The sequence below is a fragment of the Oharaeibacter diazotrophicus genome, assembly GCF_004362745.1.
GTDB classification, from domain to species: Bacteria; Pseudomonadota; Alphaproteobacteria; order Rhizobiales; family Pleomorphomonadaceae; genus Oharaeibacter; species Oharaeibacter diazotrophicus.
The window spans coordinates 1-54,530 of record NZ_SNXY01000014.1 but is presented as its reverse complement, the minus strand read 5'-3'; the positions used below and the strand labels follow the sequence as shown (position 1 = coordinate 54,530).

Here is a 54,530-nt window from a genome sequence, read left to right as displayed (position 1 = left end):
ATCCCGAAAACCAGGCCCGCGGACACTCCGCCGACCACGTTTCTCCTTCTTCTCTCATCCAACTTGTCAAAGAACGGAAGGCCGAGGCCTTCGAAATCGCGCCGCCGGGGCTTGCCCGTCGGCGAGGCGCTCACCTAATCTCGTCACGTCGCCGTGTCAAGACCGCAGTGAACCGCCGGGTGTCCAGCCCCGAACAGAGGAGGCCACCCGACGAAAAAACGCTCCAGACTGTCAGGTCCAGAACCGCCGGCTCCGACGACCGCCAGGGCCGTCCCGCCGACACCGCCGCGCCCCACCCGGTCGAACCGTCCAGAGGCGCCGCTTCCCGCCGGCACCGCGTCACCGCAGCGCCGCCGTCGATGGAGGGGCTTATACGGCCCCCTTACCCCCCTGTCAACAAGCCTTTTCAAAAATCCTTCACATGCCCCGCGGATCGGTTCTGTCGGCTACCGGGAACCGCGGATTTCCGCCGTTCGACACCATAGCCGGCTCGTCATCGCCGCGACACGGGACCGTGTTCCTTCGCCCCGCGGGCGCTCGACGCGATTCCGATCGCCGCTCCCGCCGCGGCACGACCTCCCCCGCCCCGCCGACGCGCGCTCGTGCGCGACCCTCTGCAGTCGCCGGAAACGCGCGGCCACACGGACGCCCCATTTCGGCCGTGGATAGGAGTCTTGGCGCCGTCGTCCCCGTCGAATCGACGGACGACGGCCCTCGGGACGGTTCCGCGCGTTGACAGGCCGGTCCGGCCGGCGCCAAGGTGCCGGCGCATCGCGACGAGGCCGGGGCCCGGCGGGCCCTCCGGCGACACGAACACCCGACGGCACCGTCCGTCGCCTTCCGCGGACGGACGGATTTCGGAGAGACGGCTTCGGATGAATGCGGCCTGGAACGACCACGGGACGACGGCCGTCGACATCGGCGACGATCCCCCGCTCGTCACCGCCGACAACCGCCGCGGCCCGCCGGATCGTCGCCGCGTCTCGATCCGCTGGCTGGCCGGCACGGTGATGGCGAGCCTCGCCTCGACCGCGCTGATGGGGGGCGCGCTCTGGGTCGCGATGGACGGCCGACCGTCGATCGCCCGGCCGATCGAGGAGCTCTCAGGCGTCGTCTCCGCCGCTCCCGAGCTCGAGGAGGCCCCCGCGGACCTCGTCGCCAAGGGCGACCTGCCGGCCGCCGACGTGAACGCTCAGCCCGCGCGCCAGATCCTGCGCGTCTCCACCATCACCCGCGACGGCGAGCGCGACCTGATCCGCCTGAAGCCGTTCGCGCGCGTCTCGACGCCGCTGGTCGCGGCCTCGGTGGACATCTCCGACACCATCCCGTCCTACGACCCGCTGCGCATCTTCGCCGACGCCAACCCGGACGCCTCCGGCCCCGAGGACACGCTCTACGGCGCCGACGTCGACGGCGCGATGGCGGTCAAGGTGCGCGACTTCCCGATGGACGGCGCGGCGCTGGCGGCGGAGTCCCCGCTCGACGTGCCGCAGACCGAGCGGCTCGTGCGCGAGGCGGCGCAATTCCTCGGCGGCACGGCGGTCCAGGTGGCCTCGCTGCCGTCGATCGACCAGGCCCGCTTCGACTTCGGCTTCGCCGAGCGCTCCTCCTTCGACCGCTACGGCGTCCGCGTCATCCCCGAGAACGTCTCCTTCGTGGCTCCCACCGACACCGCCGACGGCGGGCTCGGCCAGCCCTATACGGAAGAAAAGGTGCTGACCGTCGGCAAGGGCGACCGGCTCGAGGATCTCCTGATCGCCAACGAGGCGACCGACGACGAGGCCGGGGCGATCGCGCTCCGGTTCCGCCGTGCCTTCTCGGTGCGCGAGGTCCAGCCCGGCGACAAGTTGCGCATCGCGCTCGCCCCCGACGACAGCCTCGAGGACACCCAGCGCTACCGCCCGGTTCGCGTCTCGCTCTATCGCGACGGCGGCCACGTCGGCACGCTGGCGCTGAACGACAAGGGCGACTACGTCGTCGCCGAGGAGACCCGTCCGGCCGACGGCGACCTGTTCGAGCAGGCCGAGCAGCAGGACGACGACCAGCCGCGGCCGCGGCTCTACGAGAGCCTCTACCAGACCGCGCTCTCCAACGGGATGTCGCCGGAGCTGATCGACGAACTCGTCCGGGTGTTCTCCTTCGACCTCGACTTCAACACCCGCGTCCAGCCGGGCGACCGGCTCGAGGTGGTCTACAGCCTCGACGAGGACGAATCCGAGAGCGCCGAGGCGTCGGAGATCGTCTATACGGCGATCGTGGTCGGCGGCAAGGAACGCCGCTTCTACCGCTTCAAGGCGCCGGACGACGGCTCGGTCGACTATTACGACCCCGAAGGCCGCAGCGCGAAGAAGTTCCTGCTGCGCAAGCCGATGTCCGGCGGCACCTTCCGGTCCGGCTTCGGCGCCCGCAAGCATCCGCTGCTCGGCTACGTCCGCGGCCACACCGGCGTCGACTGGGCGGCCCCGCGCGGCACGCCGATCATGGCCGCCGGCGACGGCGTCGTGACCTACGCCGACTGGAAGTCCGGCTACGGCAACTACATCGAGATCCGCCACAACAACGGCTACGCCACCGCCTACGCGCACCAGACCGGCTTCGCCAAGGGCATCCGCGTCGGCACCGCCGTGCGCCAGGGCCAGATCATCGGTTACGTCGGCTCGACCGGCCTGTCGACCGGTCCGCACCTGCACTACGAGGTGCACGTCAACGACAGCCCGGTCGACCCGATGCGCATCAAGCTGCCGCGCGGCCGCACCCTCGACGGCGACGTGCTCGCCGCCTACCAGGGCGAACGCGAGCGGATCGACACCCTGCTCGGCGGCCAGCCGGCCAAGCTGGCGGCGGCGACGGAGACCGGCGGGGGCTGAGGAAGCGCCCCCGCGCTGCCGCCTCGTGTGTCGGGTCGAATCCGCGAAAGGGGAAAGGTGGTCCGCGCCTGCGGCGCTCCGCCGGTTCTGCGCTCAGAAGCCGGCGTAGCGTCCGGGCTTGTGGTAGAGCGCCAGCATCAGGTTGAGCGCGACGACGCCGCCGACCGAGGCGATCACCTGCACCGGCGGCAACAGCGCGAAGGCGGCGGCGACCACCAGCGCGTCGGCGGCCATCTGGACCTTGCCGGCCCGCCAGCCGAAGCGCTCCTGCATCCACACCGCCATGACGCCGAAGCCGCCGAGCCCGGTGCGGTGGCGGATCAGCGCCAGCAGACCCATGCCGACCAGGAGGCCGCCGAGCAGCGCGGCGAGCCAGAGGTCGGGCGCGCCGAGCGGCAGGAAGCGCGGCAGCAGCGTGGTCTCGACCGCGAGCAGGCCGGTGGCGAGCACCGACTTCACCAGATAGGCCCGCCCGAAGGCGAGATAGGCGAACACGAAGAAGGGCAGGTTGATCGCGAAGAACACCGCCCCGAACGGCAGGCCGGTGGCGTGGCCGACCAGGAAGCCGAGGCCGGCCGTGCCGCCGGTGCCGAGGCCCGCGGCCTTCAGGATGACGACGCCGAGCGCCACGAACAGCGTGCCCGACAGGATGGCGAAGGCGTCCTCGAAGCGGGAATGGGCCAGCGACGGCGCTTGTACCGCGGACATGGCGAGCTCTCGGCGACAATGGGGATCGAATGAAGGTCAGTATCGCTGACCTTTATCGTCGGCGCAAGATCCCCGGTTGCGCGAAGAATGGGCAGTCCCGTCGCCGCGCATCCGGGCCACGGAACGAGTAACGCGAAAAGGCCCTCCCGAGGCTTCTCGGGAGGGCCGTGACGTCAGGTAGGCGTGAACGACGGATCGAAGCGTCGCGAGTCAGGCCGCGCGCGCCTCCGCATTGCCGACGCCGGTGAAGAGCAGCCGATCGGTGCCGGCAGTGATCTCAACCGTCTCGCCGTCCCGGACCGCGCCCGAGAGGATCTTCTCGGCCAGCGGATCCTGGACGTAGCGCTGGATCACGCGCTTCAGCGGGCGGGCGCCGTAGACCGGATCGTAGCCCTTGTCGGCGATCCAGTTGCGGGCGCCGTCGTCGAGCTTCAGCACGATCTTGCGGTCCTCGAGCAGCTTCTCGAGCCGCTTCAGCTGGATGGCGACGATCGTGCCCATCTCGGTCCGCTTCAGGCGGTGGAACAGCACGACCTCGTCGAGCCGGTTCAGGAACTCCGGCCGGAAGTGTGCACGGACCACCTGCATCACCGGCTCGCGCACGGCGTCGACGTCCTCGCCGTCCGGCTGGTTGGCGAGATACTCCGACCCGAGGTTCGAGGTCATGATGATCAGCGTGTTCTTGAAGTCCACCGTGCGGCCCTGGCCGTCGGTCAGGCGACCGTCGTCCAGCACCTGCAGCAGGACGTTGAAGACATCCGGGTGGGCCTTCTCGATCTCGTCGAACAGCACGACCTGATAGGGCCGGCGCCGCACGGCTTCCGTGAGCGCGCCGCCCTCCTCGTAGCCGACGTAGCCCGGGGGGGCACCGATCAGGCGGCTGACGGCGTGCTTCTCCATGTACTCGGACATGTCGATGCGCACCATCGCCTGGTCGTCGTCGAACAGGTAGCTGGCGAGCGCCTTGGTCAGCTCGGTCTTGCCGACGCCGGTCGGCCCCAGGAACATGAACGAGCCGATCGGCCGGTTCGGATCCTGCAGGCCGGCACGGGCGCGACGGACCGCGGTCGAGACGGCGTGCACCGCCTCGGCCTGACCGACGACGCGGCGGGCGAGTTCGTCCTCCATGCGCAGGAGCTTCTCGCGCTCGCCTTCCAGCATCTTGTCGACCGGCACGCCGGTCCAGCGCGACACGACCTGCGCCACGTGGTCGGGCGTCACCGCCTCCTCGACCATGCCGCCGGCCGCACCGGCCGCCTCGACCTCCTTCAGCTCGCGCTCGAGGTTCGGGATCATGCCGTAGGCGAGCTCGCCGGCACGCTGGAACTCGCCCTTGCGCTGGGCGATGGCGAGGTCGTTGCGCGCCTCGTCGAGCCGGACCTTGAGGGCGGCGGCACGGCCGAGCTTGTCCTTCTCCGCCTTCCAGCGGGTGGTGATCTCGGCGGAGCGCTGCTCGAGGTCGGCGAGTTCGCGGTCGAGGCGGACGAGCCGGTCCTGCGAAGCGGCGTCGGTCTCCTTCTTCAGGGCCTCCTGCTCGATCTTGAGCTGGATCACCCGGCGGTCGATCTCGTCGAGCTCCTCGGGCTTGGTGTCGACCTGCATGCGCAGGCGCGAGGCGGCCTCGTCGACGAGGTCGATCGCCTTGTCCGGCAGGAAGCGGTCGGTGATGTAGCGGTTGGACAGCGTCGCCGCGGCCACCAGCGCCGAATCGGTGACCCGGACCTTGTGGTGCTGCTCGTATTTCTCCTTGATGCCGCGCAGGATCGAGATGGTGTCCTCGACCGTCGGCTCGGAGACGAACACCGGCTGGAACCGCCGCGCCAGCGCCGCGTCCTTCTCGACGTACTTGCGGTACTCGTCGAGCGTGGTGGCGCCGATGCAGTGCAGTTCGCCGCGGGCGAGCGCCGGCTTCAGAAGGTTCGAGGCGTCCATGGCACCGTCGGACTTGCCGGCGCCGACCAGGGTGTGCATCTCGTCGATGAACAGGATCACGCCGCCCTCGGCGGCCTGGACCTCCTGGAGCACCGCCTTCAGCCGCTCCTCGAACTCGCCGCGGTATTTCGCGCCGGCGATCAGCGCGCCCATGTCGAGGGCGAGCAGGTCCTTGTCCTTCAGCGATTCCGGCACGTCGCCGTTGACGATGCGCAGGGCGAGGCCCTCGGCGATGGCGGTCTTGCCGACGCCGGGCTCGCCGATCAGGACGGGATTGTTCTTGGTGCGCCGCGACAGCACCTGGATGGTGCGGCGGATCTCCTCGTCGCGACCGATCACCGGGTCGAGCTTGCCCTCGCGGGCGGCGCGGGTGAGGTCGCGGGCGTATTTCTTCAGCGCGTCGTAGGCGCTCTCGGCCGAGGCGCTGTCGGCGGTGCGGCCCTTGCGCAGCTCGTTGACGGCGGCGTTGAGGCCGTTCGGCGTCGCGCCGGCGTCCTTGAGGATCTTGGCGGTGGCCGCGTCGGGCTCCATGGCGAGTGCGATCAGGAGCCGCTCGACCGTGACGAAGCTGTCGCCGGCCTTCTCGGCGATCTTCTCGGCGGTGGCGAACACCTTGGCGAGCGGGCCGGAGAGATAGAGCTGGCCGGCGCCGCCGCCGCCCACCTTCGGCATCGCCGAAAGCGCCCGGTCGACCGCCGCGAGCGCATCCTTGGGCCGGCCGCCGGCGGCCTGGATCAGGCCGGACGCCATGCCCTCGGGATCGTCGAGCAGGACCTTGAGGACGTGCTCGGGCGCGAACTGCTGGTGCCCCTGCCCCAGCGCATAGGTCTGCGCCGACTGCAGGAACCCGCGGGCCCGCTCGGTGTATTTCTCGATGTTCATGAAGCCATCCCTCCTTCGGCGCACCGACCCCGCCCGGAGCACGGAGGCGGCGACTTGACCGCGAGCGCTCCCATCCGGAGCCGCTCGGATCCGAATATGGGGATCGCCGCCGACGGCGGAAGAGGGATCCGGAACCATCCGGAACAAAAGGTGAGCAGGGGAAGATGCGGCCGCGATGCCGACAGGCCGCCGCGATCGGGCCGCGCGGGCCGGATCGCCGCGGCGGCGCGGCCACCCGGACCGAGACACCGCGGCGGTGCCGTTACTTCACCCGCGTCCAGGTCTGCGACTTGCAGAAGATCTTGAGCGCGCAGCCCTTGAGTTTCAGCGCGTTGCCGGAGACGCTGGCGTAGCCGGAATAGGTCTTGCCGCTCTCCGGGTCGGTCAGGGAGCCCGAATAGCTGCCCGAGCCGTCGTCGACGAGGTCGTCGGCGATGATCTTGCCCTTGTAGGGGCCGTCGATCAGCTTGATGCAGGTCGCCTTGCCGCAGCCGTAGATCTCGGCGTTGGAGCCGCGCTCGGTCTTCCAGACGCCCTCGACGCCGCCGGCGGCGAGCGCCGGACCGGCGAGCAGCACGGCCGCCACGGCCGTCGTCACGAACATCCTCATCGCTTCCCTCCTTCGCCGACGCGGGCCCGCGGGGTCTTCCGCCCCGCCGACCGGCGCCGCATCTCCCGCAACCCGGATCATTTTCGTCCCGCCGCGGCCGACCGGTCGTCCGCGGTGAGGTTTCGGCCTTCCGGCCGGCGCCGCTCGGGCGCTCCGCATCCGCGGGGACCGGCCTCGAGGCGGCCCGCCGCCGATGCGGGATCAGACCACCTGCGCGAGGCGCATCGCCACGCTCATGTCGCCCTCGACCTGCAACTTGCCCATCATGAAGGCGCCGGTGGGGTCGAGCGTGCCGGCGAGCAGGCCGTCGAGGTCCTCGAGCGACAGCGCGATGGTGCACTCGGCGGCGCGGTCGACGTTGTCGACGGCGTTGGGCACCCCGGAGGCGTCGACGTAGACGATGCCGTCGGCGCCGCAGTCGAACTTCAGCGTCGCGCCGAGGCCGCTGTTCTCCCCGATCTTGGCACGGACGGCTTCGGTGGTCTCGGCAATGCTCATGGCGGTGTCCTCGGATCTGACCAGTGGCCCGGGAGGGTGCCGCCACTTTACGTAAACGTCAAGACCGTGGCATGAAAAAGCCCCGCCCGCGGTTTGCGCGGACGGGGCCGGTGCGTTCAGAGGCCTCCGACCGGTGCGGGCGCGACACCCGCACGGGCACAGGGATCATTCGCCGGCGGCGGGCTCCGGCGTCTCGGCGGCGTCGGCCGCCTCGGCGGTACGGCGGGTGCGCGGGCGCGCCGGGGCGCGGCGGCGGGTCGGGCGCTTCTCGCCGTCCTCGCCGACCGGCTCGGCCGCGGCCGCGGCCTCGACGACCGGCTCGGCGACGGGCGCCGGAGCGGGCGCCGGGGCGCGGGTCCGCGCGGGGGCCGGCGCGGGCTCGGCCGCCACGGGCGCCGGTGCCGGCGCGACGGCGGCCGGCGGGATCGCCGGCTTGGTGATGAAGTCGGGGAAGTTCACGTCCGGCTGCGGCGCGTCGAGCGGCATCGGATGGCCGCCGGCGGCGACGGGCGCCTCGGCGCGCGGTTCGCCCTGCTGCGCCGGGCGGTCGCCGCGGCGGTCGAAGCGCTCGAAGCGTTCGCGGCGGTTGCGACGACCCTCGCGCTCGGGACGGGCCTCGCCCTCGGCGCGCTGCTCGCCGGCCGGGGCCGGTGCGCCCTCGCCGCGCGGCTGGAAGCCCTCGCGCTCCGGGCGGTCGCCGCCGCGGTCGTTGCGGTCGTTGCGGCTCTGGAAGTCGCGGTCGCGGTTGCGGCCCTGGAAGCCCTCGCGGTCGCCGCGGTCGTTGCGGTTGCCGCGCTGCTGGTAGCCGCCCTCGCGCTGTTCGCGACCCTCGCGCGGCTGGTAGCCCTCGCCCTCGCCGCGCTGCTGGTAGCCGCCGTCGCGACCCTCGCGCGGCTGCTGGCCCTCGCGCTGCTGGTAGCCGCCCTCGCGGGGCTGCTGGTAATCGCCGTTGCCGCGGCCTTCCTGCGGATTGCGGAACTCGATCTGGCGCGGCTCGAACCGGTCGGAGCCGGGCACCTCGACGTCGTCGTCGTCGCCGTCCATGACGTCGTCGCGGCCGTATTGCGGCTGCAGCGCCGCCTGGGCGGCCGCGATGATGCGGTAGTAGTGCTCGGCGTGCTGGAGATAGTTCTCCGCCATCACGCGGTCGCCGGAGGACGAGGCGTCGCGGGCGAGCTGGGTGTACTTCTCGGCCACGTGGAGGGCGGTACCACGGATCTTGACGTCCGGACCGTTGGATTCGTAGGAGCGGGTCAGAGGATTGGGGCCCTTGCGATTGCGGCCGCGCATCCGCTGCTTGTTCTGCTGGTTCTGCCTCATCAGTCCGCTGTCTCTTGCTCGGCGGTCAATTGGTTACCGGCTGTCGCCGCCACGACGGGCGCCGGTTCGCGGGCGTCTGCGGGGCACCTGGTGCCCGGCCGCGCCCTCCGGAAGCTGTTCGACACGAGATTCCGACTGCGAGCCGCCTCGTGGGGGCCGTCGGGTGTTCGCTCGCGCCATCCTCCAAGACGATGATCAAGTCGGAAACGGGTGCCGAAGAGACTCGGAAATCGGCGTGGCGACCCTTTGCCCCGGTCGCCTCTGCACGAAATCGGACGATGATCAGCCGGAAATGACCGATCCACCCCCCGGTGGATATCTTCGCATCGCGCGGTCACGCCCCGCCCGATACCCGTCACGGCCCTTGGAACCTAGCGATTCCGCGGCTGATTTCCAAGCCCTTTTTCGTCGTGGCCGAGCTGGATCGCGAAAATGTCAGGCCTTGGTGCCAACCACCACCCGCGGACGGCCGGCGAGATCCTCGACGACCGCGACGTCCCGGAAGCCGGCGTCGATGAAGAGCGCCGACACCGCCGTGCCTTGGGTCCAACCGATCTCGACCGCGAGGGTTCCCCCGCCGACCAGCCGGGCCGCGGCGGCGGGGACGAGGGCGCGGTAGGCGTCGAGGCCGTCGGGCCCGCCGTCGAGGGCGAGAAGGGGGTCGTGGTCGCGCACCTCGCGGTCGAGACCGGCGATCGCGGCGCTCTCGATGTAGGGCGGATTGGAGAGGACGAGGCCGAGCGTCTCCGGCACCGGATCGAACCAGGAGCCGACGCGGACGTCGAGGCGATCGGCGACGCCCGCCCGTTCCGCGTTGCCGCGCGCCACCGCGGCGGCGCCGGCCGCAAGATCGACGGCGACGCCGCGCGCGCCCGGCAGCGCCGCGGCGAGCGCGACCGCGATCGCCCCGGTGCCGGTGCCGAGATCGGCGAAGAGGAGGCCGGTGCCATCAGGTGCCGCGCCGGGAACGGCGCCACGCCGGACGCGGGAAATCGCGACGTCGACCAGGGTCTCCGTATCCGGCCGCGGCTCCAGGGTGTCGGGACCGAGGCGGAAATCGAGGCCGTGGAACTCGCGGCGGCCGAGGATGCGGCCGACCGGCTCGCCGGCGGCGCGCCGGGCAACCGCCGCGGCGAGGCGTTCGGCATGCTCGGGCGCCACCGGCTCGCCCGCGGCGGCGATCAGGCCGGCGGCGTCGAGGCCGAGGATGCCGCGGGCGAGCGCCCGGGCGTCGTGCGCCGCGCCCTCGACGCCGGCCGCGCGCAGCGTCCGCCGCGCGGCGGCGAGCAGGCCGTCGACGGTCGGATCGGCGCTCACGCCTCGGCCTCGGCGAGGAGCTGGGCCTGGTGCTCGGCGATCAGCGCGTCGACGATCTCGTCGAGGTCGCCCTCGAGCACCGCCGGCAGCCGGTAGAGCGTCAGGTTGATGCGGTGGTCGGTGACCCGGCCCTGGCCGAAGTTGTAGGTGCGGATCCGCTCCGAGCGGTCGCCGGAACCGACCTGGGCGCGGCGCTGGCCGGCGCGCTCGCTCTCGGCCTTCTCGCGCTCGAGCTCGTAGATGCGGGCGCGCAGCATCTTCATCGCCTTGGCGCGGTTCTTGTGCTGCGAGCGCTCGTCCTGGACCGCGACGACGACGCCGGTCGGCAGGTGGGTGATGCGGATGGCGCTGTCGGTGGTGTTGACGTGCTGGCCGCCCGAGCCGGAGGCGCGGAAGGTGTCGACCCGGAGGTCGGCCTCGTCGATGGCGACGTCGACCTCCTCGGCCTCGGGCAGCACCGCGACGGTCGCCGCCGAGGTGTGGATGCGGCCCGAGGATTCGGTCGCCGGCACCCGCTGCACCCGGTGCACGCCCGATTCGAACTTCAGGCGGGCGAACACGCCCTGCCCCGTCACCGACGCGACGATCTCCTTGTAGCCGCCGACCTCGCCCTCGGAGGTCGAGAGCACCTCGACCTTCCAGCCGCGCGCCTCGGCGTAGCGCTGGTACATCCGGAACAGGTCGCCGGCGAACAGCGCCGCCTCGTCGCCGCCGGTGCCGGCGCGGACCTCGAGGATGGCGCTCATGTCGTCGGCGCGGTCGCGCGGCAGCAGCGCGAGACGGACCTCGCGGCCGAGCCGTTCGAGGCTCGCCGCCACCTCCGGCCGCTCGGCCTCGGCGAGGGCGCGCATCTCCGGGTCGGTGTCCGGGTCCTCGAGCAGGTGGTCGACATCCGCGAGTTCGCGCTCGACCGCGCGCAGGCGGCGGATCGCCTCGACGAGCGGCTGCAGCTCGGCATAGTCGCGCGACAGCCGGACGTAGGTCTCGGCGTCGGGCTGGCCCGACATCCGCGCCTCGATGATGGCGAAGCGGTCGATCAGGCCTTCGAGCTTGGCGTCGAACGCGCTCATGGGTTCCGGCTTGGACAAGGCTCAGGTCAGCGGCACGTCGTGCTCGTGGGCGAAGCCCTCGAGCAGCCCGCGCAGCGACCGGTCCGTGGCGCGGGCGAGCGCGGGCGTCATCGCGGCCTCGAGGGCGGCCACGTCGAGCGCGCGCACCATGGCCTTGACCGGGCCGACCGAGGCGGGCGTCATCGAGATGGACCGGAAGCCGATCCCGATCAAGGCCATCGCGGCGAGCGGCCGGCCGGCGAGCTCGCCGCACAGCGTCGCCCCCTTGCCGGCGTGGCGGGCCTTCTCGGCGATCGTGCCGAGCGCACGCAGGAAGGACGGCGCCAGCGGATCGAAGCGATCGGTGATCATGGCGTTGCCGCGGTCGGCGGCAAACATGAACTGGAACAGGTCGTTGGACCCGACCGAGACGAAGTCGACCTCCTCGAGCAGCTCGTCGAGCTCGAACAGCAGCGCCGGCACCTCGATCATGGCGCCGAGCTGCAGCTTCTTCGGCGGCTCGTAGCCGTGGCCGGCGAGGAAGCGCAACTCGCGCTCGACGATCTCGCGGCCGCGGCGGAACTCGTCGACCTCGCTGACCATCGGGAACATCAGCCGGAGGTGCCGGCCGGCGGCGGCCTTGAGCAGGGCGCGGACCTGGGTGCGCAGCAGCGCCGGCCGGTCGAGGCCGAGGCGGATCGCGCGCCAGCCCATCGCCGGGTTCTCCTCGGCGACGGCACGCGTGAGATAAGGCAGCACCTTGTCGCCGCCGATGTCGAGCGAGCGGAAGGTCACCGGGCGCGCGCCGGCGCCGTCGAGCACCTTGCCGTAGAGCTGCTGCTGCTCGCTCATCCGCGGGAAGGCGGAGGCGATCATGAACTGCAGTTCGGTGCGGAACAGGCCGATGCCGTCCGCGCCGCTCTCGTCGAGGTGCGGCAGGTCGAAGACGAGGCCGGCGTTGATGTTGAGCGAGATCTCGACGCCGTCGCGGGTCACGGCCGGCTTGTTGCGCAGCCGGCGGAAGCGCTCCTGGCGGCGGGCGCGGAAGCGGACCTTGTCGGCATAGGCCGATTCGACGTCGCCGGGCGGGCGCAGGTGGACGAGGCCGGCCTCGCCGTCGACGATGATGGCGTCGCCGGGCTCGGCCAGCGACACCGCGTTCGGCACTTGGCCGACGGTGGCGATGTTGAGCGCGCGTGCGACGATGGCGACGTGGCTGGTCGGCGCGCCCTCCTCGAGGACGAGGCCGCGGATGCGGGTGCGGTCGTAGTCGAGCAGTTCGGCGGCGCCCATGTTGCGGGCGACGACGATGGCGTTGTCCGGCAGCTGGGTCTTGCGGTCGTCGCGGCCCATCAGCTCGCGCAGCAGGCGGAAGGTGAGGTCGTCGAAGTCGTGCAGCCGTTCGCGCAGGTAAGGGTCGGTCTGGCGCTGCATCCGGGCGCGGGTGTCGGACTGGACGCGCTCGACCGCGGCCTCGGCTGTGAGGCCGGAGCGCACGATCGCCTCCTCCATGCGCCGGGCCCAGCCGCGGTCGTAGGCGAACATGCGGTAGGCCTCGAGCACGTCGCGGTGCTCGCCGTGGTGGGCGACCTCGCCGCGCTCGATCATGTCGTCGACCGACAGCCGCAGCTTGGCGATCGCGGCGTCGAGACGGCGGACCTCCTTCTCGGGATCCTCGGCGATCAGGTTGGTGACGACCACGCGCGGCTCGTGCAGCACGACGTGGCCGAGGCCGACGCCGTCGGACAGCGCCACGCCCGGCAGGTGCTGCGGCCGGGCGAGGTCGAGGCCGGTCGCCGGCGTCGCCGCCAGCGTCGCGAGCTCGCCGGAGGCGATCATCTCCGCGATGATCATCGCGGTGGTCTGGAGCGCCTCCTCCTCCTCGTCGGAATAGCTCTTGCGGGCGCGGTTCTGCACCACGAGCACGCCGAGCGTGCGGCCCGCCCTGAGAATGGGCACGCCGAGGAAGGAGTGGTAGACTTCCTCGCCGGTCTCCGGCAGGTAGGCGAAGGCGGGATGGGCCTGGGCGTCCGGCAGGTTCAGGAGGGTCGCGGCGTCGGCGATGGTGCCGACGAGGCCCTCGCCGACCTTCAGCGCGGCCTTGTGGACGGCGGTGCGGTTGAGGCCCTCGGTGGCGAACAGCTCGAGCACGCCGTCTGCACGCAGGACGTAGACCGAGCACACCTCCGCGACCATGTTGGCCGCGATGGTGGCGACGATCTTGTCGAGGCGCGCCTGTGCGCTGATCGGCTCCGCCATGACCTCGCGGAGGCGACGCAGCAGCACGCGCGGTCCGAAGATTGACCCCCGCATCGTCCGCATCCCGGTAGGCGGTCGCCGCCGTCGCGACCGCGCGCGAAGGATCTCACGCGCCCGAAGTTGTCGTCACCCGGACGTCTCGCGACGCCCGGACGCATCCGTCGACCCGGCCGGGCCCCGGCCGAGGACGGCCGCACGCCGCGGCCCCGCTCGCCTCAGCCCTTGTCGAGTCCGTATACCGAGTGCAAAGTCCGGACCGCAAGCTCGGTGTAGACGTCCTCGATCAGCACCGAGATCTTGATCTCGGACGTGGTGATCGCGCGGATGTTGATGCCCTTGGCCGCCAGCGCCTTGAACGCCTGGGCGGCGACGCCGGCGTGGCTGCGCATGCCGACGCCGATCACCGACACCTTGCAGACGCCCGTCGATCCCTCGAGCAGAAGATAGCCGATCTCGGCCTTGCGGTCCTCGATCACCTTCATGGCGCGCTCGTAGTCGGCGGCCGGCACCGTGAAGGTGATGTCCGTCTCGGCACCGTTGGAGGCGACGTTCTGGACGATCATGTCCACGTTGATGTTGGCCTCGGCGAGCGGCACGAACACGGAGGCGGCGATGCCGGGCTGGTCGGCGACGCGGCGGATCGAGATCTGCGCCTCGTCCTTGGAATAGGCGATGCCGGTGACGACCTCTTGTTCCACGATCTCGTCCTCGTCGCAAATGAGCGTTCCGAACGGGTCGCCGTTCGGCTGGGTCTTCGGGTTCTCCGGATCCTCGAAGGAGGAGCGCACGAAGGTGCGCACGCCGTGCACCATCGCCAGCTCGACCGAGCGCACCTGCAGCACCTTCGAGCCGAGCGAGGCCATCTCCAGCATCTCCTCGAAGGAGACCTTGTCGAGGCGGCGCGCCTTCGGGACCATGCGGGGATCGGTGGTGTAGACGCCGTCGACGTCGGTGTAGATGTCGCAGCGGTCGGCCCTGATCGCCGCCGCCACCGCCACCGCCGAGGTGTCGGAGCCGCCGCGGCCGAGGGTCGAGATCCGCCCGTCCGGGCCGATGCCCTGGAAGCCCGCGACCACCGCGACGCGGCCGGCCTCCATCTGCTCGATCACGCGCGTGCCGTCGATGCTCTCGATGCGGGCGGCGCCGTGGGCGCCGTCGGTGCGGATCGGCAGCTGCCAGCCCTGCCAGGAGCGGGCGTCGACGCCGATCGCCTGCAGCGCGATCGCGAGCAGGCCCGAGGTGACCTGTTCGCCCGAGGCGACGACGGCGTCGTATTCGCGCGCGTCGTGCAGGATCGAGGCGCCGCGGCACAACGCGACCAGTTCGTTGGTCTTGCCCGACATCGCCGACACCACCACGGCGACCTGATGGCCGGCGTCCACCTCGCGCTTGACGTGGCGCGCCACGTTCCTGATGCGGTCGAGATCCGCGACGGACGTGCCGCCGAACTTCATCACCAGCCGGGCCATCTTCAGCGCGCTTTGCCTCGGGGGCTACCCCGTTGGAGGATCCTTGGGCCTTGCGTCGGGGCTGGGCTCGTCGGAGCCCCCCCCGGCCGCGGGCGGCCCTCCAATACAGGAAGGCCGCCGCCCCCGCAACGTCCGGGAAAGCCGGCAACTCCGGGCGGGTTCGCACCCGGCCGCGGCGCCGACGCTCGACGGCGTCGGCGCCGACGCTTGACAGCGTCGGCGGGCGGGTCGACATCACGGCGGATGCGAGAGACCCGAGGAGCCCGCGCCATGCCCGCCGCCGTCACAGTGGATCCGATCGAGGTCGAGCGCTTCTCCCGAATGGCCGCCGAGTGGTGGGACCCGAAGGGCAAGTTCAAGCCGCTGCACAAGTTCAACCCGGTCCGCCTCGCGGTGCTGAAGCGCGAGATCGCCCTGCACTTTTCGCGCGACGCCCGCGCAGCGCGCTCGCTCGACGGCCTGCGCATCCTCGACGTCGGCTGCGGCGGCGGGCTGGTCTCGGAGCCGCTGGCCCGGCTCTGCGCGACCGTGGTCGGCATCGACCCGTCCGCGACCAATGTCGAGGTGGCCCGGCTGCACGCCGTCGAGACCGGCCTTGCCGTCGACTACCGCGCCACCACGGCCGAGGCGCTCGCCGCCGCCGGCGAGCGCTTCGACGTGGTGCTGGCGCTCGAAGTGGTCGAGCACGTCGCCGACGTCCCGGCCTTCCTCGACACGGTGTCGTCGATGGCCAAGCCCGGCGGGCTCGTGGTGGTCGCCACCATCAACCGGACCCTGAAGGCGCTCGGCCTCGCCATCGTCGGCGCGGAATACGTGCTGCGCTGGCTGCCGCGCGGCACGCACTCCTACGACAAGCTGGTCCGTCCGGAGGAGGTCGAGGCGCCGCTCCAGGACGCCGGCCTCGTCCTCCTCGACCGCGTCGGCGTCGTGTTCGACCCGCTGCGCGACGTCTGGAAGGAGAGCCGCGACACCGCTGTCAACTACATGGTGATCGCCGCCCGCCCGGCCTGATCCGGGCTCAGTTCCGCTCGTCGGGCAGGATCGGGAGCGGCAGGATCGGTACGCCTTCCTCGACGAGGGCGCGGGCCTCGTCGGGCGAGGCTTGGCCGTGGACGGCGCGGGCCTCGGTTTCGCCGTAGTGGATCCGGCGCGCCTCCTCGGCGAAGCGCTCGCCGACGTTCTCCGAGCCGGCGGTGAGCTTGGCCTTGAGTTCGCGCAGGCGCGCGATCATCTCGGCGGCCTCGGGTGGTGGCAGCGCCGCGGGCACGGCCGGCACGGGCGGGGCGCCCGCGGCGACCGGAGCGGGAAGCGTCGGTGCGGACGCGCCGTCGCGGATCCGGACCGCCGGCGCCATCAGAGCCTTTTCGACCGCGGTCGAGCCGCAGACCGGGCATTCGACCAACCCCCTCGCCTTCTGCGCGTCGAAATCCTCCGACGAGCGGAACCAGCCGTCGAAGTCGTGGGCGGCGGAGCAGACGAGGGCGTAGCGGATCATCGGACCGTCCCGGGTTTCAGCCGAGCGAGCGCAGCCGCGCCCGGTCGGGCGCGACCAGCCCGAACGGGCGCTCGTTCTTCAGCGACGGGATGCGGCCGCGGGCGGCCGCGACGGCGGCGGGGTCGATCTCGGCGACGATCACGCCGGGCTCGTCGTGGTCGGCCTCGGCGATCACCACGCCCCAGGGGTCGACGATCAGCGAGTGGCCGTAGGTCTCGCGGCCGTCCTCGTGAAGGCCGCCCTGGGCAGCCGAGACGAGGAAGCAGCCGTTCTCGATCGCCCGGGCGCGCTGCAGCACGTGCCAGTGCGCGGCGCCGGTCTGGCGGGTGAAGGCGGCCGGCGCCGTCACCACGTCGACGCCGGCGTGACCGTAGGCGCGGAAGAGATGCGGAAAGCGGATGTCGTAGCAGATCGCCATGCCGACCGTGAGGCCGCCGGCGTCGACCGTGACGGCGTCGGTGCCGGGCGTGTAGGTCGCGCTCTCGCGCCAGCTCTCGCCGCCGGCGAGGTCGACGTCGAACATGTGGATCTTGTCGTAGGCGCCGAGGATGCCGCCGTCGGGGCCGATCACGAAGCCGCGGTTGGCGACCTTGCCGTCGGCCCGCTTCAGCGCGAGCGAGCCGAGGTGGAGGTGGATGCCGAGCTCGGCGGCCACGGTCCGCATCCGCGCGAGGAAGACGTCGTCGGCCTCGGTGGCGATCTTGGCGAACAGGTCCTCGCGCGAGCGCTCGAGGATGTTCGTCATCTCCGGGGTCTGGACGTAGGTCGCCCCCCGTCCCGCGGCCTCGCGGACGAGCGCCTCGGTGGCCGCGAGATTGGCGGCCGGATCGCGGCCGGAGCGGAGCTGGACGCAGGCGACGCGGACCATGGGGCGTTTCCTAGGAACGGAAGGGCGGGACGGGTCAGCCGGCGAGCAGCCGGTCGAGGCTGCCGTCGGCCTCGGCGGCGTGGAGATCGTCGCAGCCGCCGACGTGGGTCGTGCCGACGAAGACCTGCGGGAAGGTGTTGCGGCCGGAGCGAGTCATCATTTCCTGGCGCTTGTCCGCTTCGACCGAGGCGTTGAACTCGGTGTAGGCCACGCCCTTGCGGTCGAGCAGCCCCTTGGCGCGGGTGCAGTAGGGACAGCCGTCCCGGGTGTAGATCACGACGTCGGCCATGCCGGACGGTCCTCTCCTGTGCGAGCGATGACGCTGATATAGGCGCGGCTAGAGGCTCTGCACAACCCGGGCCAACGTGAGCACGTCGACGCGGGCGGCGCCGGCCCGCTTCAGCGGCCGGGCCACCGCCTCCAGCGTGGCGCCCGTGGTCATGACGTCGTCGATCACCAGGATCCGCCGCCCCGCAACCGTCGCCTTCGCCGACGGCGGCACGCGGAAGGCACCGCGCACGTTGGCCTCGCGGCCCTCGCGGCTGAGACCGACCTGGGCGGCGGTGGCGCGGGCGCGGACCACCACCTCCGGCCGGAAGGCGAGGCCGCCGCGGCGGGCGATCTCGCGGGCGAGCAGGCCGGCCTGGTTGAAGCGGCGGCGGAACAGCCGGGACCGGTGCAGCGGCACGGCGGTGACGAGGTCGGCGTCGGCGAGGAGTTCGGCGCCGGCGCGCAGCATCCAGCCGGCGAAGGTGGGCGCGAGGTCGGTGCGGTCGGCGTATTTGAAGGCCTGGACGAGGTCGGGGACCGGGCCGTCGTAGTGGACCGCCGAGCGCGCCCGATCGAAGGCCGGCGGCGTCGCCACCGCGGCGGCCGACAGGGTGCCCTCGCCGAGGTCGTAGGGAAACGGCGTGCCGAGCCGCTCGCACCACGGCCGCTTGAGGAAGCGCACCTGGTGCCAGCATTCCATGCAGAGCCCGCCGGTGCTGCCGGTCGGCACGCGGCAGACCGGGCACGATGGCGGCAGCACGAGGTCGACCAGCGCCGCCGCCCCGGCGCGCAACGCCGACGGCAGCCGCACCGCGGCATGGAGCAGCGGCGCGACCGCGACGGTCGCGGCGGAGGCCGGCACGTGGCCGGGACGCCAGTCGGAGGGGTCCGGGATCGCCATCGCCCGACGATGCACCAAACCGCGCGACCGCGAAACCGCCGCCGCGGGTTGACCCGGGCGGACCGCCTGCCCATAACCCGACCGACCCTTTCCGGGAGCCGCCACGATGATCCCCGCGCTGTTCGACCGCCGGCTGATCGCCCGTCGCCGCCGCCGCGCCGTCGCCGCGGCGGTGCCGGGCAGCGACTTCCTGGTCGAGCACGTCGCCGCCGACCTCGCCGACCGCCTCGCCGCCGTGACGCGGCGCTTCGGCACCGCCGCCGCGATCGGCGGCCCGACCGACGCGCTGGCGCGGACGGTCACCGCGAGCGGCCGGGCGGAGCGGGTGATCCGCGCCGACGTCTTCGCCGCCGGCCCGGCCGGCGACCATCCGGTCGACGTGGTGATCGACGACGAGCGCCTGCCCTTCGCCGACGGCAGCCTCGACCTCGCCGTGTCCGGCCTAGCCCTGCAATGGGTCGACGACCTGCCGGGGGCGCTGGTGCAGATCCGCCGGGCGCTCCGGCCCGACGGCCTGTTCGTCGCCACCTTCGTCGGCGGCGACAGCCTGACGGAACTGCGCGCGGCCCTGCTCGCCGCCGAGAGCGAGCGCAAGGGCGGCGCCAGCCCGCGGGTGGCGCCCTTCGTCGACGTCCGCGACCTCGGCGGCCTGATGCAGCGCGCCGGCTTCGCGCTGCCGGTCACCGACGTCGACCGGGTGACGCTGCGCTACGCCACGCCCTTCCACCTGATGCGCGACCTGCAGGCGATGGGCGCCTCGAACCCGCTGCGCGAACGGGCGCGCGGCCTGACGCCGCCGAGCCTGCTGGCGCGCGCCGCCGAGATCTACGCCGAGACCGCCGCCGACCCGGACGGCCGGGTGCGCGCGAGCCTGACGCTGGTGTCGCTGTCGGGTTGGGTGCCGCACGAGAGCCAGCAGAAGCCGCTGAAGCCGGGTAGCGCCAGGACGCGGCTCGCCGACGCCCTCGGCGCGGTCGAACACAAGGGGGAGTGACCGCCCGCGCGGTCGGGGGGGAGTGACCGCCCGCGCGGTCGGGGGCGATCGACCGCTCGCGCGGTCGGGGCGCGCGAGCGCCCCGCCGGTCAGCGCAGGGCGTCGGAAATCGTGTTGAAGGTGTCGTTTTCCTTGTCGGACACGCTCGACAGCGTCGACAGGCCGAGCAGGGCGACCACGATCATCAGCAGGAGCGCGCCGTATTCGACGGCGACGGCGCCGCGGCGGTCGCCGGCGAAGCGCCGGATCGTCCGTCGGAAAGCACCGGTGCCGGGACCCGTCGTCGTCATGCGCAATCCCCGTTCGGTCGGCCGCTCCTAGCCCAGGAGGTCGACCAGATGCGGTATCAGGGGCTCGTCCGCCGGGGGCATCGGATAGTCCCGCAGACGGTTCGGCCGCACCCAGGCGGTCGCCTGACCCTCGCGCGGCTCGACGAGGCCGTCCCACCGACGGCAGATGTAGAGTGGCATCAAAAGGTGAAACGATTCGTAAGTGTGGCTGGCGAAAGTCAGAGGTGCGAGGCAGGCCGCGCGAACGGTGATCGACAACTCCTCGGCGAGTTCGCGGATCAGCGCCTCCTCCGGCCCCTCGCCCGGCTCGAGCTTGCCGCCGGGAAATTCCCAGAGACCCGCCAGGGCCTTGCCCTCGGGGCGACGGGTCAGCAGGACGCGGCCGTCGACGTCGACGAGCGCGCAGGCGACGACGAGCAGCAGACGCTTGCCATCGGTGGTCGTGGACATCCCGCCTCCCGCGTCGGAAACGTTCGGAAAAATGGGGGCGACGGGCGGCGCCGCGAGGCGGGCCGCCCGCTTCCCTCTGGTCAGCTGCGGTAGTCGCCGTTGATGGCGACGTATTCCTTGGTGAGGTCGCAGGTCCACACCGTGGCGCGGCCCTCGCCGAGGCCGATGTCGGCGCGCACGCGGACGTCCTCGCGCTCCATCTCGGCGGACGCCGCCGCCTCGGAATAACCGGCGTCGCGCGCGCCCTCGACGGCGACGCGGACGTCGCCGAACCAGATCGACAGCCGGTCGCGGTCGGCCGGCTCGCCGGCCTTGCCGACGGCCATCACGACCCGGCCCCAGTTGGCGTCCTCGCCGGCGATCGCGGTCTTGACCAGCGGCGAGTTGGCGATCGACAGCGCGATCCTCTTGGCGGAGGCGTCGTCAACGGCGCCGGTGACGGTGACCTCGACGAACTTGCGGGCGCCCTCGCCGTCCTTGCAGACCTGATGGGCGAGGTCGAGCAGGAGGCCGTCGAGCGCGGCCCGGAAGTCGGCGAGCCGCTCGTCGGCGGCGTCGGCGATCCGGGGTGCGCCACGGGTTTCCGCCGCGCCGGTGGCGAACAGGATCAGCGTGTCGGAGGTCGAGGTGTCGCTGTCGACCGTGATGGCGTTGAACGAGCCCTCGACGCCCTTCGACAGCATCGCCTGCAGCGCCGGCGCCGCGATCGGGGCGTCGGTGAAGACGAAGGACAGCATGGTCGCCATGTCCGGGGCGATCATGCCGGCGCCCTTGGCGATGCCGTTGATCGTCACCGGCACGCCGGCGATCGCGACGGTGCGGGTGGCGACCTTCGGAAAGGTGTCGGTGGTCATGATCGCGCGCGCGGCGTCGATCCACGGGCCGTCGGCGAGACGGCCGGCGGTGTCGTCGAGGACGGCGGCGAACTTGGCCGGGTCGAGCGGTTCGCCGATCACGCCGGTGGAGGCGAGGAAGACGGTGCCGGGCTCGACACCGAGCGTGCGGCCGGCGTGCCCGGCCGAGATCCGCACCGTCTCGCGGCCCTTCAGGCCGGTGAAGGCGTTGGCGTTGCCGGAGTTGACCAGCAGCGCCCGCGCCTTGCCGCCGGCGAGGGCCTCGCGGCACCACTCGACCGGCGCCGACGGGCACTTGGAGCGCGTGAAGACGCCGGCGACCTCGGTGCCCTCGTCGAGGGCGACCAGCAGCACGTCGGTGCGGTTCTTGTACTTGATGCCGGCCTCGGCCGTCGCGAAGCGCACGCCGGCGATCGGCGGCATCTCGGGAACGGTCTTCGGGGCGAGCGGCGAAACGGCGTGCGACATGGTCATCCTGCGCGGCTGGAACCGGTTCTCGTTTGCCCGAGCCGGGGGGCCGGCGCAAGCCTCGCGTCTCAGCGCACCGGCACCTGGAGCCAGCCGGCGAGCCGGTGCTGGATCGTCGGGATCAGGCCCCAGACCATGATGGCGACCATCGTCGGCGCCAGGATCAGGGTGCGCTGCCAGACCGGCCATCCGGCGGTCAGCGGGGCGAGAGCGTAGAGCAGGCCCGTGACGATCGGATAGACGCCGAGGAGGACGGCGGCGGCGAAGCGGACACGGGAGAAGCGGCGGGCGGCGGGGGAAGGATTTGCGGCGGACATCGGGAGGCTCCATAATGGAACGGTGAGGTCCGTTATATAGAACGGACCGTCTCGTTCCGTCAAGGTGTCGCCATGCCCGCCGACCATCCCGCCGTCACGCCCGCGCCCCGGGGCCGCCGCCGCTCCGTCGGCGCGGTGCGCAGCGAGGCCAGCGCAGCCGCGATCCTCGACGCCGCGGAGGCGATCCTCGGCGAGGGTGGCACGGCCGGTTTCACGATCGAGGCGGTGGCGCGGCGAGCCCGGGCGGGCAAGCAGACGATCTACCGCTGGTGGCCGAACCGGGCGGCGCTGCTGCTCGACGTCTACCACCGCCAGAAGGGCGCCGACGGCGTCGGCTACGCCGGCGGGAGCGCGGACGACCTCGCCCGTTTCGTCCGCGATCTCTGGGCGTTCTGGCGCGACACGCCCGCCGGCCGCGGCTTCGCCCTGGTGGTCGCCGAGAGCCAGACCGACCCGGCGGCCGCCGCGGCCCTGAAGGACTATTTCGCGCAGCGCCGGCTCGACTTCGCCGCCGCGGTCGCCCCTCCGGACGCCGATCCGGAGGCGGTCGGCGTGGTCCACGACCTCATGACCGGCTTCAACCTCGGCCGCCTCCTGACCGGTCGCATCGACGACGACCCCGCGACGATCGCGGCGGTGGCCCGCCTGCTCGCCGACGCGCTCGACCGGGCCGGCGGCGTCCGGCCCGGATCGCCCTCCCCCTGAACGACGGAGCCCCCGCCGGCGGGACCGGCGGGGGCTCTGGACGGTAAACCACCGGCGCGTCGACCGCGAGGGCGGCGCACCGGGGAAGGCGACCGGCCGTGGCCGGCCGGCGTCACTGCGCCGGGGCGGGCGCCGGCGTCTCGGCCGCCGCGGGCGCGTCGCCGGCCGCGGGCGCCGCCGGCGGCTGGTCGAGCCGCTCGATCTTGGCGGCGGCCTTGAGCTCGGTCAGGGCGGCCTGGAACTTCTCGCGCTGGACCACCTCGGTCACCTGCGCCTTGACGTCCTCGAAGGTCGGCACCGGCTGCGAGCGGCGCTCCTCGACCTTGATGACGTGCCAGCCGAAGTCGGTCTTGACCGGCTTGGTCGTCATCTCGCCCGGCTTCAGGCCGAAGGCCGCGGTTTCGAAGTCCGGGACCATCTGGCCCTTGGTGAAGAAGCCGAGGTCGCCGCCGTTCTCCTTGGAGCCCGGATCCTCCGACTTCTCCTTCGCCACCGCGGCGAAGTCCTTGCCGCCGGCGATGTCCTTGATGACCTGGTTCGCCTCTTCCTCGGTCTTGACCAGGATGTGGCGGGCGTGGACCTCCTCCGGCGGGGTGTAGTTGGCGAGGTCCTTCTCGTAACGGGCTTTCAGGTCCGCGTCGGTCACCGACGCCTGGATCTTGTCCTCGATGTAGCTGTTGCGCAGCGCCTGGGCCGTCAGGAAGCTCATCCGCTCCTTGAACTTCTGGCCGTTCTCAAGCCCGGCCGCCGCGGCGGCGTCGGCCATCACGTGCATGTCGACGAGGGCGTCGACCACCATCGACCGACGGGCGCCCTCCGGCACCTGCTGCAGCTGCTCGCCGAAGATGTCCATGGCGAGGTCGACTTCGGTCTTGGTGATGTCCTTGCCGTTGACCCGGGCCAGCACGTCGCCGTCGGCGGCGAGCGCGACGCCGGCGTGGGCCGCGACGACGATGGCCGCCGCAGCGGCCGCGGTGAGGAGGCGCCGGCCGATCAGGCCTCGCGAAAACGACTTCATGGAAATCCGATCCTCGTCATGACGGGACGCCCCGTCGCTGCCGCCCGGGGCGTCGGCCCGGACACGGCCGACGCGTATAGCGCGGCTTTGCGGCCCGCGGAAGGCGCCACGTTGACATCCTCGGGGGCCCAACATAGGTAGGTTCGGGTCAATGTGGCGGTCGTCCGACCGGCGGCGCCTCGCCCGGGCGCGGCGCCGGCCAAGCCCGTCGTCGACCCGCCCGGCGCCCGCCGGCGCCACCGGGCGTTCCACGAAAGCGCCGCAACGAGTCATTTCAAGGCGGTCCGACCCGCTTCGGGCGCTCCGCCGCAGGGACGAAGGGATAGGCTGCCATGGTCGGCCTCGGCGCCATCGCGCGCAAGCTGTTCGGTTCGGCGAACGACCGCCGCGTCAAGGGTTACCGCCCGCGCATCGCGGCCATCAACGCGCTCGAGACGGAGTTGCAGGCGCTCTCGGACGACGCGCTGAAGGCGCGCACGGCCGAGTTCCGCGCGGCGCTCGCCGCCGGCAAGACCGTCGACGACCTGCTCGTCCCCGCCTTCGCCACCGTGCGCGAGGCCGCCCGCCGCGTGCTCGGCCAGCGCCACTACGACGTCCAGCTGGTCGGCGGCATTGTGCTGAACGAGGGCTCGATCGCCGAGATGAAGACCGGCGAGGGCAAGACGCTGGTCGCCACCCTCGCCTGCTATCTCAACGCCCTGCCGGGCAAGGGCGTCCACGTCGTCACCGTCAACGACTACCTCGCCCGCCGCGACGCCGAGTGGATGAGCCGGATCTACGGCTTCCTCGGCCTTTCGACCGGCATCATCGTCCACGGCCTCGACGACGAGCAGCGCCGCGCGGCCTACGCCTGCGACATCACCTACGCCACCAACAACGAGCTCGGGTTCGACTACCTGCGCGACAACATGAAGTACGAGCGCGAGCAGATGGTCCAGCGCGGCCATCACTTCGCGATCGTGGACGAGGTCGACTCGATCCTGGTCGACGAGGCGCGCACGCCGCTGATCATCTCCGGCCCGCTCGACGACCGCTCGGACTTCTACAACACCATCGACACCTTCATCCCCGGCCTCGCCGCCGAGGATTTCGAGATCGACGAGAAGCAGCGCACGGTGATCTTCACCGAGGCCGGCACCGAGAAGCTGGAGCAGCGGCTGAAGGCCGCGGGCCTGCTCAAGGGCGGCTCGCTCTACGACGTCGAGAACGTCTCGGTGGTCCACCACGTCAATCAGGCGCTGAAGGCCCACAAGCTGTTCCAGCGCGACAAGGACTACATCGTCAAGGGCGGAGAGGTCGTCATCATCGACGAGTTCACCGGCCGCATGATGCCGGGCCGGCGCTATTCCGACGGCCTGCACCAGGCGCTCGAGGCCAAGGAACACGTCAAGATCCAGCCCGAGAACCAGACGCTGGCCTCGATCACCTTCCAGAACTACTTCCGCATGTACGACAAGCTGGCCGGCATGACCGGTACGGCCTCGACCGAGGCGGACGAGTTCGCCGACATCTACGGCCTCGAGGTCGTCGAGATCCCGACCCACCGCCCGGTGGCGCGCAAGGACGACGACGACGAGGTCTACCGGACGGTCGAGGAGAAGTACAAGGCGATCATCGCCACCATCCGCGAGGCCAAGACCCGCGGCCAGCCCGTGCTGGTCGGCACCACCTCGATCGAGAAGTCCGAGACGCTCGCCCGCATGCTCGCGGCCGAGGGCTTCCGCCAGCACGACTTCGACGTGCTGTTCGACGGCGACGACGGCCGCGCCGACGAGATGGTGTTCCAGGTCCTCAACGCCCGCTACCACGAGCAGGAGGCCTCGATCATCGCCCAGGCCGGCGTGCCGGGCGCGGTGACCATCGCCACCAACATGGCCGGCCGCGGCACCGACATCCAGCTCGGCGGCAACGCCGACATGCGCATCGCCAACGAGCTCGCCGACGTGCCGGCGGGCCCCGAGCGCGAGGCGCGCGAGACGAAGATCCGCGAGGACGTCGAGCGGCTGAAGCAGAAGGCGCTCGCCGCCGGCGGCCTGTTCGTGATCGGCACCGAGCGCCACGAGAGCCGGCGCATCGACAACCAGCTGCGCGGCCGCTCCGGCCGCCAGGGCGACCCCGGCCACTCGCGCTTCTACCTGTCCCTCCAGGACGACCTGATGCGCATCTTCGGCTCGGACCGCATGGACGGGATGCTGCAGAAGCTCGGCCTCAAGGACGGCGAAGCGATCATCCATCCGTGGATCAACAAGGCGCTGGAGAAGGCGCAGCAGAAGGTCGAGGCGCGCAACTTCGACATCCGCAAGAACCTTCTCAAGTTCGACAACGTGATGAACGACCAGCGCAAGGTCATCTTCGAGCAGCGCATCGAGCTGATGACCGAGGAGGACGTCTCCGAAACGGTCGCCGACATGCGCCACGAGGTGATCACCGGCCTGATCGCCAAGCACATCCCCGAGAACGCCTACGCCGAGCAGTGGGACGTCGCCGGCCTGCAGGCCGAGATCGTCGAGTACCTCAACCTCGACCTGCCCGTCGCCGACTGGGCCAAGGAAGAGGGCATCGCCGACCAGGAGATCGAGGCCCGCGTCACCAAGGCCGCCGACGAGGCCTTCGCCGCCCGCGAGGCGCGGATCGGCCCCGAGCTGATGCGCCGGGTCGAGAAGGCGGTGCTGCTGCAGACGCTCGACCATCTCTGGCGCGAGCACCTCGCCCACCTCGACCACCTTCGCTCGGTGGTCGGCCTGCGCGGCTACGCCCAGCGCGATCCGCTCAACGAGTACAAGACCGAGGCCTTCGCGCTGTTCGAGTCGCTGCTCGGCCAGCTCCGCGGCCAGGTGATCGGCCAGCTGATGCGCATCGAGCTGCGTCCGCCCGAGCCGGCGCAGGGGATGCCCGACGGCGCGCTCGAGCACCACGCCGACCCGTTCACCGGCGCCGACGAGATGGCCGTGCCGCCCGCCTCGATGCTGCAGACCGTGTTCGACGAGGAGGGCCGCGCCCCCGCCCGCGACCCGGCCGATCCCTCGACCTGGGGCCACGTCGGGCGCAACGAGATGTGCCCCTGCGGCTCCGGCAAGCGCTTCAAGCACTGCCACGGCCAGTTCGCCTGAGCCCGCCTCGCGGCGGCGACCATGTTTCGACGGGCGCGGATCTTCCGCGCCCGTTCTCGTTCACGACGCGGCGCTTCCGTTGACCGGATCCGGGAGAAGGCTTATCTCTTCGCCATGCGCCTGACCCAGCAGACCAACTACTCCGTCCGTCTCCTGCTCTACTGCGCCGCCAACGCCGGCGTGCCGAGCCGGGTGGCCGACATCGCCGCGAGCTTCGACATGTCGGAGACGCACCTCTTCAAGATCCTGAAGGTGCTGGTCGACGCCGAGCTGGTGAAGACCGTCCGCGGCCGCAACGGCGGCGTGATGCTGGCGCGGCCGGCCGAGGAGATCACCATCGGCGAGGTCGTCCGGGCGGCCGAGGAGAGCTTCGCGCTCGCCGACTGTTTCGACGACGGCGGCCACGACTGCCCGCTGGTGCAGAGCTGCGAGTACAACCGCATCCTGCGCGAGGCGCTCGGCGCCTTCTTCGTGGTGCTCGACCGCTACACCATCGCCGACGTCGCCCGCGACCGCCCGGACCTGCGCTTCCTGCTCGGGATCGAGGACGCCCTGCGGCCGCCGACGCTCGCCGCGTCCTGAGGCGCGACGGCGGCCGGCCGTTCCGGCCGCATATCCGAGCCTGCGCTCGAAGCCCATCCGCCCGTGCGCGGACCGGGCGGTTCGCGCTCACCATACCCTCCGAGTGACCGGCGGACGCTCGCGGCCGTGCCGAGGCCGGCGCGTGCCGCTCCGAAGGCGGACACCGGTATCTCCCGAAAAGCGCGCATTCGCTCGTTAATATTACACATTGCTTGTACGCATCACGTTGTCATTAACCAAGCGTTCTCCCAATTGACCGATCATTGGAGCGACCGAACAAACGGACGCTCCATGAAGAACCTCAGTGCCCGCCTCGTCCTCCAGATCGCCGTCACCGTCCTCGGCATCGGCATCGTCGCCCTGCTCGGGCTCGGCGCCCGGGACCAATGGTACCGCCTGCGGGCGGCCGACGACCTCGCCGCGCTGACGAGGGCCCAGGCCTCCCTGTTCGTCGGCGCCCAGAACCTGCGCCTCGATCGCGGCCAGACCCGGCGCGCCCTGAAGGCGGACGCCGGCAGCGAGCGGACCGAACCGGCGCGGACCTACCGCGCCAAGGCCATGGCCGCCCTCGCCGAGACCGACGACAATCTCCGCGCGATCGACTTCCCCGACCGGGCGACGCTGCTGCCGGCCTACGACGCCGCGGCGGCGAAGTTCCGCGCCGTGATCCCCGAGGCCGACGCGGCCCAGGCCCGTCCCAAGGCGGAGCGCCCGGCCGACATCGCCGAGCGTTGGAACACGGTGGTCAACGACCTCGTCGACGCGATGGGGCGGATCTCGGGCGCGATCAACGTCGAGGCCCGGCTGTCGGACCCGATCGTCGACGCGCTGTTCCAGGTCAAGCAGTCGGCGTGGACGGCCCGCATCGCCGCCGGCGACGCCACCAGCCTCGTGTCGGACGGCACCGCCGGCATCGCCCTGCCGGCCGACGCGATCGCCCGGTTCAACCGCGCGGTCGGCACCGCGCTTGCCTCGCTCGCCGGAGCCCGCGACACCGTCGCCGGTATCGACGTCGATGCGGGCCTCGCCGCCGCCTTCGCCGCCGCCGAGCGGGGATACACCGGTCCCGCGTTCCAGGACCGGCAGGCGGCGCAGCTGCAGGCCATCCTCGCCGGGACGCCGCTGCCGCTCGACAAGCCCGCCTGGGACGCCGCCTATGCCGAGGCCCTGACCTCGATCGCGGCCGTCGCCGACGCCGCCATGGCCATGGCCGGCCGCCATGCCGAGACCTCGCGGGCGGACGCCACCACCGGGTTCGCACTGCAGCTGGCGCTGCTCGTCGCAGGGACCCTGTTCACCCTCGGTGCCCTCGCCGTCATCCTCCACAAGGTGACGCGCCCGCTCGCGGTGATCCGCGACCGCATGACCCGGCTCGCCGCCGGCGATCTCGACGTCGACGCGCCGTTCACCGACCGCAACGACGAGATCGGCGCGCTCGGCCGGACCATGGCCGCGTTCCGCGACGGCATGCGCGAGACCGAGGCGCTGCGGCGCCGGCAGGCCGAGCAGGAGGTCGCCGTCGCCGCGCAGCGGCGCGCCGACATGCTCGCCCTCGCTGACCAGCTCGACCGGTCGCTCGGCTCGGCGCTCGCCGCGGTGACGCGTTCCGCCGCCGACCTCGAGGGCGCCGCCGGCACCTTGTTCGGCAGCGCCGCCGAGACCTCGACCCGCTCGACCGCGGTGGCGGCCGCCTCCGAGCAGGCGTCGGCCAACGTCGCCTCGGTCGCCTCGGCGACCGAGGAGCTCAGCGCGTCGGTCCGCGAGATCGCCCGTCAGGTCGAGCATTCCGCCGGCATCGCCACCGACGCCGTACGGGAGGCCGAGCAGACCAACGCCAAGGTGCGCGACCTCGCCGAGGCCGCCGGCCGGATCGGCTCCATCGCCGGCCTGATCGACGAGATCGCCGGGCGCACCAACCTGCTCGCCCTCAACGCGACGATCGAGGCGGCCCGCGCCGGCGAGGCCGGCAAGGGCTTCGCGGTGGTCGCCTCCGAGGTGAAGAGCCTCGCCAACCAGACCGCCAAGGCCACCGCCGAGATCACCGCGCAGATCGGCGCCATCCAGGCCGCCTCGACCGAGATGGCCGAGGCGATCGGGGGGATCGGCCGGACGATCGCGACCATGAGCGGCATCTCCGCCACCATCCTCACCGGCGTCGAGGACCAGGGTGCGGCGACGATGGAGATCGCGCGCAACATCGGCGAGGCGTCGCAGGGCACCGCCGAGGTGTCGTCGACCATCGCCGGCGTCAACGCCACGGCGGCCGATTCCCACGCCGCGGCCTCGCGGGTGCTGGCGGCCGCCACCGAGCTGTCGCGGCAGGCCGACGTGCTCGGCCGCGACGTCGCCGGCTTCCTCGCCGGCGTCCGCGCCGCCTGAACGACGCCCCCGAAACGACGCCCCCCCAAACGACGAAGGCGGCGGCTCCGCTCGGAGCCGCCGCCTTCGTGCATTCGGAACCCGCTCGTCGACCGTCGCCGGTCAGGCCGCGGCGTCCTTGGAGCGCTCGGCCTTCTTGCGGTCGTTCGGGTCGAGGATCGCCTTCCGGAGGCGGATCGACTTCGGGGTGACCTCGACGAGTTCGTCGTCCTGGATCCAGGACAGGGCGCGCTCCAGCGTCATGCGGATCGGCGGGGTGAGGCGGACGGCCTCGTCCTTGCCGGCGGCGCGGACGTTGGTGAGCTTCTTGCCCTTGAGGACGTTGACCTCGAGGTCGTTCTCGCGGGTGTGCTCGCCGACGATCATGCCCTGGTAGACCTTCCAGCCCGGCTCGATCATCATCGGGCCGCGGTCCTCGAGGTTCCACAGCGCGTAGGCGACCGCCTCGCCGGCCTCGTTGGCGATCAGCACGCCGTTGCGGCGGCCGGCGATCTCGCCCTTGTAGGGGGCGTAGGCGTGGAACAGCCGGTTCATGATCGCGGTGCCGCGGGTGTCGGTGAGCAGTTCCGACTGGTAGCCGATCAGGCCGCGGGTCGGCGCGTAGAACACCAGACGCTGGCGATTGCCGCCGGACGGGCGCATCTCGACCATGTCGGCGCGGCGCTCGGACATCTTCTGCACGACGACCGAGGAGAACTCCTCGTCGACGTCGATGACGACCTCCTCGATCGGCTCCAGGGTCTCGCCGGTGGCCTCGTCCTTCTTGAAGACGACGCGCGGACGCGACACGGCGACCTCGAAGCCCTCGCGGCGCATGGTCTCGATCAGCACGGCGAGCTGCAGTTCGCCGCGGCCCGACACGAAGAACGAGTCCTTCTCGGAGCTCTCCTCGATCTTGAGCGCGACGTTGCCCTCGGCCTCCTTGAGGAGACGGTCGCGGATGACGCGGCTCGTGACCTTGTCGCCCTCGGTGCCGGCGAGCGGGGAGTCGTTGACGATGAAGGACATCGTCACGGTCGGCGGGTCGATCGGCTGGGCGGCGAGCGGCTCGGTGACCTCGAGAGCGCAGAAGGTGTCGGCGACCGAGCCCTTGGTCAGGCCCGCGATCGCGACGATGTCGCCGGCCTCGCCGAGTTCGATCGGCTGGCGCTCGATGCCGCGGAAGGCGAGGATCTTGGAGACGCGGCCCTGCTCGATGGTGGTGCCGTCGCCGGCGAGCACCTTCACCGTCTGGTTCGGCTTGATCGAGCCGGAAGTGATGCGGCCGGTGATCATGCGGCCGAGGAAGGGATTGGCCTCGAGCAGCGTGCCGATCATCTTGAAGGGCGCGCCCTCCTCGACGGTCGGCTCGGGGACGTGACGGAGCACGAGGTCGAACAGCGGCGCCATGCCCTGGTCCTGCGGACCCTCCGGGCTCTCGGCGAACCAGCCGTTGCGGCCGGAGCCGTAGAGGATCGGGAAGTCGAGCTGCTCGTCGGTGGCGTCGAGGTTGGCGAACAGGTCGAAGACCTCGTTGATCACCTCCTGGGCGCGGGCGTCGGAGCGATCGACCTTGTTGATGACCACGATCGGCTTCAGGCCGACCTTGAGCGCCTTGCCGACCACGAACTTGGTCTGCGGCATCGGACCCTCGGCGGCGTCGACCAGAACGATGGCGCCGTCCACCATGTTGAGGATGCGCTCGACCTCGCCGCCGAAGTCGGCGTGGCCCGGGGTGTCGACGATGTTGATCCGCGTCTCCTTCCAGACCACCGAGGTGGCCTTGGCGAGGATGGTGATGCCGCGCTCCTTCTCCAGGTCGTTGGAGTCCATCACGCGCTCGGCGACGCGCTGGTTCTCGCGATAGGAGCCGGACTGCTTGAGCAGTTCGTCCACCAGCGTGGTCTTGCCGTGGTCGACGTGCGCGATGATGGCGATGTTGCGGAGCTTCATGACGATTTCCGGGAGCGAAAAACGATGGACGGCCCGTGCGGGTCGAGGCGCGGGCCGTCCTATTGCGGCGCACTATACGAATCATTGTGACGGGAGCAAGAAAAACCGCGCGAAAGTGCCCCGCTGCGGCCCTGCACCGCGCCGGGCGCGGGGCTCGGGCCGGTTTTCCGCGCCGGCCTGGGCGCGAGACGACCCTTGACAGCGCCCGTGCCGCCGTCCAGATGGTAAGTCGACCTTACTATCGGCTCCCCGTCATGCCCGCCTCCGAAGAGACCCTCGGCTTCCTCGTCGTCGACGTCGCGCGCCTGTTCCGCCACCGCTTCGAGACCGCGCTCGCCGCCGCCGGGCTCGGCGTCACGCCGGGCGAGGCGCGCACGCTGCACCACCTCGCCGCCGCCGGACCGATGCGTCAGTCGCTGCTCGCCCAGCGCCTCGGCGTCGAGCCGATGACGCTGGTCGGCTTCCTCGACCGGCTGGAGCGCGCCGGCCTGATCGCCCGCGATCCCGACCCGGACGACCGCCGCGCCAAGCGCATCGTCCTCACCGACGCCGCCGAGGCGGTGCTGCCGACCATCCGCACCGTCGCCGCCGGTGTGCGCGCCGCCGCCACCACCGGCCTCGACGGCGACGAGGTCGCGGCGCTGCGCCGGGCGCTCGCACGCATGCGCGCCAACCTCGTTTCCCCGGAGGGTGCGCGATGACCCGTCCGGTCGCGCCCGGCGACATCGCCGCGCCGGTGCTGTCCGAGCGGCTGACCGCCGCCTTCGGCGCCATGCTGGTCGCGCTCGGGCCGGTCTCGATGGCGCTCTACACGCCGGCGATGCCGACGCTTGTCGCCGCCTTCGGCACCACCATGGGCGCGGTCAAGGCGACGCTGACGCTCTACTTCGCCGGCTTCGCCCTCGCCCAGCTCGTCTGCGGCCCGCTGTCGGACGCCTACGGGCGCCGGCCGGTGCTGATCGGCTTCCTCGCGCTCTACGTGGCGGCGAGCGTCGGCGCCACCCTGGCGCCGACGGTCGAGGTGCTGATGGCGATGCGGCTCGTCCAGGGCGTCGGCGCCGCCACCGGCGTCGCGATCTCGCGGGCGATCGTGCGCGACGGCTTCACCGGGCCTCGGTCGGCGCGGATCATGAACACGATCGGGATCTGGCTGGCGCTCGGCCCGGCGCTGTCGCCCTCGATCGGCGGGCTGCTGCTGGCGGTCGCCGACTGGCACGCCGTCTTCGTCGCCATGATCGTCTACGGCGCCGTACTGCTGGCGCTGATCGCCTGGAAGCTGCCCGAGACCAACGCCGCGCCCGATCCGGCCCGGATCCGCCCGGCCGGCCTCGTCCGCGCCTACGGCACCCTGTTGCGCGATCGCCGCTTCATGGTGCCGAGCACGGTGATCGGCCTCACCGTCGGCGGGCTCTACGCGCTCGGGACCATGCTGCCCTTCGTGTTGATCGACCGGGTCGGGCTGTCGCCGACCGCCTTCGGTGCCGGCATGCTGTTCCAGTCGGGCTCCTTCATCCTCGGCGGCATCGCGACCAAGCTCCTGATGCGCCGCGTCGACGCCGGTCGGCTGGTGACGCCGGGCGTCCTTCTCTGCGCGCTCGGCGGCGTGCTGCTCTCGGCCAGCCTGTTCCTCGCCGCGCCGAGCTTCCTCGGCGTGATGGGACCGGTCGCCGTGTTCGCCTTCGCGCTCGCGATGATCATGCCGTCGCTGACGACCATGGCGCTCGCCCCGTTCCCGACCATCGCAGGCGCCGCCGCGGCACTGATGGGCTTCCTGCAGATGGGCGGCGGCTTCGCCGGCTCGGGCGTCGCCGCCCTCACCGGCGACGCGGTGGTGGCGCTCGCCACCGTGGTGCCGACGATGACGGTGGCGGCGCTGGTGGTCCACCTCGCCGCCGGGCGCAGCCGCGTCGACTGACGGTCGCCGCGGCTCCATCTTTTCGCCGCAGCGCGCTGACACGGTCCCGCGTCGGCACCAGGAGGCGGAGATCGCCATGTCGGGCAAGGACGTCGCCCCCGTCACCGCGCTGAGGCGCTTCGGCCTCGGCCCCAGGCCCGGGGAGTGGCAGAGGATCGCGGACGACCCGCGCGGCTTCGTGCTCGCCGCCGTCGGCGCCTCCACCGCGCTCGACGACGCGGGATTGCCGACGTCGGCCGAGGCGATCACCGCCAGCCGACGCTTCCATGCCGAACTGGCGCGCGGGACGTCGGTCGCGGATGCCAACGCCGCGTTCCTGCCCGCCGGCATGCCGCCGTCGCCGGACCCGAAGCTGCCGCTGCATTCCCACATCCTGCGCACCGAACTGGTGGCGCGCTTCGACCACGCCGTCGCCACCGACGCGCCCTTCGCCGAACGTTGGGTGGCGTTCTGGTCGAACCACCTCTGCGTCGTCTCCTCCAAGGCCGCCGGCCTGATCGCGTCGGCCGGCGCCTACGAGCGCGAGGTGATCCGCCCGAACGCCTTCGGCCGCTTCCACGACATGCTGGCGGCGGCGATGCGCCACCCGGCGATCCTCGCCAGCCTGGACAATCCGAAGTCGGTCGGTCCCAACTCCAAGGCCGGACTGAAGTCCGGCCGCGGCATCAACGAGAATCTCGGCCGCGAGGCGCTCGAGCTCTACACGCTCGGGCCGCAGGGCGGCTACGACCAGGCCGACGTCACCGCCTTCGCGCGCGTGCTCACCGGCTGGTCGATCCGCCGCCCCGACGAGAAGGACGCCGGCGCCTTCGTGTTCCGGCCGGCCCAGCACGAACCCGGCCCGCAGACGATCATGGGCAAGGTCTACGCCGAGGACGGCGTCGACCAGGGCCTCGCGGTGATCGCCGACATCGCCGCCCATCCCTCGACCGCCCGCCACCTCGCCCGCAAGCTCACCCGCCACTTCGTCGGCGACGCCGCGCCGGCCGCGATCGCCGCGGCGGTCGAGGCGCGCTGGCGCGACACCGGCGGCGACCTCGCCGAGGTCGCGCGCGCCCTGGTCGGCGAGCGCGCGGCCTGGACGGCCGGTGCGATCAAGGTGCTCTCGCCCTACGACGTGCTGGTGACCTGGGCGCGCGCGGTCGGCGACGTCTTCAAGCGGCCGGAGCTGGTGCGCTTCACGCAGACCTTCGGCGGCAGGGTGTGGAATCCGCCCGGACCGAACGGCCTGCCCGACGGCGACCTCGCCTGGGCCGCGCCCGACAGCCTCGCCAACCGGCTCGACCTCGCCGCCTTGGTAGCCAAGCGCGCCGAGGTGCCGGACGTCGGCGCCCTCCACGCCGCCCTGTTCGGCCCCGCCGCCCTGCCCGCCACCAGCGACGCCGTCACCCGCGCCGACAGCCGCGTCCAGGCGCTGGCGCTCCTGCTGATGGCCCCCGAATTCCAGCGGAGGTGACCGCCATGACCGTTCCGCATCCCTCCCGCCGCGCCTTCCTCGGCGGCAGCGTCGCCGTCGCCGCCTGGGCGATGCAGCCGCGGCTCGGCTTCGCCGGCACCCGGCGCGATCCCCGTCTGGTGGTGATCCTGCTGCGCGGCGCGCTCGACGGCCTCGGCGCCGTCGCGCCCGCCTTCGATCCCGACTACGAGCGCCAGCGCGGCGACCTCGTGCTCGCCGCCTCGGGCAAGCCGGCGCCGAAGCTGCCGGGCGGCTTCGAGCTCAACCCCAACCTTTCCGCCTTCGCCGGGATGTTCTCGGCCGGCGAGGCCTCGATCGTCCACGCGGTCTGCACGCCCTACCGCGCCCGCTCGCATTTCGACGGCCAGGACGTGCTGGAGAGCGGGCTGCCGGACGTCGCCACCACGGTCGACGGTTGGCTCGCCCGCGCCGTCGCGGCGTTGCCGAAGGGCGACGCCGTCGGCGGCCGCACCGCCTTCTCCTACGGCGCCACGACGCCGCTGATCCTGCGCGGCGACGTTCCGGTCGCCACCATCGTGCCGAAGGGCCTCGACGACACCGACGCCGACACCGCCCGCCGGCTGCTGGCGCTCTACAAGGCGTCCGATCCGGGCCTCGCCTCGATCCTCGCCGAGGCGGCCCCGCTCGACAAGGAGGCCGCCGCGATCATGGCCGCCGGCAACGATATGGGCGGGCCGAGCGGCGGCGGCGACCTCGGTGCCGGCCTGCGCATGCTCGCGCGCAGCCTGACCGCGCCGGACGGCGCCCGCGTCGCCGTCATCGACGCCGGCGGCTGGGACACCCATTCCAACGAGGCGCCGGTCACCGGCGGCCTCGGCAAGCGGCTCGCCATGCTCGACGCCGCGCTCGCCGGCTTCCGCAAGGCGATGGCCGGCGACTGGCGCGAGACCGTGGTGGTGATCGCCACCGAGTTCGGCCGCACCGCCCGCGTCAACGGCAGCGACGGCACCGACCACGGCACCGGCACGGTCGCCTTCCTGGTCGGCGGCGCCGTGCGCGGCGGCAAGGTGGTGACCGACTGGCCCGGCCTCTCGGACAAGGCGCTGCTCGACGGCCGCGACCTCGCCCCCACCACCGACCTCCGCTCGGTGCTGAAGGGCGTTCTCGCCGACCACCTCGGCCTCTCCGACCGCGTGCTCGCCGAGACGGTGTTCCCCGAGAGCGCCGCGGTGAAGCCGATGCGCGACCTGCTCGCCTGAACGAGCGCCGTCGCGGGACGCCGGTCGCCCGGCGCCTCGCGATGGATCGGCATCAGGCGGCGATCAGGCCCTTCTTGCGCATCATCGCCTCCGGGTTCGGCATCCGGCCGCGGAACGCGACGTAGGTCTCGGCCGGGTCGACCGCGCCGCCGGCGGCGTAGACGTGGCGGGCGAGCTTCTCCGCGGTGGCCGGATCGAACGGGTCGCCGGCCTCGGTGAAGGCGGCGAAGGCGTCGGCGTCGAGCACCTCGGACCACATGTAGGAATAATAGCCGGCGGCGTAGCCGCCCGAGAACACGTGGCCGAAATGCGGGGTGCGGTGGCGCATGGCGATCGCCGCGGGCATGCCGATCCGCTCCAGCACCTCGGCCTCCACCGCGAGCGGGTCGGCGGCGGGCGCGCCGGTGTGGAAGGCCATGTCGACGAGCGCCGAGGCGGTGAACTCGACGGTCGCGAAGCCGGCGTTGAAGGTGCGCGCGGCGGCGAGCTTGTCGATCAGCACCCGCGGCATCGCCGCGCCGCTGTCGTGGTGGCGGGCGAAGGTCTCGAGCACCGCCGGCACCGTCAGCCAGTGCTCGTAGAGTTGCGAGGGCAGTTCGACGAAGTCGCGCGGCACCGAGGTGCCGGACACCGAGGGATAGGTGACGTCCGACAGCATGCCGTGCAGGGCGTGCCCGAACTCGTGGAACAGGGTGCGGGCGTCGTCGATCGACAACAGCGCCGGCCGGCCCTCGCCGGGCTTGGCGAAGTTGCAGACGTTGTAGACGATCGGCACCTGCCCGCCGGCGAGCCGGTGCTGGTCCTGCAGCGAACTCATCCACGCCCCGGAGTGCTTGCTGGGACGGGCGAAATAGTCGCCGAGGAACACCGCCTTCAGGCTGCCGTCGGCGGCGCGCATCTCGTAGGCACGGACGTCCGGGTGCCAGGCGACCACGTCCGGACGCGGTACCGCGACGAGCCCGAACAGCCGGCGCGCGACCTCGAAGGCCGCCTCGATCATCCGCTCCAGCGGCAGGTGCGCCTTCACTTCGGCCTCGGAGAAGTCGAAGGTGCGCCGGCGCAGCTTCTCGGCGTAGTGGCGCCAGTCCCAGGGCATCACCGGGTGGTTCCGTCCCTCCTCGGCGACGAGGGCTGCGAGCGCGGTCTCCTCGGCGAGCGCGCGCCCGCGCGCCTTGTCCCAGACGGCGCCGAGCAGGTCGCCGACGGCGCCGGCGGTCTTCGCCATGGTGTCGTCGAGGGCGTAGGCGGCGTGGTCGGCGTAGCCGAGCAGGCCGGCGGCCTCCGCGCGCAGCGCCAGGATCTCGGCGACGACGGCGCGGTTGTCGGTGTCGCCGCCGGTCTCGCCGCGGCCGACGAAGGCGCGGAAGACGGTCTCGCGCAGGTCGCGGCGCTCGGAGAAGGTCAGGAACGGCTCGACGATCGAGCGCGACAGCGTCACCGCGTAGCGCCCGTCGGCGCCGCGGTTGCGGGCCTCCGCGGCCATGGCGTCGACGAGGTCGGCGGGCAGGCCGTCGAGGTCGCCGGCATCGACGAGCAGCACCCAGGCGACCTCGTCGGCGAGCACGTTCTGGCCGAAGCGGGCGCCGAGGCCGGCGAGGCGCTCGCGGATCGCCGACAGCCGCTCCTGCTCGGGCTTCGCAAGCCGCGCGCCGGAATGCACGAAGCCCTTCCAGTGCCGCTCCAGCACCCGCGCCTGTTCGACCGTGAGGCCGAGGCCGTCGCGGCCCTGCCACAGCGCGTCGACGCGGGAAAACAGCGCCGGATCGGTGCCGACCTTGGACCAGTGCCGCGACAGCCGCGGCGCGATCTCGCGCTCGAGCGCGCGGATGGCGTCGTTGGTCTCGGCGCCGGCACGCAGCCAGAACACCGAGGACACCCGCTGCAGGTCGCGGCCGGCGAGTTCCAACGCCTCGACCGTATTGGCGAAGGTCGGCGCGGCGGGGTCGGCGCCGATGGCCGCGATCTCGGTCTCGTGGGCGGCGAGCGCGGCGTCGAAGGCGGGGGCGAAGGCGTCGTCGGCGATCGCGGCGAAGTCGGGCAGGCCGAGCGGGCCGGTCCAGTCGGTGAGGGGCGTGGTCGAGGGCATGGGCGTCCGTTCGGAAGGCGGGGGAACCGCGATGGCGTCGAAATGGGGCGCGGTCACGGCCGGCGCCAGCCGAGGAGCCCCGGCGCGGCGTGCCAGACCGCCTGGGCGGCGAAGCCCATGAACAGCACGCCCGACGCGCGGACGATCGCCAGTTCGTGGGCGCGGTAGAAGCGGCGGACCGCGCGGGCGCCGATGATCGCGATCAGGAGCACGTCGGCGACGAGGAAGCCGAGGAAGGAGGCGGCGAGCAGCACCGGCAGGCTGGCGAAGTCGAGCTTGTCGGCCTCGCTGGCGAGGAGGGCCGTGAAGGTGGCGAGCGCGACCGGATAGCCCTTGGGGTTGGTGAGCCCGAAGATCAGGCCGCGACGCAGCGGATGGCGCACGGTCATCACGGATTCGCCGTCGCCGCGCGGGCGGGCGCGGAAGGCGCTCCAGCCGATCCAGGCGAGGTAGAGGCCGCAGAGGAGGCCGAGCACGTCGAAGACGGTCGAGCCGATGGTGCGCGCGCCGACGATCGCCACCAGCGCCAGGGCCGACCACACGACGTCGCCGGCGAGGTGGCCGCCCATGAAGAAAGCCCCGGCGCGCCGTCCCTGGCCGGCCCCGATGCCGAGCAGGGCGAGGAAGGCGGGACCGGGGATGGCGACGTAGAGGAAGGCGGCGGCGAAGGCGGCGGCGAGCAGCGTGGGCGACATGGGCGACTCCGGATGGCGCCCGATCGTAGACGACCGCGCGGACGGCCGTCACCCCCGCCGGCGACGGGAATCGCGCGTCGCTCCGCCCCGTTTCAGAACCCCGCCCAGTCCAGCCAGCCGGCGTCCTCGCGCACGAGGCGGAGGCCGAGGTTGGCGGGCGGCGTGCCGACCGAGCAGGCGCCGGCGCGCGGGTCGCGGAAGAAGCCGCCGACGTAGGCGCGGTGGCGGCCCTCGGCGACCAGGACGCCGCAGTTCTCGGTGACGGCGCCGGTGTCGAGCCGATGGCGGGCGTAGCAGGTCGAGGTCCACTCCCAGACGTTGCCGGAGAGGTCGACGAGGCCGTGTTCGTTGACGCCGAAGGCGCCGACCGGGCGCGGCGCCGGATCGACCCGCACCTCGCCGGCCGCCTCGGCGTCGTAGGTGGCGAGCCAGCGCTTGGCGGGATCGGCGGGGTCGCTGACCTCGGTCCAGGCGTCGTCGCGGTAGCGCGACCCGGCGGCGAGCGCCCATTCGCGGTCGGTCGGCAGGCGCCAGTGCGCGCCGGTGGTCGCGGACAGCCAGGCGGCATAGGCGAGCGCGTCGCCGTGGTTCAGCCCGACCGCGGGGAAGTCGGCCGGCGTCGCGGCGTCGAGCGCGGCGCAGCCGGCGGCGGCGACGCAGCGGTCGTATTCGCCGCGCGTCACCTGGCGCGCCATGATCGCGATCGGCCGTTCGGCGCGGATCTCGGCGAGCGGGCCGTTGACCGGGCGGGTGCCTTCGAGGAACTCGCCGGGTTCGCGGTAGGTCACGGCGACGTCCGCGAGACGGACGAGGCCGTCGGGAAGCCGCGGCGGCGGCGAGCCGAAGCCCTGCAGCACCGCCATCGCGGCGAGACCGGCGACGGCGACCGGGACGGCGAGGCGGCGGGTGCGCACGATGTCCTCCGGAAAGACGGGAGAAGAGGGGGCCGCGACGTCCCGGCGGGCCGGGACGGCACGGGGGTCGGTTTCACTGACCGACGATCGGGCCGGGGGCGGAGACCTGGGTCATCAGGTCGTCGTTCCAATCGCCCTCGACCTTGACGTGGGCGGTGGCGCCGAGCTCGGCAGCCTCGATCAGGTTGTGGTTGACGTAGGCGTAGATGCCGGGCTGCAGGAAGGTGTAGGTCGCCACCCCGACGCTGCCGCCGGCCACGAACCAGGTCTCGAGGTCCTTCGCCGGCGCGTTGGCGAACTTGCCGCGCTCCCAGACGTGGTCGCCGTGGCCGCCGATCAGGTGCGGGCGGGTGTCGCGGTTGGCGGTGGAGTGGATGAACAGCACGGTCTCGCCGACCTTGGCGGTCATGGCGCCGGCGCCGGTGAGGGCCCCGACCTTGCCATTGAACACCACCTTGCTCGGCACCAGGCCCTTCATCACCTCGACGGTGTCGGCATAGGCGTCGCCGGGGCTCTCGTAGCGCTTGAAATTCCCGTTCTCGTCCTTGGGGATGTAGAGGTCGAACTCGCCGATGGTGTAGGCGCGGTCGTAGTGGACCGGCCGGCCGTTCTCGTCCGTCAGCCCCTGGCGCGGCAGCACCATGATGGTGCCGCTCATGCCGCTGACCACGTGCCAGGGCACCATGCCCGGAGGGGCGCAGTGGTAGACGAAGGCACCGGCCCGGGTCGCCTTGAAGCGCAGGGTCGCCTGCTCGCCGGGATTGACCAGGGTGAGCTGGGCGCCGCCGAGCGCGCCGGTGGCGGCGTGGAAGTCGATGTTGTGCGGCATGCTGTTGGTCTCGGGATTGACCAGCGTCAGCTGCACGTAGTCGCCCTCGTGGACCACCATGGTCGGGCCGGGCATCGAGCCGTCGAAGGTCATCGCCTGGAAGGTGGTGCCCTCGTCGTCGACCACGATCTCCTTCTCGTGGATGGTCATGGTGAACTCGACCACCTTGGGCGCGCCGACGGCGACCTGCTCGTGCGCCATCACCGCGGGCGGCGCCACCAGCGTGGCCTTGACGTGCTCGAGGCCGACCGTCGGGTCGGGCCGGCCGGAGAGGCCGACCGCGGGGGCCGGGCCCTCGTCGGCGTGGGCGGGGGCCGCCGCCGCCAGGGCGGCAATGGCGGCGCCGATCAGGAAGCTGCGACGGGTCGACATGGTGGTTTCCTTTCGTCCGGGAGCGGCGTCGTTCGCCGTTGGAGAGAGGAAACACCCGATCCGCGCCGACGATTTTGCGAAATGGCAAACAGCGCGGCGGTTGTCGGGCCGATCAGGCCGCAGCCACCGGCGCGCAGCCGCGCGCGCCGCGGACGTAGCCGTCGACGAGGTCGCCGGGCAGCGCCATCGCCGAAAGCGCGCCGAGCGCCTCGGCCCGCTCGGTGGTGCCGTCGAGCACGGCGCGGTAGAGCCGGCCGACCGCGGCCATGTCGACCGTGTGCGGCGACAGCCGGAGCCGGCGGATCCCCGCCGCTTCCGCCTCCGCCGCCGTCGGCAGGAAGGCGTGGACGCCGTGGGACAACGTCTGGACGCCGTTGGCGGCGAGGAAGGGCCGGCCCTCCAGCGTGTCGACGGCGAGGCCGTCGGGGTCGCGCTCGCAGACGAAGCGGCAGGAATCCTTGGCGAGGCCGGCGAGCCGGGCGTGGTAGCAGCGCCCCGACAGCGCCAGCGGCAGCCGGCCGAAGGCGAACAGCTCGACCTCGACGCCCGGGCAGGCCGCCGCGATCGCGCCGGCGGCGGCGAGCGGCAGTTCCACCGGCAGGCACAGGGTGACGGCGCCGCGCGCGGCGAGGAAGGCGGCGGCGCCCTCGTTGTAGACGTTGAGCAGGGGGCCGGCGACGAAGGGCCGGCCGGCCCGCGCCGGCAGCGCCGTGACGTCGTCGATCTCGATCAGCCGGTCGTCGCCGGCGGTGGCGGCGACAGAGGCGCGCTCGCGCGGCGTCGAGGGCAGCGCCAGCGTCGAGAGCACCACCTCGATCCCCGCCGCCTCGAGGCCGGCGATCACCTCCGGCCAGATCGCGTCGGTGAAGGGCGCGCGTTTGCCGCACACCACCTCGCCGACGTGGACGCGGTCGAACACGCCGGCGGCGGCGACGTCGCGATAGAAGGCGGCGAGCCGCTCGGCGCTCCAGTTGAACAGCACGGGGCCGAGCGTCAGGCGGACGGCGGGCACGGCGGTCACCTCCAGGTCTTGCGATAGGCGCCGGCGGTCTGGCGCCCGCCCTCGACCAGTCCGGCGAGCAGGCGTTCGGCCGCGACCGGGTCGCGCCCGGCCTCGACGGCGTCGACCACGGCGCGGAAGGTGCGCACCACCTCGGCGACGTAGCCCTTGCCGCGCTGGCGGCCCTCGATCTTCAGCGCCGTGACACCGGCCGCGGCGAGCCGCCCGACGAGCCCGGCGGCGTTGAGGCTGACCGGATCCTCGAAGAGGTGCGTCGTCCGCCCCTCGGCGACGAAGCGGCCCTTGCAGAGCGTCGGGTAGCCGGCCGGCTCGTCCGGCGCGGTGCGCTCGATCGCGAAGCCGCCGAGCCGGGCGGTGCGGCCGCCGGCGTCGTCCTCGTAGACGACGTGCTCGGGCGGCGAGCACACCCCGGAGAGGTTGGGCGAGCGTCCGGTGGCGTAGGACGACAGCGCGCAGCGGCCCTCGGCCATCGGGCAGAGGCCGCCGAACACGAAGACCTCGGTCTCCACCGTGACCGCACGGTTCAGCGCCGCGATCTCCTCCACGGTCAGCACCCGCGGCAGTACCACGCGCTTGACGCCGAAGGCGTCGGCGTAGAAGCCGATCGCCTCGGGCGTCGCGGCGGCGGCCTGGACCGAGAGATGCAGGCGCAGGCCGGGATGGTGGCGGGCGGCGTGGTCGAGCACGGCGAGGTCGGCGAGGATGACGGCGTCGGCGCCGGCGTCCTCGGCGGCGGCGAGCGCCCGCCGCCACGGCTCCATCGCCCCGGCGGTCGCGAAGGTGTTGACCGCCACCAGCACCCGGACGCCGCGGGCGTGGGCGAAACGGATCCCCTCGGCGAGCTCGGCCGGCGAGAAGTTGAGGCCGGGGAAGTTGCGGGCGTTGGTCTCGTCGCGAAAGCCGCAGTAGACCGCGTGGGCGCCGGCCTCGACGGCGGCGCGCAGGGCGGCTGGCGTGCCCGCGGGGCAGACGAGTTCGAGGCTCATCGGCCGGCCCCGCCGGCGCGGGCGGCGCCGTCGATCGCGTCGGCTCGGGCCCGGAGCGCGGCGACGGCCCGCGGCACGCCGGCATCGGCGGCACGGCCGAGCGGGCCGGCGAGCCCGACGAGGTCCGACGGCTTCAGCTCGGCGTCCTCGATGGCGTTGCGCAGCGCCAGCAGCGCGTCGGTGCGGCCGCCGACCGCGATGGTGCGGCCGAAGAAAAGCGCATCGCCGTCCTGCGAGCCGTCGAGGATGCCGATCAGTGCCAGGATCGGCCCGCGCACGGTGACGTCGCCGCCTTCCGGCACGTCGACGCCGACCGTGACGGTGGCCGCGGCGCCGTCGGGCACGACGCGGAAGGCGAGGCCGAGGTCGGTCGGCACCACCACGAAGGAGAAGCCGCGGTAGCTGCCGAGCCGGTCGAAGATCTCCGGGCGCCGGCGGGCGAGATCGCGCAGTGCGCGCGTCAGCACCGCCCCGAGCGGCCGGGCGCCGAGACCGCGCACGAATCGCGGCGGCCGCGCCAGGAGACCGATCGGGCCGGGCAGTTCCCCTGCGATCCGTTCCACCATGCCTTGCTCCCTGTTCGCCGCCTGCTCGGAGCCTGCTTCAACAGTCGGCCGGGTCGGCCGCCGACTGTTGAAGCAGGCTCTTAGGCGCGGACGGGGCCGTCGTCTTTGATCTACCTCGAGGACCGCCGATTTCGCGGAAGCTCGAGGAGGGTCGCCCGCGCCCTTCGCGGCGAGCTTGCGCCGGCTCAACGTCGCCGCCCCGGCGCGGGTGGCATGGAGGACCGCGAAAGGAACCGTCATGCCGCCCTCCCCCGACCTCGTCGCCCGGCGCCTCGACACCGCCGCCGGCCCGCTGTTCGCGGTCGCCTTCAGGCCGCTGTTCGTCGGCGCGAGCGCGCTCGCGGCGCTCGCCGTGCCCGTGTTCGTCGCGCTCCTCCTCGCCGGTGCGCCGACGATCGGCGGCCTGCCTCCGGTGGCCTGGCACACCCACGAGATGGTGTTCGGCTTCCTGCCCGCCGTGATGGCCGGCTACCTGCTGTCGGCGACGCCGAACCGGTCGGGACGGCTGCCGGCATCGGGCCGGCCGCTCGCCGGCCTCGCCGCGCTCTGGCTCGCCGGCCGCCTCGGGCCGCCGGCCCTCGCGGTGCTCTCGCCCGCTTCCCCGGACGCCGTGCCCTGGCCCGCGCTTCTCGCCGACGCCGCGTTCCCGCTGGCGATGACGGCGGTGCTCGCCCGCGAGGCGATGGCGGCGACGAAGACGCGGCCGCCGGGCTCGAGCCGCCACGGGCTCGCCCTGTTCCCGCTGCTCGCAGGCCTCGCCGTCGGGCACCGCTGCGCGGCGGCGGCCGACGCCGCCGACCTCGTCTCGGCCTTCGCCCGCGGCGGTGTCGCGGTCGCGATCCTGCTGATCGCCGCGGTCGGCGGTCGGCTGGTGCCGAGCCTGACGCGCAACGCCCTCGCCGCCGCGGGACGCGACGGCGGAGGCGTGCCCGAGCCCTACGGCCGCTTCAACGTCGCGGTGCTAGTGGTGGCGCTGCCGGCGCTCGCCGCCTGGACGATCGCGCCCGCGCACGTCGTCACGGCGACCGCCTGCGGCCTCGCCGCCGTCCTCCAGGCGGTGCGGCTCGCCCGCTGGCGCGGCTGGCGGGTCCGTCGCTTCGACGTCCTCGCCCTCCACGTCGGCTATCTCTGGGTCGTCGCCGGTACCGCGCTCGCAGCCCTCGCGGCCGACCCGCTCGCGGTCGTACCGGCCGACGCCGCGCTCCACGCCTTCACCGCCGGCGCGATCGGGACCATGACGATGGCGGTGATGGCCCGCCTCGCCGGCACGCGCGGCGCCCGCGGCCGAACCCATCCGCGCCTCGCGGCGTTCGCCGTCGCGCTGGCGACCGTCGCCGCGCCGGCCCGGGTCGCCCTGCCCTTCGCCGGCGCCGCCTACGGGCCGTTGCTCCACGCCGCCGCCGGGCTCTGGACCCTCGCCTGGACGCTCTTCCTGGCGGCGCAACTCGCCGGCCTCCTCGCCGACCGGCCGGGCCGCCGGCGGCCGTGAGCGCCCTCAGCCGAACAGCGTGCCCTGGGCCGCCGCCGGCGCGTCCTCCTCGCCGCGGTCGAGCCGGTCGAGGAAGGCGCGGGCCTCGCGGGCGATCGTCTCGCGCCGCGCGGGGTCCATGCGGTCGAGCGTGCGGTAGACCGGGCCCATGCGCGGATTGCCACCGAGCCGGTCGCGCCGCTCCATAACGAAGTTCCAGTAGAGCAGGTTGAACGGGCAGGCGCCCGGGCCGGTCTTCACCGCGGGATCGTAGGCGCAGGCGGCGCAGTGGTCCGACATCCGGTCGATGTAGGCGCCGGAGGCGGCGTAGGGCTTGGAGGCCATCAGGCCGCCGTCGGCGTGGAGCGCCATGCCGAGGACGTTCGGCAGCTCGACCCATTCGAAGGCGTCGGCGTAGACCGCGAGATACCACGCCGCCACCTCGGACGGCCGGATCCCTGCGAGCAGGGCGAAGTTGCCGGTCACCATCAGGCGGTGGATGTGGTGGGCGTAGGCGTGGCGTCGGGTGTCGTCGACCACGGCGGCGACACAGGCCATCGCCGTCCGGCCGCTCCAGTAGAACCACGGCATCGGCCGGTCGGCGCCGAGCGCATTCGCCTCGGCATAGTCCGGCATCCGCGTCCAGTAGATGCCGCGGACGTATTCGCGCCAGCCGAGGATCTGGCGCACGAAGCCCTCGACCGCGGCGAGCGGCGCCCGGCCGGCGGCGTGGGCGGCCACCGCGGCGTCGACCACTTCGCGCGCGGTCAGGAGCCCGACGTTGAGATAGGGCGACAGCATGCCGTGGAACAGGAACGGCGCGCCGCGCTTCATGGCGTCCTGGTAGTCGCCGAAATCCGGCAGGCCGGCGGCGAGGAAGTCGTCGAGCGCGTCGCGTGCGCCGGCACGGTCGGTCGCCCAGCCGAATGGTTCGAGGTCGCCGAAATGGTCGGGGAAGCGACGGGCGACGAGGTCGATCACCGCCCGCGTGGTCGGGTCGGGGGCGAAGCGCCGTCGTTCGGGCGGCACGAGCCCGGGCGGCAGCGGCTTGCGGTTGTCGTGGTCGAAGTTCCAGCGCCCGCCGACCGGCTCGGCGCCGTCCATCAGGATGCCGGTCTCGCGCCGCATCACCCGGTAGAAATGCTCCATGCGGAGCTGCGAGCGCCCGTCGGCCCAGCGCGCGAACCGCCCGCGCGAACAGAAGAAGCGGTCGTCGTCGCGGATCTCGACGGGGACGCCGAGCGCGTCGGACCAGCCGCGCATCGCGGCGAGCACCCGCCATTCGCCGGGCTCGGTGACGACGACGCGGTCCGGCCGGTGCCGCGCCACCGCGCGCGCGACCTCGCCGCCGAAGCTCTGGGTGTTCGCGGGATCCTCGAGGTCGACATGGTCGACGCGGATGCCCTCGGCCCGCAGCGCGGCCGCGAAGCGGCGCATGGCGGCCAGCACGAACACGATCTTCTGGCGGTGGTGGCGGACGTAGGTCGCCTCCTCCATCGCCTCGACCATCAGCACGACGTCGCGGGCGGGGTCGAGGTCGGCGAGCGCGGCGATCCCGCGGGTCAGCTGGTCGCCGAGGACGAGGACGAGCCGCCTCACGGCCGGGCCTGCCGGCGTTCGCGCCGCGCCGCGTCGCGGCAGCGGTCCGAGCAGGTCTCGATCGTCGCCCACACCCGCTCCCACTTGCGCCGCCAGGCGAAGGGCCGGCCGCAGACGCGGCAGTCCTTCACCGGCAGGTCGCCCTTGCGGCGCATCTTCGCCATCGCTTCGCACGCTCCCGCCGATCGGTTCGGACGGGGATCCTACGCACGCCCGCGGCGGCCGGATCCCGGCCGGGTGGCGGCGCCGACCGTCCGCGGCTAGGATCCGCCGCCCCGGGGCCGGCGACCGGCCTCCCTTGTTCGGAGCGAGACATGAGCTACGAGACCATCACCTCGGAGATGCACGGCGCGGTGCTGCTGGTCCGGATCGATCGGCCCAAGGTGCTGAACGCGCTCAACACCACGGTGATGCGCGAACTCGTCGACCGCTTCGCCGCCGCCGACCGCGACCCGGCCGTGCGCGCCATCGTGCTGACCGGATCGGGCAAGGCCTTCGCCGCCGGCGCCGACATCTCCGAAATGGCCGGCATGGGCTTTCCCGACATCTACGGCGCCGACACCTTCGGCGGCTGGGACCGCTTCGCCGCCACCCGCAAGCCGGTGATCGCGGCCGTCGGCGGCTACGCCCTCGGCGGCGGCTGCGAGGTGGTGATGATGTGCGACATCGTGCTGGCCGCCGACACCGCCAAGTTCGGCCAGCCGGAGATCAAGCTCGGCATCCTCCCGGGCATGGGCGGCACCCAGCGCCTGACCCGCCTCGTCGGCCGCGCCAAGGCGATGGACCTCGTGCTGACCGGCCGGCTGATGGACGCCGCCGAGGCCGAGCGCGCCGGCCTCGTCTCGCGCATCGTGCCGGCCGACCGCCTGCTCGACGAGGCGCTCGCCACCGCCGCCACCATCGCCGGCTATTCGCAGCCGGCGACGCTGATGGCCAAGGAGGCGGTGCAGCGCGCCGAGGAAGTGTCGCTCTCCGAGGGCGTCCGCTTCGAGCGCCGCCTGTTCGGCTCGCTGTTCGCCACCCGCGACCAGAAGGAGGGCATGGCCGCCTTCGTCGAGAAGCGCAAGCCGAGCTTCGAGGACCGCTGAGGCGGGGCCGGACCAGGGGGGCGTCCGGTCCGACCGGCGCCCCTCAGAGTTCCGTGCGCAGGGCCCAGAGTTCGGGAAACAGCACCACGGAGAGCATCCGCTTCAGGTAGTCGACGCCCGAGGTGCCGCCGGTGCCGCGCTTGAAGCCGATCACCCGTTCCACCGTGGTGACGTGGTTGAAGCGCCAGCGCCGGAAATAGTCCTCGAAGTCGACCAGCTTCTCGGCGAGTTCGTAGAGCTCCCAGTGCCGGCCGGGGTCGGCATAGACCGCGGCGAAGGCGGCGCGCACCGCCTCGTCCGGCCGCCAGGGCGCGCCGACGTCGCGGCCGAGCACCGCCTCGGGGATCGCGAAGCCGCGCCGGGCGAGCAGGCGCACCGCTTCGTCGTAGAGGCTCGGCACGGCGAGCGCCGCCTCGAGCCGCGCCCGGACCGCCGGCACGTGGTCGTGCGGGGCGAGCATGGCGCGATTGCGGTTGCCGGCGAGGAACTCGATCTCGCGATACTGCCAGGATTGGAAACCCGAGGAGTTGCCGAGCGCACCGCGGAAACCGGTGTAGTCGGACGGCGTCATGGTCCTGAGCACGTCCCAGGCGGCGTTGAGTTGCTCGAAGATCCTGGACACCCGCGCCAGCATCTTGAAGGCCGGTCGGACGTCGTCGGCGGCGATCCGGGCCCGGGCCGCCGACAGCTCGTGCAGCGCCAGCTTCATCCAGAGTTCGGACGTCTGGTGCTGGATCACGAACAGCAGCTCGTCGTGGGCCCCGGTCAGCGGATGCTGGGCGGCGAGCAGGGCGTCGAGGTCGAGATAGTCGCCGTAGGACATCCGGCCGGCCATCGCCGTCACCGCGCCGTCGCGGGCGGGATCGAAGGGAGCGTCCGTGCTCATGTCACCTTGGCCTTCACCTTGAAGCGCGGTTCGTCCCAGAGCCGCTCGTTCACCACCGCCGCCAGCGTCGCCGCCGCCCTCACCGCGTCGCGGTGCGAGACGTAGAGCGGCGTGAAGCCGAAGCGGACGATGTCGGGCGCGCGGAAGTCGCCGATCACGCCGCGGGCGATCAGCGCCTGCATCACCGCGTAGCCCTCCTCGGCGTGGAACGACACCTGGCTGCCGCGGAGCGCCGGATCGCGCGGGCCGGCGAGCACGAGATCCCGGCAGGCCCGCTCGACGCCCTCGACGAACAGCCCGGCGAGCCGCGCCGCCTTCTCGGCGACCACCGCCATGTCGACGCCCTCGAACACGTCGAGCGCGGCGTCGAGGGCGGCGACGCCGAGCACGCCCGGCGTGCCCGTCCGCATCCGCTCGATGCCGGGCGCCGGCCGGTAGCCGAGGTCGAAGGCGAAGGGCGCGGCATGGCCGAGCCAGCCCGGCAGCGCCGGCGTCACCGAGCCGAGATGGCGCGGCGCGACGTAGAGGAAGGCCGGCGCGCCCGGACCGCCGTTCAGATACTTGTAGCCGCAGCCGACCGCGAAGTCGGCGCCGGCGCCGACGAGATCCACCGGCAGCGCCCCGGCGCTGTGGGCGAGGTCCCACAGGGTCACCGCGCCGGCCGCGTGCGCGTGCGCCGTGATCGCCTTCATGTCGTGGCGCCGGCCGGTGCGGTAGTCGACCTCGGTCAGCATCACCACCGCGACGTCGTCGCCGATCGCCGAAGCGACCTCGTCGGGGCGGACGATCCGGATCTCGAAGCCGCCGGCACGCAGGCCCGCGAGGCCCTCGGCGGCGTAGATGTCGGTCGGGAAGTTGCCGCTGTCGGTCAGCACCACGCGCCGGTCCGGCACCAGCCGCAGCGCCGCGTCCAGCGTCTTGAACACGTTGACGGTGGTGGAATCGCCGACCAGCACGGCGTTGGGCTCGGCCCCGATCAGCCGGGCGATCTTGGCGGCCACCCGCGCCGGCAGGTCGATCCAGCCGGCCTCGTTCCAACTGCGGATCAGGCCCTCGCCCCATTCCTCGCGCAGCACCGCGGCGATCCGGCCGGGCACCGACAACGGCAGCGCGCCGAGCGAGTTGCCGTCGAGGTAGATCACGCCCTCCGGCAGGTGGAACAGCCCGCGGCGCGGCGCCAGCGGGTCGGCCGCGTCGAGGGCGGCGGCCCGGGCTTCGAGATCGGCGAACACCATGGCACTCCTGAACGTCGGGACCCGCGTCCCGCTGCCGGAACGCCGGACGGTCCTGTTTTCCCCACCGCGCAGATCATATATAATCGGACGAGTTTGATACGATCAAGAGAGCTTTCGCATGGTCTCCAAGAGCGGCACGGCCTACGACCTGTTGCGGCGGGCGATCCTCGACGGCGACCTCGAGCCCGGCGCGGCCCTCACGCTCTCCGCGCTGACCGCCCGTTTCGCGCTCGGCTGGACGCCGCTGCGCGAGGCGCTGTCGCGGCTCGAGGCCGAGGGGTTGGTGACCTCCGAACTGCACAAGGGCTTCCGCGTCGCCCCGGTCCGGGCCGAGGACATCCGCGACCTCCAGCACGCCCGCGGCCTCGTCGAGGCCGAGTTGATCACCCTGTCGATCCGCGACGGCGATGCCGCCTGGGAGGCGCGCATCGTCGCCGCGCACCACCTGCTGACGCTCGCCCCGCCGCTGGTCGTGGGTGCCGCGCCGGACGCCGTGGCGCTCTGGGAGGCCCGCCACGAGGCCTTTCACGCCGCCCTGTGCGAGGGCACCCGCGCCCCGACGCTGCACCGCTTCGCCGGCGAACTCCGCGACGCCATCCACCGGCACCAGCGCGTGATCCTGATGCGGGCGCCGCCCGCTCCGGCCGTGGCGGCCGCCCTCGCCGAGGCCACGGCGCTTTCCCACCACACCGCGCTGATGGACGCCGTCCTCTCCCGCGACGGCACCGTCGCGCGCCGCCTCCTCGACGCGCACATCGGCTTCACGCTGGCGGTCTACGAAGCGATCGGCTGACGGGGCGCCGGTCCGCCGATTGCGCGCGCCCGACCGAGCGCCGGCCGGAGGACCGAAATCTCCCGACGCCCCGACGGGTCGGGACGTCGGGAAACGAGTTTCACTGCCCCGCGACAGCGAAGCCGCCGAGGGCGACCGGCATCGCGCCGTCCGTGACCTGGACGTAGAGCCGGGCCGTCTGTCCGCTCGGCACCAGGCCGGCCGGCAGCGTCACCAGCACGCGGCGGGTCTCGCCGGGGCCGAGCACGAGGGCGACCTCGTCCTTCGGCGCCGTGACGCAGGCCTCGCCGGGACCGACGGTGTCGAGGCAGACCTGGCCCTGCAGCGGCGACTTCGCCGGCGTCTGCCAGGGAGCGTTCTGGTTCACGCGGACCTTCAGGAAGGTGGCGCCCCCACCGAGCGCGCCCGGACCGCGGATGTCGACGGCGAAGCGGCGGCCGACGGCGGCGGACACCTTGTAGAGCCGCGGCGCGTCGTCGCCGGCGCCGCTCGGGACGAAGGTCAGCGCCGGCTCGGCCCGGTCCTCGGCCAGCCCGACCACCAGCGGCGCATTCTCGGCGACGAGCCGGTGGTGCAGCGCCCCGAACGGGATGCTCGTGGTCGCCCGCGGCGAGGCGCAGACCACGCTCGGATCGAGCACGACCGCGTCACGGACGCGCACCTCGGCGCTGACGCGCAGCAGACGGGTGGTGTTGGCCGCGACGTCGAAGGTCCGGGCGGTCTGCGGCGACGGCAGCCCTGTCTGCGGATCCACCACCTGCCAGTTCACCGCCTGACCGACGTCGAGCGGGCCGGCCGCCACCAGCGTGCGGATGCCGTTGACGAGGATGCAGCCCTTGGCCGGCAGTCCGAGGCGGTTGCGGATGACGAGATCGAAGGAGACCGTCTCGCCGAGCGGTCCGAGCCGCAGGCCCGCCGAGGCGGTGACGTGCAGCGACCCGCTCGAGACCTCCGTCGACGGCCGCAGCACCTTGCGCAGCATCGCCCGCTTGGCGAAGGTCACGCCGGAGACGAGGGTCCGGGCCTCGACGCCGACGATGTGGTCGAAGGTGCCGATCGCGCCCTGGTCGGGACCGAGGCCGACGGTCTTCAGCCGCACCGTCGCGCCCTCGTTGTCGCCGACGACCGTGTCCGCGGCGAGCGCGGGGACGACGGAAGCGCCGAAGTCGTGCGACAGCGCGAGCCGCGCCTTGACCGGATTGGCCGGCATCGGTGTGTAGATGGCGAAGGTGGTCGACCGGTCGGTGACCGGCACGGCGCCGAGGACGTTGGCGAAATAGGTCTGGAACGGCGTCGGCGGCGTCAGGACGATCGGGCTCGAGCCGTCCGACGGCATCCGGTGCAGGTTGAGGCGGAAGGCGCCGGCCTTGGCCGCCGCCGGGACCGAGGCGGCGATCAGCACCGGCCCGGCCTGCGGCGGCACGAAGAAGCGGACGCCGGACAGGTCGGTCTCGAAGCGGCCGTCGATCTTGACGCGACCGCCCTCGCGGATCGGCTTCAGGCTGCCGTCGGCCTTGCGCTCGAAAACCGACAAGGCGATGTCGCGGGCGCCGTCGCGGCCGGAATCGGTGCCGGCGCTGTCGACGTAGTACCAACCGGACGGCGGGGCGTCGATGCGGTACCAGACCGACGGGCGCGCCGCCGAGCCCATCAGCGTCACACCGGGATCGGCGGTCGCGCCGGTGAGCGAGCCGAACAGGCTGCGCTGGCCGGAGGAGATGGTGTGGGCGTTGCCGGGCTCGTCGTTGCCGGGCGCGGCCGCCGCCGGAGCCGCAGCGGCCAGGAGGGCGAAGACGAGGAGCGAGCGGAGGCGGATGGAGCGGACGGGCATGATGCGGCTTCCCGGACGACGACGTGAGCGTCGATCCTTACGGTCCGCCGAGGCTCTTGCCCGTCCCGTGACCGCCCGACTTGCCGGGCGCTCACGAGGGTCCGGCCATGCCGCCGACGCCGGGTCGCGCCCCTCGCGAGGATCAGCCCGCGGTCCGCGTCCGTCGCACCGCGTCGTGCCAGCCGGCGAGCTTGGCGCTGCGGACGTCCTCGTCCATCGCCGGCTCGAAACGGCGGTCGAGGCGCCAGTTCGCCGCGAAGCCCTCCTCGCCGGGCCAGACCCCGGCCTGCCGCCCCGCCAGGAAAGCGGCGCCGAGCGCCGTGGTCTCGAGCACCACCGGCCGGTCGACCGGGGCGTCGAGCAAGTCGGCGAGGCGCTGCATGGTCCAGTCGCTCGCCACCATGCCGCCGTCGACGCGCAGCACCGTGTCGGCGGCCGAGGCCCAGTCGCGGTGCATGGCGTCGATCAGGTCGCGGGTCTGGTAGCACACCGCCTCGAGGGCGGCACGGGCGAGTTCGCGCGGGCCGGTGCCGCGGGTCAGGCCGAAGATCGCGCCGCGCGCCTCGGCGTCCCACCACGGCGCGCCGAGGCCGGTGAAGGCCGGCACCATGTAGACGTTCTGGTTCGGGTCGGCGGCGTCGGCGAGCGGACCGGTCTGGTCGGCACGCTCGACGATGCCGAGGCCGTCGCGCAGCCACTGCACGGCCGCGCCGGCGACGAAGATCGAGCCCTCGAGCGCGTAGGTCGGCTTGCCGTCGAGCTGGTAGGCGATCGTGGTGATCAGTCGGTTCTTCGACGACACGAACTCGGCGCCGGTGTTGAGCACGGCGAAGCAGCCGGTGCCGTAGGTCGACTTCAGCATGCCCGGGCGGAAGCAGGCCTGCCCCACCGTGGCCGCCTGCTGGTCGCCGGCGATGCCGCGGATCGCCACCGCGGCGCCGAACAGGGCGGGATCGGTGGTGCCGAAGTCGGCGGCGCTGTCCTTGACCTCCGGCAGCATGGCCCGCGGCACGCCGATCGCCTTCAGGAGGTCGTCGTCCCAGCCGCCGCGGCGGATATCGTAGAGCAGCGTGCGCGAGGCGTTGGTGGCGTCGGTGGCGTGGACGCGGCCGCCGGTGAGGCGCCACAGGAGGAAGCTGTCGACGGTGCCGAAGGCGAGTTCGCCTGCCTCGGCGCGGGCGCGGGCGCCCGGCACGGTGTCGAGGATCCAGGCCGCCTTGGTGCCGGAGAAATAAGGGTCGAGCAGGAGGCCGGTGCGCTCGGCGGCGACGTCCTCGAGGCCATCGGCCTTCAACCGGGCACAGAGGTCGGCGGTGCGGCGGTCCTGCCAGACGATGGCGTTGTGGATCGCGCGGCCGGTGGCGCGGTCCCACACCACGGTGGTCTCGCGCTGGTTGGTGATGCCGATCGCGGCGAGGTCCGAGGCCGAGATGCCGGCCCGCTGCAGCGCGAAGCGCACGGTTTCCACCGTGGTGCGCCAGATGTCCTCCGGGTCGTGCTCGACCCAGCCCGAGCGCGGGAAGTGCTGCGGGAATTCCTGCTGGCCGATGCCGATCACCCTGGTATCGCCGTCGAAGACGATGGCGCGCGACGACGTGGTGCCCTGGTCGATGGCGAGGACGAAGGCGGACATGGGACGGCTGGCTCCGGCGCTGGCACGGGGGAACATGGATACCGAGCGCGCAAGGGTCCGACCCGCGGTCGGAGCCGTGCACGCGAGAAGCGCCCGACCGGGCGCCGGCCGAAACGCCGAAACCTCGCACGGGTCCCGACACGTCGGGGCCTGGGCGAGACGAGTATCGGGACGGCCGGGGCCCGCGAAGGCCCCGGCTAGGGAGTCGTCCTACCGGATTCGTGCCGCCGCGGCGAGCGGCGTCACGGGGGTCCGGCGGCGGAGGAGGCGGGCGCCGGGGCGAACCCCGGAGCCCACCGGCCCGTCACTTGGCGTCGGACCAGCTCTTGACGAGCTCGTCGTAGTTGACGGTCTGGGGCTTTTCCTTCTCGTTCTCGATCTTGGGCTGCGGGG

General features: G+C 72.7%; 46 protein-coding genes. 14 read left to right on the top strand and 32 right to left on the bottom strand.

Annotation, left to right across the window (positions count from 1 at the left end; genetic code table 11):
* Positions 1–875: 875 nt before the first annotated feature.
* Positions 876–2,867 carry a M23 family metallopeptidase gene (locus EDD54_RS22805; RefSeq protein ID WP_126540776.1) on the top strand — a complete coding sequence of 664 codons (1,992 nt, stop codon included), beginning with the start codon at positions 876–878 and terminating at the stop codon, positions 2,865–2,867.
* Positions 2,868–2,960: 93 nt separating this feature from the next.
* On the opposite strand, the gene EDD54_RS22800 is transcribed toward EDD54_RS22805, so the two are convergent.
* From EDD54_RS22800 to EDD54_RS22760, 9 genes are all read right to left on the bottom strand, one after another.
* On the bottom strand, positions 2,961–3,575 hold the full coding sequence (locus EDD54_RS22800; protein WP_126540775.1) for a DUF6198 family protein: 615 nt from the start codon (positions 3,573–3,575) through the stop codon (positions 2,961–2,963).
* A 210-nt stretch (positions 3,576–3,785) separates the two neighbouring features.
* Entirely contained in the window at positions 3,786–6,389 is a 2,604-nt protein-coding gene (clpB, locus tag EDD54_RS22795) for an ATP-dependent chaperone ClpB (protein WP_133674057.1), read from the bottom strand.
* Positions 6,390–6,651: 262 nt separating this feature from the next.
* Positions 6,652–6,999 (bottom strand): DUF2147 domain-containing protein, encoded by a 348-nt coding sequence (locus EDD54_RS22790; protein WP_425375011.1) that lies wholly within the window; start codon positions 6,997–6,999, stop codon positions 6,652–6,654.
* Between the two features lie 201 nt (positions 7,000–7,200).
* The gene (locus tag EDD54_RS22785) at positions 7,201–7,497 is read right to left on the bottom strand and encodes an SCP2 sterol-binding domain-containing protein (protein WP_126540774.1); all 297 of its coding nucleotides are present in this window, start codon (positions 7,495–7,497) and stop codon (positions 7,201–7,203) included.
* A gap of 165 nt (positions 7,498–7,662) precedes the next feature.
* Positions 7,663–8,817, bottom strand: coding sequence for a DUF4167 domain-containing protein (locus EDD54_RS22780; RefSeq protein ID WP_126540773.1), 1,155 nt, complete (start codon positions 8,815–8,817; stop codon positions 7,663–7,665).
* 435 nt (positions 8,818–9,252) lie between these two features.
* Positions 9,253–10,134 (bottom strand): peptide chain release factor N(5)-glutamine methyltransferase, encoded by an 882-nt coding sequence (gene prmC, locus EDD54_RS22775; RefSeq protein WP_126540772.1) that lies wholly within the window; start codon positions 10,132–10,134, stop codon positions 9,253–9,255.
* Positions 10,131–11,204: a peptide chain release factor 1 gene (gene prfA, locus EDD54_RS22770; RefSeq protein WP_126540771.1), complete on the bottom strand. Its 1,074-nt coding sequence runs from the start codon at positions 11,202–11,204 to the stop codon at positions 10,131–10,133. The genes prmC and prfA overlap by 4 nt, the downstream gene beginning before the upstream one ends.
* A 21-nt stretch (positions 11,205–11,225) precedes the next feature.
* Positions 11,226–13,496 (bottom strand): phosphoenolpyruvate--protein phosphotransferase, encoded by a 2,271-nt coding sequence (gene ptsP / locus EDD54_RS22765; RefSeq protein ID WP_126540770.1) that lies wholly within the window; start codon positions 13,494–13,496, stop codon positions 11,226–11,228.
* Between the two features lie 161 nt (positions 13,497–13,657).
* On the bottom strand, positions 13,658–14,911 hold the full coding sequence (locus EDD54_RS22760) for an aspartate kinase (protein ID WP_126540769.1): 1,254 nt from the start codon (positions 14,909–14,911) through the stop codon (positions 13,658–13,660).
* Positions 14,912–15,181: 270 nt separating this feature from the next.
* Here EDD54_RS22760 and ubiG point away from each other — a divergent pair, with 270 nt between their 5' ends.
* Positions 15,182–15,922 (top strand): bifunctional 2-polyprenyl-6-hydroxyphenol methylase/3-demethylubiquinol 3-O-methyltransferase UbiG, encoded by a 741-nt coding sequence (ubiG, locus tag EDD54_RS22755; protein ID WP_126540768.1) that lies wholly within the window; start codon positions 15,182–15,184, stop codon positions 15,920–15,922.
* A gap of 7 nt (positions 15,923–15,929) precedes the next feature.
* Here ubiG and EDD54_RS22750 read toward each other — a convergent pair whose 3' ends face one another.
* Genes EDD54_RS22750 through EDD54_RS22735 form a run of 4 tightly spaced genes read right to left on the bottom strand, consistent with a single transcriptional unit; the run spans position 15,930 to position 18,445 of the window.
* Positions 15,930–16,406, bottom strand: coding sequence for a DUF1178 family protein (locus EDD54_RS22750; protein ID WP_126540767.1), 477 nt, complete (start codon positions 16,404–16,406; stop codon positions 15,930–15,932).
* A 16-nt stretch (positions 16,407–16,422) separates the two neighbouring features.
* A complete protein-coding gene (locus tag EDD54_RS22745) occupies positions 16,423–17,274 on the bottom strand; it encodes a carbon-nitrogen hydrolase family protein (protein WP_126540766.1) in 852 nt (283 codons plus the stop codon).
* A gap of 34 nt (positions 17,275–17,308) precedes the next feature.
* Positions 17,309–17,563: a glutaredoxin 3 gene (gene grxC / locus EDD54_RS22740; RefSeq protein ID WP_126540765.1), complete on the bottom strand. Its 255-nt coding sequence runs from the start codon at positions 17,561–17,563 to the stop codon at positions 17,309–17,311.
* 48 nt (positions 17,564–17,611) lie between these two features.
* Positions 17,612–18,445 carry a ComF family protein gene (locus EDD54_RS22735; RefSeq protein WP_126540764.1) on the bottom strand — a complete coding sequence of 278 codons (834 nt, stop codon included), beginning with the start codon at positions 18,443–18,445 and terminating at the stop codon, positions 17,612–17,614.
* Positions 18,446–18,551: 106 nt separating this feature from the next.
* Here EDD54_RS22735 and EDD54_RS22730 point away from each other — a divergent pair, with 106 nt between their 5' ends.
* The gene (locus EDD54_RS22730; protein WP_126540763.1) at positions 18,552–19,439 is read left to right on the top strand and encodes a methyltransferase domain-containing protein; all 888 of its coding nucleotides are present in this window, start codon (positions 18,552–18,554) and stop codon (positions 19,437–19,439) included.
* 89 nt (positions 19,440–19,528) lie between these two features.
* Here EDD54_RS22730 and EDD54_RS22725 read toward each other — a convergent pair whose 3' ends face one another.
* The 4 genes from EDD54_RS22725 to EDD54_RS22710 form a co-directional block, all read right to left on the bottom strand.
* The gene (locus EDD54_RS22725; RefSeq protein ID WP_126540762.1) at positions 19,529–19,729 is read right to left on the bottom strand and encodes a Flp family type IVb pilin; all 201 of its coding nucleotides are present in this window, start codon (positions 19,727–19,729) and stop codon (positions 19,529–19,531) included.
* A 27-nt stretch (positions 19,730–19,756) separates the two neighbouring features.
* Positions 19,757–20,179 (bottom strand): (deoxy)nucleoside triphosphate pyrophosphohydrolase, encoded by a 423-nt coding sequence (locus tag EDD54_RS22720; protein ID WP_126540761.1) that lies wholly within the window; start codon positions 20,177–20,179, stop codon positions 19,757–19,759.
* 80 nt (positions 20,180–20,259) lie between these two features.
* Complete coding sequence (argJ, locus tag EDD54_RS22715; protein ID WP_126540760.1) at positions 20,260–21,501, bottom strand: bifunctional glutamate N-acetyltransferase/amino-acid acetyltransferase ArgJ; 1,242 nt, start codon at positions 21,499–21,501, stop codon at positions 20,260–20,262.
* A gap of 68 nt (positions 21,502–21,569) precedes the next feature.
* A complete protein-coding gene (locus tag EDD54_RS22710; protein ID WP_126540759.1) occupies positions 21,570–21,818 on the bottom strand; it encodes a putative antibiotic biosynthesis monooxygenase in 249 nt (82 codons plus the stop codon).
* A 72-nt stretch (positions 21,819–21,890) separates the two neighbouring features.
* On the opposite strand from EDD54_RS22710, the gene EDD54_RS22705 reads away from it, so the two are divergent.
* Complete coding sequence (locus EDD54_RS22705; protein WP_126540758.1) at positions 21,891–22,523, top strand: TetR/AcrR family transcriptional regulator; 633 nt, start codon at positions 21,891–21,893, stop codon at positions 22,521–22,523.
* Between the two features lie 112 nt (positions 22,524–22,635).
* Here EDD54_RS22705 and EDD54_RS22700 read toward each other — a convergent pair whose 3' ends face one another.
* Complete coding sequence (locus tag EDD54_RS22700; RefSeq protein ID WP_126540757.1) at positions 22,636–23,541, bottom strand: peptidylprolyl isomerase; 906 nt, start codon at positions 23,539–23,541, stop codon at positions 22,636–22,638.
* A gap of 332 nt (positions 23,542–23,873) precedes the next feature.
* Here EDD54_RS22700 and secA point away from each other — a divergent pair, with 332 nt between their 5' ends.
* The 3 genes from secA to EDD54_RS22685 all read left to right on the top strand — a co-directional run bounded on the left by secA (position 23,874) and on the right by EDD54_RS22685 (position 29,612).
* Positions 23,874–26,651 carry a preprotein translocase subunit SecA gene (gene secA / locus EDD54_RS22695; protein ID WP_126540756.1) on the top strand — a complete coding sequence of 926 codons (2,778 nt, stop codon included), beginning with the start codon at positions 23,874–23,876 and terminating at the stop codon, positions 26,649–26,651.
* 114 nt (positions 26,652–26,765) lie between these two features.
* Positions 26,766–27,233 carry an iron-responsive transcriptional regulator RirA gene (rirA, locus tag EDD54_RS22690; protein WP_126540755.1) on the top strand — a complete coding sequence of 156 codons (468 nt, stop codon included), beginning with the start codon at positions 26,766–26,768 and terminating at the stop codon, positions 27,231–27,233.
* A gap of 291 nt (positions 27,234–27,524) precedes the next feature.
* Complete coding sequence (locus EDD54_RS22685) at positions 27,525–29,612, top strand: methyl-accepting chemotaxis protein (protein ID WP_126540754.1); 2,088 nt, start codon at positions 27,525–27,527, stop codon at positions 29,610–29,612.
* A gap of 102 nt (positions 29,613–29,714) precedes the next feature.
* Here the strand turns inward: EDD54_RS22685 and typA are convergent, their stop codons facing one another.
* Complete coding sequence (typA, locus tag EDD54_RS22680; RefSeq protein ID WP_126540753.1) at positions 29,715–31,544, bottom strand: translational GTPase TypA; 1,830 nt, start codon at positions 31,542–31,544, stop codon at positions 29,715–29,717.
* Between the two features lie 254 nt (positions 31,545–31,798).
* Here typA and EDD54_RS22675 point away from each other — a divergent pair, with 254 nt between their 5' ends.
* From EDD54_RS22675 to EDD54_RS22660, 4 genes are all read left to right on the top strand, one after another.
* Positions 31,799–32,245: a MarR family winged helix-turn-helix transcriptional regulator gene (locus EDD54_RS22675; RefSeq protein WP_126540752.1), complete on the top strand. Its 447-nt coding sequence runs from the start codon at positions 31,799–31,801 to the stop codon at positions 32,243–32,245.
* On the top strand, positions 32,242–33,459 hold the full coding sequence (locus EDD54_RS22670; protein ID WP_126540751.1) for a multidrug effflux MFS transporter: 1,218 nt from the start codon (positions 32,242–32,244) through the stop codon (positions 33,457–33,459). The genes EDD54_RS22675 and EDD54_RS22670 overlap by 4 nt, the downstream gene beginning before the upstream one ends.
* A gap of 76 nt (positions 33,460–33,535) precedes the next feature.
* A complete protein-coding gene (locus EDD54_RS22665) occupies positions 33,536–34,915 on the top strand; it encodes a DUF1800 domain-containing protein (protein WP_126540750.1) in 1,380 nt (459 codons plus the stop codon).
* A 5-nt stretch (positions 34,916–34,920) separates the two neighbouring features.
* A complete protein-coding gene (locus EDD54_RS22660; protein WP_126540749.1) occupies positions 34,921–36,135 on the top strand; it encodes a DUF1501 domain-containing protein in 1,215 nt (404 codons plus the stop codon).
* A gap of 52 nt (positions 36,136–36,187) precedes the next feature.
* On the opposite strand, the gene EDD54_RS22655 is transcribed toward EDD54_RS22660, so the two are convergent.
* The 7 genes from EDD54_RS22655 to ubiT form a co-directional block, all read right to left on the bottom strand.
* Positions 36,188–38,221 (bottom strand): M3 family metallopeptidase, encoded by a 2,034-nt coding sequence (locus EDD54_RS22655; RefSeq protein ID WP_126540748.1) that lies wholly within the window; start codon positions 38,219–38,221, stop codon positions 36,188–36,190.
* Between the two features lie 53 nt (positions 38,222–38,274).
* Positions 38,275–38,916 carry a LysE family translocator gene (locus EDD54_RS22650; RefSeq protein ID WP_126540747.1) on the bottom strand — a complete coding sequence of 214 codons (642 nt, stop codon included), beginning with the start codon at positions 38,914–38,916 and terminating at the stop codon, positions 38,275–38,277.
* 92 nt (positions 38,917–39,008) lie between these two features.
* Positions 39,009–39,830: a formylglycine-generating enzyme family protein gene (locus EDD54_RS22645; RefSeq protein WP_126540746.1), complete on the bottom strand. Its 822-nt coding sequence runs from the start codon at positions 39,828–39,830 to the stop codon at positions 39,009–39,011.
* Positions 39,831–39,903: 73 nt separating this feature from the next.
* Positions 39,904–41,031 carry a copper-containing nitrite reductase gene (nirK, locus tag EDD54_RS22640; RefSeq protein WP_126540745.1) on the bottom strand — a complete coding sequence of 376 codons (1,128 nt, stop codon included), beginning with the start codon at positions 41,029–41,031 and terminating at the stop codon, positions 39,904–39,906.
* A 112-nt stretch (positions 41,032–41,143) separates the two neighbouring features.
* The gene (gene ubiV / locus EDD54_RS22635) at positions 41,144–42,052 is read right to left on the bottom strand and encodes a ubiquinone anaerobic biosynthesis protein UbiV (protein ID WP_342636610.1); all 909 of its coding nucleotides are present in this window, start codon (positions 42,050–42,052) and stop codon (positions 41,144–41,146) included.
* Positions 42,049–43,038 (bottom strand): ubiquinone anaerobic biosynthesis protein UbiU, encoded by a 990-nt coding sequence (gene ubiU / locus EDD54_RS22630; protein WP_126540743.1) that lies wholly within the window; start codon positions 43,036–43,038, stop codon positions 42,049–42,051. The genes ubiV and ubiU overlap by 4 nt, the downstream gene beginning before the upstream one ends.
* Positions 43,035–43,604 carry a ubiquinone anaerobic biosynthesis accessory factor UbiT gene (gene ubiT, locus EDD54_RS22625; protein WP_126540742.1) on the bottom strand — a complete coding sequence of 190 codons (570 nt, stop codon included), beginning with the start codon at positions 43,602–43,604 and terminating at the stop codon, positions 43,035–43,037. The genes ubiU and ubiT overlap by 4 nt, the downstream gene beginning before the upstream one ends.
* Before the next feature lie 238 nt (positions 43,605–43,842).
* Here ubiT and EDD54_RS22620 point away from each other — a divergent pair, with 238 nt between their 5' ends.
* Positions 43,843–45,093, top strand: coding sequence for an NnrS family protein (locus tag EDD54_RS22620; protein WP_126540741.1), 1,251 nt, complete (start codon positions 43,843–43,845; stop codon positions 45,091–45,093).
* Between the two features lie 6 nt (positions 45,094–45,099).
* Here the strand turns inward: EDD54_RS22620 and EDD54_RS22615 are convergent, their stop codons facing one another.
* Positions 45,100–46,671, bottom strand: coding sequence for a cryptochrome/photolyase family protein (locus tag EDD54_RS22615; RefSeq protein WP_126540740.1), 1,572 nt, complete (start codon positions 46,669–46,671; stop codon positions 45,100–45,102).
* Complete coding sequence (locus EDD54_RS22610; protein WP_207620294.1) at positions 46,668–46,835, bottom strand: DUF2256 domain-containing protein; 168 nt, start codon at positions 46,833–46,835, stop codon at positions 46,668–46,670. The genes EDD54_RS22615 and EDD54_RS22610 overlap by 4 nt, the downstream gene beginning before the upstream one ends.
* A gap of 150 nt (positions 46,836–46,985) precedes the next feature.
* On the opposite strand from EDD54_RS22610, the gene EDD54_RS22605 reads away from it, so the two are divergent.
* The gene (locus EDD54_RS22605; protein ID WP_126540739.1) at positions 46,986–47,759 is read left to right on the top strand and encodes an enoyl-CoA hydratase; all 774 of its coding nucleotides are present in this window, start codon (positions 46,986–46,988) and stop codon (positions 47,757–47,759) included.
* 43 nt (positions 47,760–47,802) lie between these two features.
* On the opposite strand, the gene kynA is transcribed toward EDD54_RS22605, so the two are convergent.
* Both kynA and kynU read right to left on the bottom strand, forming a co-directional pair.
* The gene (gene kynA, locus EDD54_RS22600; RefSeq protein WP_126540738.1) at positions 47,803–48,645 is read right to left on the bottom strand and encodes a tryptophan 2,3-dioxygenase; all 843 of its coding nucleotides are present in this window, start codon (positions 48,643–48,645) and stop codon (positions 47,803–47,805) included.
* On the bottom strand, positions 48,642–49,880 hold the full coding sequence (gene kynU, locus EDD54_RS22595) for a kynureninase (RefSeq protein WP_126540737.1): 1,239 nt from the start codon (positions 49,878–49,880) through the stop codon (positions 48,642–48,644). The genes kynA and kynU overlap by 4 nt, the downstream gene beginning before the upstream one ends.
* Before the next feature lie 118 nt (positions 49,881–49,998).
* On the opposite strand from kynU, the gene EDD54_RS22590 reads away from it, so the two are divergent.
* Positions 49,999–50,673, top strand: a complete 675-nt coding sequence (locus tag EDD54_RS22590; RefSeq protein WP_126540736.1) for a GntR family transcriptional regulator — start codon at positions 49,999–50,001, stop codon at positions 50,671–50,673.
* 100 nt (positions 50,674–50,773) lie between these two features.
* Here the strand turns inward: EDD54_RS22590 and EDD54_RS22585 are convergent, their stop codons facing one another.
* Complete coding sequence (locus EDD54_RS22585) at positions 50,774–52,504, bottom strand: hypothetical protein (protein ID WP_126540735.1); 1,731 nt, start codon at positions 52,502–52,504, stop codon at positions 50,774–50,776.
* A gap of 142 nt (positions 52,505–52,646) precedes the next feature.
* Positions 52,647–54,137 carry a glycerol kinase GlpK gene (glpK, locus tag EDD54_RS22580; protein WP_126540734.1) on the bottom strand — a complete coding sequence of 497 codons (1,491 nt, stop codon included), beginning with the start codon at positions 54,135–54,137 and terminating at the stop codon, positions 52,647–52,649.
* Between the last annotated feature and the right edge of the window lie 393 nt (positions 54,138–54,530).

Bases quoted from the DNA above. Each gene is read 5' to 3' on its own strand.
- rirA (WP_126540755.1), top strand. From the start codon at position 26,766: ATGCGCCTGACCCAGCAGACCAACTACTCCGTCCGTCTCCTGCTCTAC.
- EDD54_RS22760 (WP_126540769.1), bottom strand. From the start codon at position 14,911: ATGGCCCGGCTGGTGATGAAGTTCGGCGGCACGTCCGTCGCGGATCTC.
- EDD54_RS22655 (WP_126540748.1), bottom strand. From the start codon at position 38,221: ATGCCCTCGACCACGCCCCTCACCGACTGGACCGGCCCGCTCGGCCTG.
- kynU (WP_126540737.1), bottom strand. From the start codon at position 49,880: ATGGTGTTCGCCGATCTCGAAGCCCGGGCCGCCGCCCTCGACGCGGCC.
- EDD54_RS22675 (WP_126540752.1), top strand. From the start codon at position 31,799: ATGCCCGCCTCCGAAGAGACCCTCGGCTTCCTCGTCGTCGACGTCGCG.
- nirK (WP_126540745.1), bottom strand. From the start codon at position 41,031: ATGTCGACCCGTCGCAGCTTCCTGATCGGCGCCGCCATTGCCGCCCTG.
- EDD54_RS22785 (WP_126540774.1), bottom strand. From the start codon at position 7,497: ATGAGCATTGCCGAGACCACCGAAGCCGTCCGTGCCAAGATCGGGGAG.
- EDD54_RS22605 (WP_126540739.1), top strand. From the start codon at position 46,986: ATGAGCTACGAGACCATCACCTCGGAGATGCACGGCGCGGTGCTGCTG.
- EDD54_RS22745 (WP_126540766.1), bottom strand. From the start codon at position 17,274: ATGGTCCGCGTCGCCTGCGTCCAGCTCCGCTCCGGCCGCGATCCGGCC.
- typA (WP_126540753.1), bottom strand. From the start codon at position 31,544: ATGAAGCTCCGCAACATCGCCATCATCGCGCACGTCGACCACGGCAAG.
- EDD54_RS22730 (WP_126540763.1), top strand. From the start codon at position 18,552: ATGATCCCCGCGCTGTTCGACCGCCGGCTGATCGCCCGTCGCCGCCGC.
- EDD54_RS22610 (WP_207620294.1), bottom strand. From the start codon at position 46,835: ATGGCGAAGATGCGCCGCAAGGGCGACCTGCCGGTGAAGGACTGCCGC.
- EDD54_RS22805 (WP_126540776.1), top strand. From the start codon at position 876: ATGAATGCGGCCTGGAACGACCACGGGACGACGGCCGTCGACATCGGC.
- EDD54_RS22660 (WP_126540749.1), top strand. From the start codon at position 34,921: ATGACCGTTCCGCATCCCTCCCGCCGCGCCTTCCTCGGCGGCAGCGTC.
- EDD54_RS22725 (WP_126540762.1), bottom strand. From the start codon at position 19,729: ATGACGACGACGGGTCCCGGCACCGGTGCTTTCCGACGGACGATCCGG.
- glpK (WP_126540734.1), bottom strand. From the start codon at position 54,137: ATGTCCGCCTTCGTCCTCGCCATCGACCAGGGCACCACGTCGTCGCGC.
- EDD54_RS22650 (WP_126540747.1), bottom strand. From the start codon at position 38,916: ATGTCGCCCACGCTGCTCGCCGCCGCCTTCGCCGCCGCCTTCCTCTAC.
- EDD54_RS22585 (WP_126540735.1), bottom strand. From the start codon at position 52,504: ATGCCCGTCCGCTCCATCCGCCTCCGCTCGCTCCTCGTCTTCGCCCTC.
- kynA (WP_126540738.1), bottom strand. From the start codon at position 48,645: ATGAGCACGGACGCTCCCTTCGATCCCGCCCGCGACGGCGCGGTGACG.
- EDD54_RS22590 (WP_126540736.1), top strand. From the start codon at position 49,999: ATGGTCTCCAAGAGCGGCACGGCCTACGACCTGTTGCGGCGGGCGATC.
- EDD54_RS22780 (WP_126540773.1), bottom strand. From the start codon at position 8,817: ATGAGGCAGAACCAGCAGAACAAGCAGCGGATGCGCGGCCGCAATCGC.
- EDD54_RS22735 (WP_126540764.1), bottom strand. From the start codon at position 18,445: ATGGCGATCCCGGACCCCTCCGACTGGCGTCCCGGCCACGTGCCGGCC.
- ubiG (WP_126540768.1), top strand. From the start codon at position 15,182: ATGCCCGCCGCCGTCACAGTGGATCCGATCGAGGTCGAGCGCTTCTCC.
- grxC (WP_126540765.1), bottom strand. From the start codon at position 17,563: ATGGCCGACGTCGTGATCTACACCCGGGACGGCTGTCCCTACTGCACC.
- EDD54_RS22665 (WP_126540750.1), top strand. From the start codon at position 33,536: ATGTCGGGCAAGGACGTCGCCCCCGTCACCGCGCTGAGGCGCTTCGGC.
- ubiU (WP_126540743.1), bottom strand. From the start codon at position 43,038: ATGAGCCTCGAACTCGTCTGCCCCGCGGGCACGCCAGCCGCCCTGCGC.
- secA (WP_126540756.1), top strand. From the start codon at position 23,874: ATGGTCGGCCTCGGCGCCATCGCGCGCAAGCTGTTCGGTTCGGCGAAC.
- EDD54_RS22720 (WP_126540761.1), bottom strand. From the start codon at position 20,179: ATGTCCACGACCACCGATGGCAAGCGTCTGCTGCTCGTCGTCGCCTGC.
- ptsP (WP_126540770.1), bottom strand. From the start codon at position 13,496: ATGCGGGGGTCAATCTTCGGACCGCGCGTGCTGCTGCGTCGCCTCCGC.
- EDD54_RS22620 (WP_126540741.1), top strand. From the start codon at position 43,843: ATGCCGCCCTCCCCCGACCTCGTCGCCCGGCGCCTCGACACCGCCGCC.
- EDD54_RS22670 (WP_126540751.1), top strand. From the start codon at position 32,242: ATGACCCGTCCGGTCGCGCCCGGCGACATCGCCGCGCCGGTGCTGTCC.
- clpB (WP_133674057.1), bottom strand. From the start codon at position 6,389: ATGAACATCGAGAAATACACCGAGCGGGCCCGCGGGTTCCTGCAGTCG.
- EDD54_RS22790 (WP_425375011.1), bottom strand. From the start codon at position 6,999: ATGAGGATGTTCGTGACGACGGCCGTGGCGGCCGTGCTGCTCGCCGGT.
- EDD54_RS22800 (WP_126540775.1), bottom strand. From the start codon at position 3,575: ATGTCCGCGGTACAAGCGCCGTCGCTGGCCCATTCCCGCTTCGAGGAC.
- EDD54_RS22685 (WP_126540754.1), top strand. From the start codon at position 27,525: ATGAAGAACCTCAGTGCCCGCCTCGTCCTCCAGATCGCCGTCACCGTC.
- argJ (WP_126540760.1), bottom strand. From the start codon at position 21,501: ATGTCGCACGCCGTTTCGCCGCTCGCCCCGAAGACCGTTCCCGAGATG.
- EDD54_RS22750 (WP_126540767.1), bottom strand. From the start codon at position 16,406: ATGATCCGCTACGCCCTCGTCTGCTCCGCCGCCCACGACTTCGACGGC.
- prfA (WP_126540771.1), bottom strand. From the start codon at position 11,204: ATGAGCGCGTTCGACGCCAAGCTCGAAGGCCTGATCGACCGCTTCGCC.
- EDD54_RS22700 (WP_126540757.1), bottom strand. From the start codon at position 23,541: ATGAAGTCGTTTTCGCGAGGCCTGATCGGCCGGCGCCTCCTCACCGCG.
- ubiT (WP_126540742.1), bottom strand. From the start codon at position 43,604: ATGGTGGAACGGATCGCAGGGGAACTGCCCGGCCCGATCGGTCTCCTG.
- EDD54_RS22710 (WP_126540759.1), bottom strand. From the start codon at position 21,818: ATGTCCGCCGCAAATCCTTCCCCCGCCGCCCGCCGCTTCTCCCGTGTC.
- EDD54_RS22705 (WP_126540758.1), top strand. From the start codon at position 21,891: ATGCCCGCCGACCATCCCGCCGTCACGCCCGCGCCCCGGGGCCGCCGC.